The sequence below is a fragment of the Lentzea sp. CC55 genome (assembly GCF_021056325.1).
Taxonomy (GTDB): domain Bacteria; phylum Actinomycetota; class Actinomycetes; order Mycobacteriales; family Pseudonocardiaceae; genus Lentzea; species Lentzea jiangxiensis.
In genome coordinates, this window is the sequence record NZ_JAJCXE010000023.1 from 1 (window position 1) to 57,671 (window position 57,671).

At 69.6% G+C, this 57,671-nt stretch carries 50 protein-coding genes and 4 tRNA genes (1 of these 54 running past the window's edge); 19 read left to right on the plus strand and 35 right to left on the minus strand.

Annotation, left to right across the window (positions count from 1 at the left end; translation table 11 throughout):
• Nucleotides 1–244: 244 nt before the first annotated feature.
• Nucleotides 245–367: a hypothetical protein gene (locus tag L6E10_RS40390; RefSeq protein ID WP_275676811.1), complete on the minus strand. Its 123-nt coding sequence runs from the start codon at nt 365–367 to the stop codon at nt 245–247.
• A 166-nt stretch (nt 368–533) separates the two neighbouring features.
• On the opposite strand from L6E10_RS40390, the gene L6E10_RS20550 reads away from it, so the two are divergent.
• From L6E10_RS20550 to L6E10_RS20560, 3 genes are all read left to right on the plus strand, one after another.
• Nucleotides 534–1,493: a lycopene cyclase family protein gene (locus L6E10_RS20550; RefSeq protein ID WP_236221144.1), complete on the plus strand. Its 960-nt coding sequence runs from the start codon at nt 534–536 to the stop codon at nt 1,491–1,493.
• A gap of 126 nt (nt 1,494–1,619) precedes the next feature.
• On the plus strand, nt 1,620–3,296 hold the full coding sequence (locus L6E10_RS20555) for an EAL domain-containing protein (RefSeq protein WP_236221145.1): 1,677 nt from the start codon (nt 1,620–1,622) through the stop codon (nt 3,294–3,296).
• A 154-nt stretch (nt 3,297–3,450) separates the two neighbouring features.
• Nucleotides 3,451–4,515, plus strand: coding sequence for a glutamate--cysteine ligase (locus L6E10_RS20560; RefSeq protein WP_236221146.1), 1,065 nt, complete (start codon nt 3,451–3,453; stop codon nt 4,513–4,515).
• 64 nt (nt 4,516–4,579) lie between these two features.
• On the opposite strand, the gene L6E10_RS20565 is transcribed toward L6E10_RS20560, so the two are convergent.
• The 13 genes from L6E10_RS20565 to L6E10_RS20625 form a co-directional block, all read right to left on the minus strand.
• Nucleotides 4,580–5,023 carry an NUDIX hydrolase gene (locus L6E10_RS20565; protein ID WP_236221147.1) on the minus strand — a complete coding sequence of 148 codons (444 nt, stop codon included), beginning with the start codon at nt 5,021–5,023 and terminating at the stop codon, nt 4,580–4,582.
• Between the two features lie 15 nt (nt 5,024–5,038).
• A tRNA-Ile gene (locus tag L6E10_RS20570) sits at nt 5,039–5,116 on the minus strand.
• A gap of 84 nt (nt 5,117–5,200) precedes the next feature.
• A tRNA-Leu gene (locus tag L6E10_RS20575) sits at nt 5,201–5,276 on the minus strand.
• A 1-nt stretch (nt 5,277) separates the two neighbouring features.
• Nucleotides 5,278–5,354, minus strand: a tRNA-Leu gene (locus tag L6E10_RS20580).
• A 5-nt stretch (nt 5,355–5,359) separates the two neighbouring features.
• Nucleotides 5,360–5,432, minus strand: a tRNA-Gly gene (locus tag L6E10_RS20585).
• A gap of 512 nt (nt 5,433–5,944) precedes the next feature.
• Nucleotides 5,945–6,331 carry a metal-sulfur cluster assembly factor gene (locus L6E10_RS20590; RefSeq protein WP_090104908.1) on the minus strand — a complete coding sequence of 129 codons (387 nt, stop codon included), beginning with the start codon at nt 6,329–6,331 and terminating at the stop codon, nt 5,945–5,947.
• Nucleotides 6,328–6,768 (minus strand): Fe-S cluster assembly sulfur transfer protein SufU, encoded by a 441-nt coding sequence (sufU, locus tag L6E10_RS20595; RefSeq protein ID WP_236221148.1) that lies wholly within the window; start codon nt 6,766–6,768, stop codon nt 6,328–6,330. The genes L6E10_RS20590 and sufU overlap by 4 nt, the downstream gene beginning before the upstream one ends.
• A 1-nt stretch (nt 6,769) precedes the next feature.
• Nucleotides 6,770–8,047, minus strand: a complete 1,278-nt coding sequence (locus L6E10_RS20600; protein WP_236221149.1) for a cysteine desulfurase — start codon at nt 8,045–8,047, stop codon at nt 6,770–6,772.
• Between the two features lie 26 nt (nt 8,048–8,073).
• The gene (gene sufC / locus L6E10_RS20605; protein WP_236221150.1) at nt 8,074–8,847 is read right to left on the minus strand and encodes a Fe-S cluster assembly ATPase SufC; all 774 of its coding nucleotides are present in this window, start codon (nt 8,845–8,847) and stop codon (nt 8,074–8,076) included.
• Between the two features lie 33 nt (nt 8,848–8,880).
• Nucleotides 8,881–9,195 carry a non-heme iron oxygenase ferredoxin subunit gene (locus L6E10_RS20610; RefSeq protein WP_236221151.1) on the minus strand — a complete coding sequence of 105 codons (315 nt, stop codon included), beginning with the start codon at nt 9,193–9,195 and terminating at the stop codon, nt 8,881–8,883.
• Nucleotides 9,192–10,349, minus strand: coding sequence for a Fe-S cluster assembly protein SufD (gene sufD / locus L6E10_RS20615; RefSeq protein WP_236221152.1), 1,158 nt, complete (start codon nt 10,347–10,349; stop codon nt 9,192–9,194). Before sufD ends, L6E10_RS20610 begins: the two co-directional genes overlap by 4 nt.
• Nucleotide 10,350: 1 nt before the next feature.
• Complete coding sequence (sufB, locus tag L6E10_RS20620; protein ID WP_236221153.1) at nt 10,351–11,805, minus strand: Fe-S cluster assembly protein SufB; 1,455 nt, start codon at nt 11,803–11,805, stop codon at nt 10,351–10,353.
• The gene (locus L6E10_RS20625) at nt 11,802–12,473 is read right to left on the minus strand and encodes a metalloregulator ArsR/SmtB family transcription factor (protein WP_236221154.1); all 672 of its coding nucleotides are present in this window, start codon (nt 12,471–12,473) and stop codon (nt 11,802–11,804) included. The genes sufB and L6E10_RS20625 overlap by 4 nt, the downstream gene beginning before the upstream one ends.
• Nucleotides 12,474–12,597: 124 nt before the next feature.
• On the opposite strand from L6E10_RS20625, the gene mptB reads away from it, so the two are divergent.
• Nucleotides 12,598–14,133, plus strand: a complete 1,536-nt coding sequence (gene mptB, locus L6E10_RS20630) for a polyprenol phosphomannose-dependent alpha 1,6 mannosyltransferase MptB (protein WP_236221155.1) — start codon at nt 12,598–12,600, stop codon at nt 14,131–14,133.
• Nucleotides 14,134–14,217: 84 nt separating this feature from the next.
• Entirely contained in the window at nt 14,218–17,865 is a 3,648-nt protein-coding gene (locus L6E10_RS20635) for a patatin-like protein (RefSeq protein WP_236221156.1), read from the plus strand.
• Between the two features lie 63 nt (nt 17,866–17,928).
• Here the strand turns inward: L6E10_RS20635 and L6E10_RS20640 are convergent, their stop codons facing one another.
• Together L6E10_RS20640 and L6E10_RS20645 are read right to left on the minus strand one after the other, a co-directional pair.
• On the minus strand, nt 17,929–19,914 hold the full coding sequence (locus tag L6E10_RS20640) for a glycosyltransferase (RefSeq protein WP_236221157.1): 1,986 nt from the start codon (nt 19,912–19,914) through the stop codon (nt 17,929–17,931).
• Nucleotides 19,911–20,486: a DUF998 domain-containing protein gene (locus L6E10_RS20645; RefSeq protein WP_236221158.1), complete on the minus strand. Its 576-nt coding sequence runs from the start codon at nt 20,484–20,486 to the stop codon at nt 19,911–19,913. Before L6E10_RS20645 ends, L6E10_RS20640 begins: the two co-directional genes overlap by 4 nt.
• Before the next feature lie 201 nt (nt 20,487–20,687).
• Between L6E10_RS20645 and L6E10_RS20650 the strand changes: the two genes are divergently transcribed.
• Genes L6E10_RS20650 through L6E10_RS20660 form a run of 3 tightly spaced genes read left to right on the plus strand, consistent with a single transcriptional unit; the run spans nt 20,688 to nt 23,286 of the window.
• Nucleotides 20,688–21,593 carry an ABC transporter ATP-binding protein gene (locus L6E10_RS20650; protein ID WP_236221312.1) on the plus strand — a complete coding sequence of 302 codons (906 nt, stop codon included), beginning with the start codon at nt 20,688–20,690 and terminating at the stop codon, nt 21,591–21,593.
• Complete coding sequence (locus tag L6E10_RS20655) at nt 21,590–22,348, plus strand: ABC transporter permease (RefSeq protein ID WP_374237131.1); 759 nt, start codon at nt 21,590–21,592, stop codon at nt 22,346–22,348. The genes L6E10_RS20650 and L6E10_RS20655 overlap by 4 nt, the downstream gene beginning before the upstream one ends.
• A 20-nt stretch (nt 22,349–22,368) precedes the next feature.
• Nucleotides 22,369–23,286, plus strand: coding sequence for a heme A synthase (locus L6E10_RS20660; RefSeq protein WP_236221159.1), 918 nt, complete (start codon nt 22,369–22,371; stop codon nt 23,284–23,286).
• Here L6E10_RS20660 and L6E10_RS20665 read toward each other — a convergent pair.
• From L6E10_RS20665 to L6E10_RS20695, 7 genes are all read right to left on the minus strand, one after another.
• Nucleotides 23,265–24,368, minus strand: coding sequence for an ankyrin repeat domain-containing protein (locus tag L6E10_RS20665; protein ID WP_236221160.1), 1,104 nt, complete (start codon nt 24,366–24,368; stop codon nt 23,265–23,267). The two genes, L6E10_RS20660 and L6E10_RS20665, sit on opposite strands and share 22 nt — an antisense overlap.
• A gap of 10 nt (nt 24,369–24,378) precedes the next feature.
• Nucleotides 24,379–24,843: a GbsR/MarR family transcriptional regulator gene (locus L6E10_RS20670; protein ID WP_090104923.1), complete on the minus strand. Its 465-nt coding sequence runs from the start codon at nt 24,841–24,843 to the stop codon at nt 24,379–24,381.
• Nucleotides 24,844–24,930: 87 nt separating this feature from the next.
• Nucleotides 24,931–25,389 (minus strand): hypothetical protein, encoded by a 459-nt coding sequence (locus tag L6E10_RS20675; RefSeq protein WP_236221161.1) that lies wholly within the window; start codon nt 25,387–25,389, stop codon nt 24,931–24,933.
• Nucleotides 25,390–25,519: 130 nt separating this feature from the next.
• Nucleotides 25,520–26,038, minus strand: coding sequence for an ATP-binding protein (locus tag L6E10_RS20680; RefSeq protein ID WP_236221162.1), 519 nt, complete (start codon nt 26,036–26,038; stop codon nt 25,520–25,522).
• Between the two features lie 79 nt (nt 26,039–26,117).
• Nucleotides 26,118–26,666, minus strand: coding sequence for a DUF742 domain-containing protein (locus L6E10_RS20685; RefSeq protein ID WP_236221163.1), 549 nt, complete (start codon nt 26,664–26,666; stop codon nt 26,118–26,120).
• Between the two features lie 3 nt (nt 26,667–26,669).
• On the minus strand, nt 26,670–27,089 hold the full coding sequence (locus tag L6E10_RS20690) for a roadblock/LC7 domain-containing protein (protein WP_236221164.1): 420 nt from the start codon (nt 27,087–27,089) through the stop codon (nt 26,670–26,672).
• On the minus strand, nt 27,086–29,713 hold the full coding sequence (locus L6E10_RS20695) for a nitrate- and nitrite sensing domain-containing protein (RefSeq protein WP_236221165.1): 2,628 nt from the start codon (nt 29,711–29,713) through the stop codon (nt 27,086–27,088). Before L6E10_RS20695 ends, L6E10_RS20690 begins: the two co-directional genes overlap by 4 nt.
• 333 nt (nt 29,714–30,046) lie before the next feature.
• Here L6E10_RS20695 and L6E10_RS20700 point away from each other — a divergent pair, with 333 nt between their 5' ends.
• Nucleotides 30,047–30,457: a DUF485 domain-containing protein gene (locus L6E10_RS20700; RefSeq protein ID WP_236221166.1), complete on the plus strand. Its 411-nt coding sequence runs from the start codon at nt 30,047–30,049 to the stop codon at nt 30,455–30,457.
• The gene (locus L6E10_RS20705) at nt 30,454–32,031 is read left to right on the plus strand and encodes a cation acetate symporter (RefSeq protein WP_236221167.1); all 1,578 of its coding nucleotides are present in this window, start codon (nt 30,454–30,456) and stop codon (nt 32,029–32,031) included. The genes L6E10_RS20700 and L6E10_RS20705 overlap by 4 nt, the downstream gene beginning before the upstream one ends.
• Nucleotides 32,032–32,773: 742 nt before the next feature.
• On the opposite strand, the gene L6E10_RS20710 is transcribed toward L6E10_RS20705, so the two are convergent.
• Nucleotides 32,774–33,622 carry a RimK family alpha-L-glutamate ligase gene (locus L6E10_RS20710; protein ID WP_236221168.1) on the minus strand — a complete coding sequence of 283 codons (849 nt, stop codon included), beginning with the start codon at nt 33,620–33,622 and terminating at the stop codon, nt 32,774–32,776.
• Complete coding sequence (locus L6E10_RS20715) at nt 33,619–33,909, minus strand: hypothetical protein (protein WP_236221169.1); 291 nt, start codon at nt 33,907–33,909, stop codon at nt 33,619–33,621. The genes L6E10_RS20710 and L6E10_RS20715 overlap by 4 nt, the downstream gene beginning before the upstream one ends.
• Nucleotides 33,910–33,945: 36 nt before the next feature.
• On the opposite strand from L6E10_RS20715, the gene L6E10_RS20720 reads away from it, so the two are divergent.
• Entirely contained in the window at nt 33,946–35,532 is a 1,587-nt protein-coding gene (locus L6E10_RS20720; protein ID WP_236221170.1) for a DUF885 domain-containing protein, read from the plus strand.
• On the opposite strand, the gene L6E10_RS20725 is transcribed toward L6E10_RS20720, so the two are convergent.
• Nucleotides 35,529–36,275 carry a glycoside hydrolase family protein gene (locus tag L6E10_RS20725; RefSeq protein WP_236221171.1) on the minus strand — a complete coding sequence of 249 codons (747 nt, stop codon included), beginning with the start codon at nt 36,273–36,275 and terminating at the stop codon, nt 35,529–35,531. The genes L6E10_RS20720 and L6E10_RS20725 overlap by 4 nt on opposite strands.
• A 151-nt stretch (nt 36,276–36,426) precedes the next feature.
• On the opposite strand from L6E10_RS20725, the gene L6E10_RS20730 reads away from it, so the two are divergent.
• The gene (locus tag L6E10_RS20730) at nt 36,427–37,368 is read left to right on the plus strand and encodes a quinone oxidoreductase (protein ID WP_236221172.1); all 942 of its coding nucleotides are present in this window, start codon (nt 36,427–36,429) and stop codon (nt 37,366–37,368) included.
• Between the two features lie 55 nt (nt 37,369–37,423).
• On the opposite strand, the gene L6E10_RS20735 is transcribed toward L6E10_RS20730, so the two are convergent.
• Complete coding sequence (locus L6E10_RS20735) at nt 37,424–37,951, minus strand: FKBP-type peptidyl-prolyl cis-trans isomerase (protein WP_236221173.1); 528 nt, start codon at nt 37,949–37,951, stop codon at nt 37,424–37,426.
• 451 nt (nt 37,952–38,402) lie between these two features.
• Here L6E10_RS20735 and L6E10_RS20740 point away from each other — a divergent pair, with 451 nt between their 5' ends.
• The 3 genes from L6E10_RS20740 to L6E10_RS20750 all read left to right on the plus strand — a co-directional run bounded on the left by L6E10_RS20740 (nt 38,403) and on the right by L6E10_RS20750 (nt 40,704).
• Nucleotides 38,403–39,341 carry a hypothetical protein gene (locus L6E10_RS20740; RefSeq protein WP_240011057.1) on the plus strand — a complete coding sequence of 313 codons (939 nt, stop codon included), beginning with the start codon at nt 38,403–38,405 and terminating at the stop codon, nt 39,339–39,341.
• Between the two features lie 6 nt (nt 39,342–39,347).
• Nucleotides 39,348–39,995, plus strand: coding sequence for a hypothetical protein (locus tag L6E10_RS20745; RefSeq protein ID WP_236221174.1), 648 nt, complete (start codon nt 39,348–39,350; stop codon nt 39,993–39,995).
• Between the two features lie 61 nt (nt 39,996–40,056).
• Nucleotides 40,057–40,704: an HD family phosphohydrolase gene (locus L6E10_RS20750; protein ID WP_374237138.1), complete on the plus strand. Its 648-nt coding sequence runs from the start codon at nt 40,057–40,059 to the stop codon at nt 40,702–40,704.
• 155 nt (nt 40,705–40,859) lie between these two features.
• Here L6E10_RS20750 and L6E10_RS20755 read toward each other — a convergent pair whose 3' ends face one another.
• The 8 genes from L6E10_RS20755 to L6E10_RS20790 all read right to left on the minus strand — a co-directional run bounded on the left by L6E10_RS20755 (nt 40,860) and on the right by L6E10_RS20790 (nt 51,322).
• The gene (locus tag L6E10_RS20755) at nt 40,860–42,149 is read right to left on the minus strand and encodes a hypothetical protein (protein ID WP_236221176.1); all 1,290 of its coding nucleotides are present in this window, start codon (nt 42,147–42,149) and stop codon (nt 40,860–40,862) included.
• A 103-nt stretch (nt 42,150–42,252) separates the two neighbouring features.
• A complete protein-coding gene (locus L6E10_RS40880; protein ID WP_236221177.1) occupies nt 42,253–43,485 on the minus strand; it encodes an OmpA family protein in 1,233 nt (410 codons plus the stop codon).
• A 12-nt stretch (nt 43,486–43,497) separates the two neighbouring features.
• Nucleotides 43,498–44,337: a hypothetical protein gene (locus L6E10_RS20765; protein WP_236221178.1), complete on the minus strand. Its 840-nt coding sequence runs from the start codon at nt 44,335–44,337 to the stop codon at nt 43,498–43,500.
• 10 nt (nt 44,338–44,347) lie between these two features.
• A complete protein-coding gene (locus L6E10_RS20770) occupies nt 44,348–46,612 on the minus strand; it encodes a hypothetical protein (protein WP_236221179.1) in 2,265 nt (754 codons plus the stop codon).
• 36 nt (nt 46,613–46,648) lie between these two features.
• Nucleotides 46,649–47,383, minus strand: coding sequence for a hypothetical protein (locus L6E10_RS20775; protein WP_236221180.1), 735 nt, complete (start codon nt 47,381–47,383; stop codon nt 46,649–46,651).
• A 41-nt stretch (nt 47,384–47,424) separates the two neighbouring features.
• The gene (locus L6E10_RS20780; protein ID WP_236221181.1) at nt 47,425–48,198 is read right to left on the minus strand and encodes a Crp/Fnr family transcriptional regulator; all 774 of its coding nucleotides are present in this window, start codon (nt 48,196–48,198) and stop codon (nt 47,425–47,427) included.
• 258 nt (nt 48,199–48,456) lie between these two features.
• Entirely contained in the window at nt 48,457–50,376 is a 1,920-nt protein-coding gene (locus L6E10_RS20785) for a hypothetical protein (RefSeq protein ID WP_236221182.1), read from the minus strand.
• A gap of 22 nt (nt 50,377–50,398) precedes the next feature.
• On the minus strand, nt 50,399–51,322 hold the full coding sequence (locus tag L6E10_RS20790; RefSeq protein ID WP_090104952.1) for a heme o synthase: 924 nt from the start codon (nt 51,320–51,322) through the stop codon (nt 50,399–50,401).
• 252 nt (nt 51,323–51,574) lie between these two features.
• Here L6E10_RS20790 and tkt point away from each other — a divergent pair, with 252 nt between their 5' ends.
• The 4 genes in view from tkt to zwf are tightly spaced (at most 25 nt apart) and all read left to right on the plus strand, a layout consistent with a single transcriptional unit that may run on beyond the window.
• Nucleotides 51,575–53,665 carry a transketolase gene (gene tkt / locus L6E10_RS20795; RefSeq protein WP_236221183.1) on the plus strand — a complete coding sequence of 697 codons (2,091 nt, stop codon included), beginning with the start codon at nt 51,575–51,577 and terminating at the stop codon, nt 53,663–53,665.
• Nucleotides 53,662–54,774 carry a transaldolase gene (gene tal / locus L6E10_RS20800; protein WP_236221184.1) on the plus strand — a complete coding sequence of 371 codons (1,113 nt, stop codon included), beginning with the start codon at nt 53,662–53,664 and terminating at the stop codon, nt 54,772–54,774. Before tkt ends, tal begins: the two co-directional genes overlap by 4 nt.
• Before the next feature lie 25 nt (nt 54,775–54,799).
• Entirely contained in the window at nt 54,800–56,386 is a 1,587-nt protein-coding gene (locus L6E10_RS20805) for a glucose-6-phosphate isomerase (RefSeq protein WP_236221185.1), read from the plus strand.
• Nucleotides 56,383–57,671, plus strand: the 5' portion of a protein-coding gene (zwf, locus tag L6E10_RS20810; RefSeq protein WP_236221186.1) for a glucose-6-phosphate dehydrogenase. It continues 256 nt past the right edge of the window; only the first 1,289 of its 1,545 coding nucleotides appear in the window; the start codon lies at nt 56,383–56,385; its stop codon lies beyond the right edge, outside the window. Before L6E10_RS20805 ends, zwf begins: the two co-directional genes overlap by 4 nt.

Genomic DNA, 57,671 nt, shown 5'->3' on the forward strand with positions numbered 1-57,671 from the left:
TTACTCTCAAAGGAATATCTCTGACGAGAGATATTCATATTACTGGCTGTGTTATCGGCACGCTGTTGAGTTCTCAAAGAACACGCGCACACCGCAGCTAATCTCCGAAGAGAGTCACTTCCGGGGCTGTGTCAGGCTTAGAAGTCTTTCGTCGAGCTCCGTTCCGGCTTGTTTCCCGGCCCGTTCCGCTCTGACTTGGAGAACATTACACGGGCCAGTTTCGAACTCCAAATCGGGGGGTACCTCAGGCTTCGAAACCGCCGCTGACCTGCGCTTTCGTCGCCGTGAGGGCCGGTGCGCGGTTCGCCGACGCTTCGAACGCCGAGACCGGGTCACCGGCAGTCGCGCCGAAGAAAAGCCTGGTCACGGCTGCTTCCCGCACGGAGCGGTCCGGGACGGGCGCGGAATCGGCCGCAGCAACCTCGTTCAAAACGACTTGACGTGACCTACGTCCCTCCGCGGGACCGCTGCGCGGACCGACCGCCGGCCCGCCGTCGGCTCCTGTCAGGTAGGGCGTCACCGCGAGGTCAATCATGGACGTCGTGATGTACGACGTGGTGGTGATCGGCGGAGGTCCGGCCGGCAGGGCGCTTGCCCGTGCCTGCGCACAGGAAGGCCTCTACACGGCGATAGTCGACCGTCAGCCGGACCGCGTCTACACGGCGACTTACGGCGCGTGGGCTGACGAGCTTCCGACAGGCACGCCGACCAAGGCGGTGAGTACGACCGTGCGTGCCTATGCGCGCACGGAACACCTCATCCCCCGCACCTACGTAGTGCTCGACAACGCGAAGCTCCACGAACTGCCCGAAGAGGTCGAGGTTCTTCAGCAGCCGGCACCAGCGCGCTACACGTTCAACGCCACAGGCGCGCGCAAGGGCCGTGCTGAGCAGACGGCCGTGGGTACCGTCATCGAGTCGGACAGCACTGAGACGACGTTGATGGACTGGCGCGACGGTGACACGTTCCTCTACACGGTCCCTCTCGGCGGCAACCGCGTCCTCGTGGAGGAGACCTGTCTGGCACGACGCCCCGGCATGTCGTTGAAGGTTCTGCGCGAACGCCTGCACGCCCGGCTTCCACCGGGCGGCGAAGAAGAACGCGTCCGCTTCCCCCTCGACGCGCCCAGGGCCGAGGGGCTGGCGTTCGGTGCGGCAGCGGGGTTCATCCACCCCGCCACGGGCTACAGCGTCGCCACCTCTCTCACGCTCGCCCCTCGGGTCGCGCGGGCCATCAAGACGAAGAAGGACCCGAAGGGCGTCATCTGGTCCCCCAGCGCGCGCCTCGTGCACGCGACGCGCAAGCACGGGCTCGAGGTGCTCCTCGAACTGGACGCCGAGGAGACGCGGGACTTCTTCGAGGTGTTCTTCCGGCTCGACTCGGACCACCAGCGCGCCTACCTGTCCGGGCGGGAGGACGTGAAGGGTGTCGCGAGGGCCATGACGGCGCTGTTCAAGGCCGCGCCAAGCCACCTCAGGTGGAAACTCCTCTAGCGCGGACTCCCAGCGTGAACGGGGTGTCACCGAACGCAGCACCGGTGTGGCAAAAGGTCGCCAACCTCGTGAACAGCTGGTGAACCCCCTTGGAGGCGACTCGTTCGCACCGGCACGATCGGGAGCGTGCCCGCATTGCTGGATGACGTCAGGTTCGCCTTCCAGCCGCTGTTCAACCTGAACACCGGGGGTGTCGTCGCGATCGAGGCCCTGGCCCGGCCGCACGACGGCAGCGTGCAGGACCTCCTCCAGGCCGCCTTCCGCGCGGGGCTGCTCGTCAACGCCGACGTCGGGCTCGCGTGCCGCGCCGTGCGCGCCGCGGCCGACTTCGACCTGATGCTGCCGCTGCACGTGAACCTGCTCGCGATCACCGTGGCGGACAAGCCCGAGGTCATGAGCCCGCTCTACGGTGCTCTGCGGGATGCCGGGCGGTCGCCGGACAGCGTCGTGGTCGAGATCGGCGAGCCGTACTCGCGGGCCAACCGCGTCCGGCTCGCCCGCGGCATGCAGACGTTGCGCAACAACGGTTTCCGCATCGCGCTCGACTGCGTGGGCGAGGGTGACGTGCCGCTCGGCCTGCTGACCAGTTCCTCGCCGGACTTCATCAAGCTGGACCGCGAGATCGTCCGCTCGCTGCCCGACGACGCCGCGCGGGGCGCGCTGGTGAAGTCGCTGGTGCACCTCGGCGAGTACACGGGCGGTCAGGTCGTGGCCGAGGGCGTGGAGACCGAGGCGGAGCTGACCTACCTGCGGAAGCTGGGAGTGGGGTACGCGCAGGGCAGGTTCCTCGCTCCCCCGCAGCGGCGGCCGGCGGTGAACGCCCGCATCGTGCCGGAGGCGGTCTCGGAGACGGGCGAGATCCGCCGCAGCACCACCGGTCCGCGCATCACGGCGTTCCTGCACCCGGCCACGGTGCTGCCCGAGAGCGCCACGAGCGAGGAAGTGCGCGAGGTGTTCGTGTCGCAGCCGTCGGTCACGGGCGTCGTGCTCCTGGACGACGAGGGCCGCCCGAAGTGGTCGGTGGACCGCAACCGGTTCCTGCTGGCGGTCACCGGTCCGTACGGGCATGCGCTGCACGCCAAGAGGGAAGCCGCGCGTCTCGCGGACAAGCCGCACGTCATCGGCACCGAGTCGTCGGCGCTGGACCTGCTCGACGTGGTGGCCGGTGCGAACCGTGAGCGCACGAACGACGACCTCATCGTCGTGGACCACAACGAGCGGTGCATGGGTGTTGTGCGCGTGGCGGACGTTGTGCGCGGTGTGGCGGAGCTCAAGGTGGAGCAGGCGGCCGCGTTGAGCCCGCTCACCCGGCTGCCGGGCAGCGACGCCCTCTCGGAGGAGGTGGACCGCCGGATCGGGCTCGGCGAGATCTTCGCGGTCTCGTGGCTGGACGTGGACAGGTTCAAGCTGGTCAACGACACGGTGGGATTCGCGGCGGGCGACGACCTGATCCGCGAGATCGGCTACGACCTGGCGGACCTCGCGCACGCGTTCCCCGGTGTGCAGGTCGGGCACGTCGGTGGTGACGACTTCCTGCTCCTCGCCGGGCTCGACGAGACAGTGCCGCTCAGTGCTCGTTTGCTGGACAAGGCGTACACGGCAGAGGGACGACACGTGACGCTCTCTCTTGCGACCCTTATCTGTGCCCCGGGATCAGTGGGGTCGTATCGCGAGGTGTCGCGGTTGTTGGCGCCAGTGAAGGAACACGCGAAGTCTCTTGCCGGGTCCAGCTGGGTCATGGGGCGGCCGGGCAGCGAACGACGCGATGTGCTGCGTGGTGTCCCGCAACGTGCGGTGGGTTGACAGATACAACCGAACGCCTCCTGTGCGGCGCACTGATCACTCATAGCATCGGGTGTGCTACTCAGTGCACAGGAGGTTCGGCGTGCAGGTCGGCAGCAGAACTCAATCGGTTCCCGCGCAACGGACGAGCACGGACGGCCTCCTCACCGTTGGGGTGGAAGAGGAATTCGTCCTCGTCGAAGCGTCGACGGGCCATTTGGCCAACCGTGCCGAGGACGTTCTCGCCGGAGCGGACCGCTACGAGGTCGACCTGCAGCCGGAAATCGCGCAGTACCAGGTGGAATCGGCGAGCGGCATCTGCACGGACATGGGTGTGCTCAGCGACCAGCTGGCGCGGGCGCGGCGGGCGTTGATCGAACGGGCGGCGGGCCACGACGCGAGGCTGGCGGCGACCGGGACGCCGGTGCTGGGCCTCACGATGCCGACGCCGCTCACGAACTCCCCGCGCTACCACCGGATGGCGCAGGAGATGGGCGCGCTCACCAACGACCTCGCGATCTGCGGCTGCCACGTGCACGTCGGGCTGCCCGACGACGAGTCGAAGATCTTCGTGAGCAACCACCTGCGGCAGTGGCTGCCGACGTTGCTGGCGCTGGGCGCGAACTCGCCGTACTGGCTCGACGGCGACACGGGGTACGCGAGCTGGCGGTACGTGGTGTGGAACCGTTGGCCCACTTCGGGTGCGCCGCCGCACTTCGACAACGCGGCCGAGTACTACGCGGCACGGGAGGAGATCGTCGCGAGCGGCGCGGCGATCGACGCCGGGATGCTCTACTGGGACGTCCGGCTCTCCGCCCGCCACCCCACGCTCGAGCTGCGCGTCTCGGACGTCGCGCCGACGGTGGAGGAAGCGGTGCTGATGGCCGCGCTGGTGCGGGGAATCGCCTCCACGGCGCTGAGTTCCGGTGCTGTGCCGCCGAAACTGCCGCCGCACCTGGTGAGGGTCGCGATGTGGCGTGCCGCGCGGGACGGTCTCGAAGGCTTCGGCATCGATCCGGTGACGGGGGCGCCGGCACCCGCGTCCTCGATCGTCGCGTCGTTGCTGCGGTGGATCCGGCCGGCGCTGGAGTTCGCCGGCGACTACGAGAGGGTGACGGCGGGGATCGACCGGTTGCTGCTCGACGGCACGGGGGCGGCGAGGCAGCGCAGGGCGTTCGCGCGGCGGGGGCGGCTGGACGACGTGGTGGGGTTCCTGGTCGCGCAGACCGCCCCGGTGTGACCGGCGGTGGACGGGGTCATGGGTCTGGTCGAGGCCGCGGATCGGCGTCGTTCGTGAAACGGGTCTACGCTTGAACGCCGTGTTCGAGGTAGCGGGTCTCGCCTGATTCCCGCGCTCGCAGCGCTTGCCCCACCCGGCGCGCGAGTCTGGGGACCAGGCGGCGCGCTGCTTCGGCGGAGGTCACGAACTCGCAGGCCTTCAGCTCTTCCGCCCGCAGGACGATGTGGTCGTCGGCGGTGATCAGGCCGCCTTCGAACACGAACAGGACGCGGTCCTCGCCGTCGCGCGGAGCCCAGTCGACGACGAGCAGCCGGCCGGGTTCCCTGACCAGGCCGAGCTCTTCCTCGACCTCGCGGCGGCAGGCCTGCGACGGCGTCTCGCCGTGTTCGACCGCGCCGCCGGGGATCTCCCAGTACGGCTTGTAGGTGGGCTCGACGAGCAGGACGCGGCCCGCCTCGTCGAAGAACAACGCGCCGGCCGCGGCGAGCGCTCTGCTGCTGTGGTCCACCCGTTCTTCCTACCTTGGTCGTCCCGCCAGGACTTGAACCTGGGACCTGCCGCGTATCAGGCGGACGCTCTCACCGGGCTGAGCTACGGGACGGGAGTGGAAGACGAGGGTGTCGAACCCTCCAGGGCGATCTTGCAAGGATCACCTGCGCGCCGGCGCGTCCCCCTTCTTGTGCTGTGGTGCCCTGGGCAGGATTCGAACCTGCACTGGACGCGTTCTGAGCGCGTTGCCTCTTCCGTTGGGCTACCGGGGCGTGGTGCGGATCCGGGGAGTCGAACCCCGACTGGCATGGCCCTCAACCATGTGCCTCTCCCTGTTGGGCTAGACCCGCACGAGAGCGATCGGAGGGCGTCGAACCCTCTTCTCCGGTTTGGAAGACCGACGTGTCCGCCGAGTTCACCACGATCGCATTCGTTGATTTGTTCCGTGCCGCACCGACGGAAGGAGTCGAACCCTCGGGAAACTGTTTTGGAGGCAGTTCCGCTTCCGAAGCTCGTCGGCATTGGTGGTGTGCAAAAAGAAAACCGCCCAGGGTTTCCCGTGGGCGGCTCCGAGGTCATGACCTGGGGATCAGGTCATGGCGTGGAGCCCCACGCCACCGCCAGCAGACCGCCGGCGATGAGGGCGAGAATTCGCCATCCCGCGAGCTGAGCCTTGGCAAGCATGTCTTCCTCCGGTTGATCTCTGTCGGTTGCGACGGGATCAAGCTATGCGACGGCGGCGTGGTCGTGCAACGCATTTAAATGAGGTTCACGCGGTGTTCCAGATAGTGGATCGCTGTTTCGCAGGTGTCCATGACGGGTACATGTTCAGGATTCGGGTACGAGGCCTCTGGGCAGTGGGTGACGGCGTTCCTCGACCTGCTCTGAACGACGAACGGCGCGCACCCCGTGGGATGCGCGCCGTTCGAAGAGAATCCGGTCAGACGGTGAAGCCGAGCGCCCGCAGCTGCTCGCGGCCGTCGTCGGTGATCTTCTCCGGGCCCCACGGCGGCATCCACACCCAGTTGATGCGGAAGTCCGACACGAGACCGCCGCCCGCGCCGCCGGTCAGGGCCGCGCGGGTCTGGTCCTCGATGACGTCGGTCAGCGGGCAGGCCGCCGACGTGAGCGTCATGTCGATGGTGGCGACGTTCTTGTCGTCGACGTGGATGTCGTAGACGAGGCCGAGGTCGACGACGTTGATGCCCAGCTCCGGGTCCACGACGTCGCGCATCGCTTCTTCCACGTCGTCCAGCGCGGCGACGTCAGCCTTGGGCTCGAAGACCGGCATGCCTTCGGCTCCCCGGACGACTTCTTCGGTGCTCATGCTGCTCCCTGGCTTCGTACGACTGCGTCCTTGAACGCCATCCAGCCCAGCAGCGCGCACTTCACGCGCGCCGGGTACTTCGCGACACCGGCGAAGGCGATGCCGTCCTCGAGGACGTCCTCGTCGGGCTCCACCTGGCCGCGGCCCTGCATGAGCTCGACGAACGCGTCCATCTTCTCGAACGCCTCGCCCACCGGCTTACCCACGACCAGGTCGGTCAACACGGACGTCGAGGCCTGGCTGATCGAGCAGCCCTGGCCGTCGTACGACACGTCCTGCACGACGCCGTCGACGACGTGGACGCGCAGCGTCACCTCGTCGCCGCAGGTGGGGTTGACCTGGAACGACTCCGCGTCGAACGGGTCGCGCAGGCCTCGGCCGTGCGGGTTCTTGTAGTGGTCCAGGATGATCTCCTGGTACATCTGCTGGAGCTGCATCTCAGGCCACCCCGAAGAACTTCTGCGCCTCGCGGACGCCGTCGACCAGTGCGTCGACCTCGTCCAGCGTGTTGTACAGGTAGAACGTCGCGCGCACCGACGACTGGGCGTTCAGGCAGCGGTGCAGCGGCCACGCGCAGTGGTGGCCGACGCGCACGGCGATGCCCAGGCTGTCGAGCACCTGGCCGGCGTCGTGCGGGTGGACACCCTCGATCTCGAACGGCACGGCGCCGCCGCGGTTCACGGCGTCGGCCGGCCCGATCAGGCGGACGCCCTTGACGGCCGACAGGCCTTCCAGGGCCGCCACGGTCAGCAGGTGCTCGTGCGCGTGGACGCGCTCCATGCCCACGATGCTCAGGTAGTCGACCGCGGCACCCAGGCCGACGGCCTGGGACGTCATCGGCGAACCGGCCTCGAAGCGCTGCGGCGGCGGGGCGAACGTCGAGCCCTCCATCTTCACCAGTTCGATCATCGAACCGCCGGTGATGAAGGGGGGCAGCGCCTCCAGCAGCTCACGGCGTCCGTAGAGGACACCGATGCCGGACGGGCCGAGCATCTTGTGGCCGGAGAACGACGCGAAGTCCACGCCGAGCCGGTGGAAGTCGACCGGGCTGTGCGGGACGGACTGGCACGCGTCCAGCACGGTGAGCGCGCCGACCTCCTGCGCGGCCGCGACGAGCACGTCGACCGGGTTGATCACGCCGGTCACGTTGGACTGGTGCGTGAACGCCACGACCTTCGCCCGGGGCGTGATCACGCTGTCCACATCGGACAGGTCGAGGCGGCCGTCGGGGGTCAGCCGGAACCACTTCAGCGTCGCGCCGGTCCGGGCGGCGAGCTGCTGCCACGGAACGAGGTTCGCGTGGTGCTCCATCTCGGTCACGACGATCTCGTCGCCGGGACCGATCCGGAAGCGCGCGGCCTCGGGGCCCGAGGTCGCGGCGTTGCCCATCGCGTACGCCACGAGGTTGAAGCCCTCGGTGGCGTTCTTGGTGAACACCAGCTCGCCGAAGTCGGCGCCGACGAAGTCCGCGATGCGCTGACGCGCACCCTCGTACGCGTCGGTCGCCTCCTCCGCCAGCTGGTGGGCACCCCGGTGGACCGCCGCGTTGGCGGTCTGCAGGAATGCCTTCTCCGCGTCCAGAACCTGCGTCGGGCGTTGCGAGGTGGCGCCGGAGTCCAGGTAGACCAGGCGCTTCCCGTCACGAACGGTGCGGGACAGGATCGGGAAGTCCGCTCGGAGAGCGGCTACGTCCAATGGTGCTGCGGTGGTGGTCACAGCGCCTCCTCTCAACACCTGCAACGTCAGGAAAGGGCCGCGGCTTCCGACTTCCCGGTGTACTTCACGTAACCCTCGGACTCGAGCTGGTCGGCGAGCTCACGGCCGCCGGACTCGACGATGCGGCCGTTCGCGAAGACGTGCACGAAGTCGGGCTGGATGTACTTGAGGATCCGGGTGTAGTGCGTGATCAGCATGACGCCGACCTCGCCCGAGGCCTTGTAGCGGTTGACGCCCTCGGACACGACGCGCAGCGCGTCGACGTCCAGGCCGGAGTCGGTCTCGTCGAGGATCGCGACCTTCGGCTGGAGCAGGCCCAGCTGCAGGATCTCGTGGCGCTTCTTCTCACCGCCGGAGAAGCCCTCGTTCACCGAACGCTCGGCGAACGCCGGGTCGATGTCGAGGTCGGCCATCGCGCCCTTGACCTCCTTGACCCAGTGGCGCAGGGCCGGGGCCTCGCCGCGGACGGCGGTGGCGGCGGTGCGCAGGAAGTTCGACATCGAGACGCCGGGGACCTCGACCGGGTACTGCATGGCGAGGAAGAGGCCCGCGCGGGCGCGCTCGTCGACGGACATCTCGAGGACGTCCTCGCCGTCGAGCGTGACGGAGCCCGAGGTGATCGTGTACTTCGGGTGTCCGGCGATCGCGTAGGACAGCGTGGACTTGCCGGAGCCGTTGGGGCCCATGATGGCGTGCGTCTCGCCGGCCTTGATCGTCAGGTCGACGCCCTTGAGGATCTCCTTGGGAGCGTCCTCGCTGACGACCGAGACGTGCAGGTCCTTGATCTCAAGGGTGGCCATGACTTGCCGTTCTCCTGGTGGTGTAGCTAGAAGTCAGTTCGTGGTGACGGTGACGTCGACGAAGACGTCGCCGTCACGGATGTCGACGGCGTAGACGTCGACCGGTTCGCTGGCGGGCGGCGACGAGGGCTTGCCGGTCTCCAGGTCGAAGCACGACCCGTGCAACCAGCACTCGATCCCCTTGCGGGAGACCTCGCCCTCGCTCAGCGACACCGCGGCGTGCGAGCACAGATCCGCGAGCGCGTGCACCCGCTCGCCGTCGCGCACCAGGACGACGTCCACGTCGTCCACGGTGGCGGCGAACGGCTTGCGGTTGTCCAGTTCGGACAGTGCACACACCTTGATCACGCCCCGACCGCCTCGAGCTCTGCCTCGATGGCGGTCTCGAGGCGCTCGCGCACCTCGGGGACGGTGATCTTCGCGATCAGCTCCTGGAAGAAGCCGCGCACGACGAGCCGCCGCGCCTGGGTCTCCGGGATGCCGCGCGCCTGCAGGTAGAACAGCTGCTCGTCGTCGAACCGGCCGGTGGCGCTGGCGTGGCCCGCGCCCTCGATCTCGCCGGTCTCGATCTCCAGGTTCGGCACCGAGTCGGCACGCGCACCATCGGTGAGGATCAGGTTCCGGTTCAGCTCGAACGTCTCGGTGCCCTCGGCGGCGACGCGGATGAGCACGTCACCGATCCACACCGCGTGCGCGCCCTCGCCCTGCAACGCGCCCTTGTAGACGACGTTGCTGCGGCAGTTGGGCTGCCCGTGGTCGATGAACGGCCGGTGCTCCTGGTGCTGGCCCGCGTCCGCGAAGTACAGGCCGAACAGCTCCGCGTCGCCACCGCGACCCGCGTACTGCACGACCGGCGTCACGCGCACGACGTCGCCGCCGAGCGTGACCACGGTGTGCTTGATGGTCGCGTCGCGGCCGAGCTTCACGTGGTGCTGCGAGACGTGCACGGCGTCGTCGGCCCAGTCGTGGATGGCGATCACCGTGAGGTGCGCGCCGTCCGCGACGAGGAACTCGACGTTGTCCGCGTACGCGCCGGAGCCGCGGAAGTCCAGGATCACGGTGCCCTCGGCGAACTGCGAGGCCTTGATCTGGATGTGGCCGTAGGCAACGGTTCCGGTGCCCGCGCCGGTCACCGTGACGGTGGTCGGCTCGGTCTTCGCGTCGCCGGGCAGGGTCACGATCGTGGCCTGCTCGAACGAGGAGTAGGCCTGCGCGGCGATGCGGTCACCGGGGACACCCGCCTTGCCGAGGCGGTCGTCGTCACGACCGACCGTCTCGACGGTGACACCGGCGGCGGCGTTCACCTCGACGGCAGCGGAACCCGTTGCCGCAGCGCCGGAGTGCAGACCGGCCAGACGCTTGAGAGGCGTGAAGCGCCAGATCTCCTCACGGCCGCCCGGCACCTCGAACGCGTCCACGTCGTAGGACGTGAAGTGCTCTGCGCGCGAGGCGACGGGAACGGCGGCACCGTGGGAGTGAGGTTGAGTCGACAGGGCGGCCATGTCAGCCGACGGCCCCTTCCATCTGCAGTTCGATCAGGCGGTTCAGCTCGAGGGCGTACTCCATGGGGAGCTCGCGCGCGATGGGCTCGACGAACCCGCGCACGATCATCGCCATGGCCTCGTCCTCGTTCAGGCCGCGCGACATCAGGTAGAACAACTGGTCCTCGGAGACCTTCGAGACCGTGGCCTCGTGGCCCATCGCGACGTCGTCCTCGCGGACGTCGACGTACGGGTAGGTGTCCGAGCGGCTGATGGTGTCGACCAGCAGCGCGTCGCACTTCACCGTGGACTTCGAGTGGTGCGCCCGCTTGTTGACCTGGACCAGGCCGCGGTAGGACGTGCGGCCACCGCCGCGCGCCACCGACTTCGACACGATGGTCGAGGAGGTGTGCGGGGCCATGTGGACCATCTTGGCGCCGGCGTCCTGGTGCTGGCCCTCGCCCGCGAACGCGATCGAGAGGACCTCGCCCTTGGCGTGCTCGCCCATCAGGAAGACGGCCGGGTACTTCATGGTCACCTTGGAGCCGATGTTGCCGTCGACCCACTCCATGGTCGCGCCCTCTTCGGCCTTGGCGCGCTTGGTGACCAGGTTGTAGACGTTGTTCGACCAGTTCTGGATCGTCGTGTAGCGGCAGCGGCCGCCCTTCTTCACGATGATCTCGACCACGGCCGAGTGCAGCGAGTCCGAGGAGTAGATCGGCGCCGTGCAGCCCTCGACGTAGTGCACGTAGGCACCCTCGTCGACGATGATCAGCGTGCGCTCGAACTGGCCCATGTTCTCGGTGTTGATCCGGAAGTAGGCCTGCAGCGGGATGTCCACGTGCACGCCCTTCGGCACGTAGATGAACGAGCCACCGGACCACGTCGCGGCGTTGAGCGCCGAGAACTTGTTGTCACCCGCGGGGATGACGGAGCCGAAGTACTCCCGGAAGAGCTCCGGCTGCTCCTTCAGTGCGGTGTCGGTGTCGAGGAAGAGGACACCCTGCTGCTCCAGGTCCTCGCGGATCTGGTGGTAGACGACCTCGGACTCGTACTGGGCCGCGACGCCGGCGACGAGGCGCTGCTTCTCGGCCTCGGGGATGCCCAGGCGGTCGTAGGTGTTCTTGATGTCCTCGGGCAGGTCCTCCCAGCTGGTGGCCTGCTTCTCGGTGGACCGCACGAAGTACTTGATCGAGTCGAAGTCGATCCCAGAGAGGTCAGCGCCCCAGCTCGGCATCGGCTTGAGGTCGAAGAGCTTCAGCGCCTTCAACCGGTACTCGAGCATCCACTCGGGCTCGCTCTTCTTCGCCGAGATGTCGCGGACGACATCCTCGCTGAGGCCTCGGCGAGCGCTCGCGCCGGCAGTGTCCGAGTCGGCCCAGCCGAACTCGTAGTTGCCGAGAGACGCAATGGTCTCTTCCTGCGTGAGCGGAGACTGCACCGTGGTGGGCGTGCGCTGCTCGGCAGCGGTAGTCATGCGGGCTCCCCTCCATCATCTGGGATCCGTGGAACGTTCGGGATGTGCGTCGTGCACACGGCGTGGCCGCGGGCGATCGTCGCGAGGCGCTGCACGTGGGTTCCGAGGAGGTTCGCGAACGTCTCCGTCTCGGTCTCGCACAGCTGGGGGAACTCGGCGGCAACGTGGGCGACCGGGCAGTGGTGCTGGCACAACTGCTCACCCACCCCGACGTTTCGCGCCGACGCAGCGTAGCCCTCCCTGGTCAGCGCGGTCGCAAGGGCCTTCGCCCGTTCGGCGGGCGTGACCTGGGCCACGATCGCTGAACGGTGCCGGTCCACGAGCGCGTCGACACGGCTCTGCGCGAAGGCGCGCACAGCCTCTTCCCCACCCGTCTGGGCGAGGAACCTGACCGCGGCGACCGCGAGGTCGTCGTAGGCGTGGCCGAACCGGGCTCGTCCGGCGTCGGTCAGCAGGAAGAGCTTCGCGGGACGGCCACGGCCACGTTGGGTCTGCCGCGGTGCGTCCCTGGTGATCGCCTCGCCGTCCGCGAGCAGCGCGTCGATGTGCCGGCGCACCGCTGTGGGGCTGATGCCCAGTTCCTCCGCGACGGCCGCCGCGGTGACCGGGCCCTGCTCCAGGAGGAGCCTGGCGACAGCACGCCGAGTCTTGCCGTCGTGCTGCGGCACGGCGTCAAGGTGGGTCTCGGCGTTTTTCACAACACCAGTGTTGCGTATTTCGCCGGAGGTCGCAAAGATCGCGGTCACAGGGTGACCTGACTCACGGCTGAACGTGGCTGGATACGCTGCCCCCATGTCCACCAACGGCGGAGCCGTGACTCCGGAGAGCGACCTCCTGAACGGGCGGGAACGTCGCCAGCTGGACATCGTGCGCCGCTGGGGCACGATCGGCGCCCTCCTGCTGACCGTGGGGTCACTCGGCGGTGGCGCGGCCCCCATCTACTCGCCGCTCTACGGCGTGCCCGTCCTCGGCCTGTTCTCGAGGATGCCCAGCGTCGCGATGGGGGTCGTCTGGACCGGCATCTTCATGATCGTGTCGGCCTGGCTCGCGCTCGGCCGGTTCGTGCGTCCGGGCAGGCCGCGGCTCATCTCACGCGGCCAGATGGACCGCACGCTGCTGATGTGGACCGTTCCGCTGGTCTTCTGCGTGCCGATGTTCTCCCGCGACGTGTACTCCTACCTCGCGCAGAGCGAGATCGCGGCGCGCGGGCAGGACCCGTACGAGCTGGGCCCGGCGACGGCGCTGGGCGTCGACCACGTGCTGACGCGCGGTGTGCCGAACATCTGGCGGGAGACGCCGGCGCCGTACGGGCCGCTGTTCCTCGCGTTCGGGCGGCTGACCGCGATGCTGACCGGGGACCACGTGGTGTCCGGCGTGTTCGTGCACCGGCTGCTGGTGCTGTGCGGCCTGGCGATGATCGTGTGGGCGCTCCCCCGGCTCGCGGCGCGGTTCGGGGTGCCGCCGGTCGGCGCGCTGTGGCTGGGCGCGCTGAACCCGCTGGTGCTGTTCCACATCGTCATCGGCGTGCACAACGACGGTCTCGCGCTCGGCCTCATGCTGGTCGGCCTGGAGCTCGCGATGCGCGGGCTGGAACCGCTGAAGTGGTCGTGGATCGTGCTGGGCTCCGGGGTCATCGTGTGCGGCGCGATGGTGAAGATCCCCGCGATGGCCGCGCTCGGGTTCCTCGGCGTGCTGGTGGCGCGCAAGCTCGGAGGTCAGGTCAAGCACCTCGCGCTGGTGGCCGGGATCATGGCGGTGATCGCCGCGGCCGGGGTGGTGGTGATCTGCCTCGGCACCGGGTTCGGGTTCGGCTGGGTCGAGACGCTGAACGTCGCCTCCACCGTGAAGTCGTGGATGTCGCCGCCGACGGCGCTGGGGTTCCTGGGGGCCGGCACCGGCATCCTGCTCGGCCTCGGCAACCACACCGAGGCGATGATCTCGCTGACCCGGCTGCTCGGGCAGGGCATCTCGATCGTGATCACCGTCATGCTGCTGTGGCGCAGCTTCAAGGGCCGGATCAAGGCGATGAACGGCCTGGGCGCGGCGCTCGGCGCGATCCTGGTGCTGGGGCCGGTGCTGCAGCCCTGGTACGTGCTGTGGGCGGCGCTCCCGCTGGCCACGGCGGTGGTCGGGCCCAAGTTCCGGATGATCGCCATGGTGGCCTCGGCGGTCATCGCGATCATCCTGCCGCCGACCGGCTCCGCGTTCGACGGGCGGGCCTACACGGTGCCGCAGGCGGTCGCGGGCGCGGTCATCACCTTCGCGGTCTGCGTGCTGATCGCGCGCAAGCGGGTCGGGCCGTTCCTGAGGTCCGACACGGCCGTGTGACGGACTGTTCGGACCGGTAACCCCGAACCCCCGGCGGACGACCACCCGGACACGGGAAGATCGTCGCCGAGGGGGTGGTGCGACATGACCGGGCAACCCATGTCGCGGGAAGAGGTGCGGTTCGCCGTCGTGCTCAACGGCGGTGTGAGCCTGGCCGTCTGGATGGGCGGCGTCGTGCTGGAGCTCGACCGCCTGACCAGGCCGGGATCGGTGTACCAGCCGTTGCTCGACCTGGTGGGCTGCACGGCCAGGGCGGACGTCATCGCGGGCACGTCGGCCGGGGGCGTCAACGGGGCCGCGCTCGCGTTGTCGCAGGTCAACAAGAACGCCGACCTGAGCAGGCTGCGCGACCTGTGGGCCGAGCAGGGCCGGATGGAACAGCTGCTCAGGACGCCGTTCCGCGGCCAGCCCGCGTCGCTGCTGCAGGGCGACGAGTTCTTCCTGCCCCGGCTGCAGGAGGCGCTGGCCCGCCTCACGACCGACTTCTCCCCGACCGGCGCCGACGAGCGCCCGATCGACCTGCGCATCACGACGACGCTGCTCGGCGGCGTCCCGGCGGTCACCTACGACGACCTGGGCCAGCCGCTCACGCAGTCGGTGCACCAGGGCTCGTTCTCGTTCCGCCGCGACCCCTACACCTGGGTCAGCGAGGACACCAGGGACGACTTCCGCGCCGACACCCTGCCCGGCCGCGTCCGGCAGCTCGCGCTCGCGGCCCGGTCCAGCGCGAGCTTCCCGTTCGCGTTCGAGCCGAGCTTCATCCCGGTCGGCGGGCAGGGCACGCCGGACCGCCCGGACATGGCGGACGTCGCGAGCTGGGCCGGAGACGGCGACCGCAGCAGGTTCGCGGTCGACGGCGGCGTCCTGGTGAACACGCCGACCAGGGAGGCGCTGGAGGCCATCGACCGGATGCCCGCGGACGGGCCGGTGCGCCGGGTCATGCTGCTGGTGTTCCCGCACGCCGAGCCGCTGGGCTCCGAGCCGGTCGCCGACACCGCCGACGAGGTGATGACGACGGTCAGCTCCGGCGGCAGGCTGCTCAGCGCGATGTCGAGCCAGGCGGGCCGGACCTACGTCGAGAAGATCGAGGAGCACAACCGGCGGGCCGCGAGCTCGCGCGGCGGCCGGATGGCGTTGCTGGAACGGCTGCACGCGGGCGGCGGCGACGTGGTCGACGAGGTGTACTCGCTGGCGGACAAGCTCTTCGGCCACTACGAGGACGTCGAGATCCGGCTCGCGGCGCGGCAGGTCACGGCGCAGCAGTTCGCGCTGCGGGGCGGGAACCCGGCGAACTGGTCGTTCGAACGGGCGCGGCGTGCGGCCGAGACCGCGCAGCGCCGGTGGAAGGAGCGGCACGGCGTGCTGCCGTACGTGCCGGGCGTGAAGCTGCCGGACACCGTGTGCCGCGAGGACGCGGGCTGGGAGTGGGGCGTCACGATGGCCGAGCGCCTCGGGGCGTCGGCGCTCGACCTGCTCAAGCGGCTCGTGTGGGTCGTGCCGGAGGAACAGGCCGACGAGATCAGCACGGCCCGCCGGGGACTGCACCGGGTGCGGGCGGAGCTGCGGCGGCTGCGGGCCGAGCTGTTCGCGTGGGAGCCGTCCTCGTCGCTCGGCGAGGAGTACTGGACCGGCCGGCTCGCGAGCTACCAGGAGCAGGTGGTCGACGGGCGCCTCGGGCGGGAGGTCAGGGCGCAGGTCGCCGAGGTCGGGCGGATCGTCGGGCAGGCCCGGCAGGTGGTGGCGGCGCTCGACGAGCACCGGCTGCGGCTCGGCGGGCTCGTCTGCTGGCACGCCCTGCTCGACGCCCCGCCCACGCCGCGGGAGGCCGGGCTGGACGACGGCGAGCGGTGGCTGAACCGCCTGCTGGCGCTGGAGGTCGCGGGCACGTGCCTGTCCGACGACGCCTCGGCCGGGCCGGACTCGCCGGTCGAGCTGGTGCAGGTGTCGCTGCAGACGCGCAACGCGTTCGCGCAGCAGTCGATCACCGCCGACGACAAGGCGGGCGGGGCGTCGCTGTCGCGGTTCTCCGGGTTCCTCAAGCGCTCGTGGCGGGTCAACGACTGGATCTGGGGACGCCTGGACGGCGCGACGATGCTGTGCCGGGTCCTGTTCGACCCCCGGCGGCTGCGGCGGATGGACCTGCTGGGACGGCCCGCCGGCGACGAGCGCACCCCGGCGCAGCGCGCGCGGGCCGTGGTCGACCAGGTCGTCGCGACGATGTTCGGGCCGGAGCTGCCGGTCCAGGTGGCGGCGTGCGCGGAGCTGGCGTGCGAGGAGCTGACCGGGATCTACGAGGCCGAGGGCGACCTGTCGCCGTCGTCGCTGAAGCTCGCGGAACTGGCCGCGTGGGGCCTGCACTGGCGGATCATCTGCGAGGAGCTCCCCCGGCTGCGCGCCGCGATCATCGCCGACCGGGGCGACGGCGCGGACAAGCGGTCACGGGGAGAGCTGTTTCTCGAAGAGCACGCGGACCTGTTGCGGCGGCTGGAATATCCGCACGAGCACACGGTCACTCTCGGCATGTCGGCGCTCAACGCCTTCGACCGCGCCGGCATCGGCCGCGAGCCGCTCACCCAGGAGGCCGCGTCGGACCAGATGATCCGCACGGCCGCCACCGCCGCGGCCGTCGCGGTCACGGTCGCCGACTCCGAGCAGTCCGGGCTCGCCGCCGTACGGCCTGTGACGCGGGTGCTGCGCGGTGCCGCCCTGCTGCCCTACTGGACGATCACCGGCCTGACGCGGGGCGGGAAGCTCGCGCAGTTCCTGGGGCTGCTGGGTCTCGCGGTCGGCGGCGCGCTGGTCGTGATGGCGCTGTTCGGGATGCTGCCGGCCTGGGCGGCGGGGCCGGGCGCGGCGATCGGCGCCGCGAGCCTGCTCGCCGCTTTCGGTTACGCGGCGCTGAGAAGCGGCACGATGCTGCACGGCCTGGTGCTGCTGTCCCCGGTGATCCCGCTGGTGGCGATCGCGCTCGACCGGATGCCGGACGACCGCTCCGAGGTCACGACGGGCACGGTGACGGTGGCGGGGGTGGCGTTCGTCGTCGCGTCCCTGCTGGTGCTCGGCTCGTTGCCCGCCCCGGTCCGCACACCGCTCGCGGTGCTCGCCGACTTCGAGCCGTTGCGGATCATCCGGCGGCGCTGGAAGCAGGTCGCCGTGGCGCTGGCGGCGGCCGGGGTGGCCTGGTCGGTGTGGCGGTTCGGGCTGTACGCACAGCCGTGGCTGGTGATCCCCGCTTCGGTCCTCTGTGGAGCGTTCGGGGTGCGGATGGCCCTCAGCGGCGGCAAGTCGCTGCAGCGGTGGCGCCGGGTGGAGGGTGTGTGGGGCACGGAACGCGCGGAGCCCCCCGCCGCCGCGACCGCGGGCTGGGCCGTCGTCTACGGCGTCGCCTACCTCGCGGTCGCCGACGTGCTGCTCGTCGCCGGGCCGCGCGGGTGGGGCTGGCAGGCGGTGATCGGCACGGCGCTGGTGTTCGGCCTGACGCTGCTGCTGATCACGTCCTGGTACGTGCCGCGCGCGGAACGGCGCCGCATCCGCCGCCAGCTCGTCGACGAGGCGATCCCGGCGATCTACCCGCGGGGCTGCGACGTGGCCGCGACGCTGCGCGAACGGCTGGAGGGCCACGCCTCGCTGTACCGGTTCCTGGTCGACGGCGAGGGCGAGCACCCGGCCGAGCTGGCGCTGTCGCGCACCGGGCTCGTCGTGGCACGGCGGATCGAGGAGAAGCTCCGCTAGCCGCTCCGCGGAGGACCGGGGCCCGGCCGCCACGCGCGACCGGGCCCGTTCCCCGCGGCACCGTCAGGCCGCCAGCGCGATGACGGGCGCGGTGCGGCCCATGGCTCGCGCGTAGAGGCCCTCGAAGCGTTCCAGCGTCGCGGCGAGCGCGTGGTGGGAGATGATCTCGCTGCTCGCCGCGCCCATGCGAGCCCGCATCGGGGCGTCGTGGACGAGGGTGTGCAGGCGCTGGGCGAGCTGGTTGACGTCGCCGGGCTCGAACAGCCAGCCGTTGCGGCCGGGGTGCACCAGGTGCGGCAGCGCCATGGCGTTCGCGGCGATCACCGGCTTGCCCGCGGCCATCGCCTCCATGGTGGCGAGGCTCTGCAGCTCGGCGACACCGGGCATGACGAACAGGTCGCAGCGGGCGTAGGCGTCGAGCAGCTCGTCCTCGGAGACGAAGCCGTGGAAGCGCACCCGGTCGGTGATCTCCAGGTCGCGGGCCAGCAGCTCCCACTCGGCCCTGCACGTGCCGTCGCCGACGATCTCGCCGAACGCGCCCGGCACGCGGGCGAGGGCGCGCAGGAACTCGTCGACGCGCTTCTCCTCGTCGAGCCGGCCGACGAACAGGGCGGTCGGGCGGTCGTTGCGGGTGACCGTGCGCCGGTAGCGGGCGATGTCGATGCCGCACGACACGGGGATCGCGCGTTCGGGGAAGCCGCTGTCGTGCAGCAGCTGCACGGCACGCGGTGTCGGGGCGGTGACGACGTCGGCGCGGCCGAACACCCTTGCCAGGTCGCGGTAGGCCCACTTGCGCGACAGGCCCTGCAGGAACGCCGGCACGTGCGCGTGGCTGAACAGGTTCTCCGGCATGAAGTGGTTCGTGGCGAGGGTCGGTATGCCCTGGGCGACGGCGGAGTTGAGGACGAACCGGCCCACCACGAAGTGCGCCTGCACGTGGACCACGTCCGGCTTGAGGGCCTTGACCAGCTCATCGGCCTCCTTCGACGCCTGCCACGGCAGGCAGAAGCGGAAGTCCGGGTAGAACGGCAGCCGGTGCGACCGCAGGCGGTGCACCGTGACGCCGGGGATGTCGGTGGCCTTCGGCGAGTCCGGTGCGATGACGTGGACGTCGTGGCCGTTGCCGGCGAGACCGACCGCCAGGCGCTGCGCGAAGCGCGCGGCACCGTTGACGTCCGGCGGGAACGTGTCGGCGGCGATGACGACGCGCAGGGCGCTGGAGGTGTTCACGGGAAGCTCCGTTCGGATGTTTTCACGAGGTTGACGAGCAAGTGCGAACACGCCGCAAACAGCGGCGAGAGCGCAGGCGAACAGCGCGGCACCGGTCACGGCGGACAGGTGCGCGGCCTCGCCGAGCAGGAAGGCGCCGATGCCGACCGCGATCAGCGGGTCCACCACGGTCAGGCAGGCGACGGCGAGATGAGGGGGTCCGCCCGTGTAGGCGAGCTGGACCAGCCAGCCGCCGACGGCGAGCGAGAGGGCGATGCCGAGCACCGACGCGAGGTGCGAAAGCCCGAAACCGCCTTGCTGCACCGACTGCGAGACGGCACGCATCAGGACGGACACGTAGCCGTACGCGACGCCACCGGCTGATGCGAATGCCACAGCGCGGATGCGTGCGTTGGAGGTAAGGGCAGCCACGAGGCCAGGCACCGCGATCGCGCCGAGAGTGACGAGTCCGGCCGTGAGTTCGGCGTCCGGCGCCACCCTCGTGGCGGTCGCACTGCCGGAGGCCAGCAACACGAACGCACCCACGCCCACGGTCGTGAGCAGGATCGCGGGCATCTCGCGGAAACGGCGGTCCAGCAACGCGGTCAGGCCGATCGCGACGACACCGATCGGCTGCACGACGGTCAGCGGGGCCATGCCCAGCGCGGCGGCGTGCACCCCGGCGCCGGCGACCAGCAGCGCGAGGCCACCCAGCCAGCGGGGCTGGCGCAGGACACCGGCGCGCGCACCGGTCGAGGCGACCGCGTCGTGCTGCAGGCGTGCCGCGAAGGCGAAGCAGACGGCGCCGAGCACGGCGAGGGCGATGGCGAGCAGTGTCATGGCGTGCGCCTCACCTGTAGTGCCGCGATGGCGAAAAGGAGTGCGTAAAGGGATGCGAACAAAACGCGTTCGGTCAGACCGCGCGCCTCGAAACCGGCGAACGAAACGTGGCTGACCAGAAATGCCGCGCTGGAGATGCTCGCCGTTGTTGCGATACCGATCAGGGCCGGAAATTGCCGGGCGATGAGCACGCCCGCGGCGGGCAGCGCCACGAACATCACCGCCCCGGCGTAGCGGTGGACGTAGCCCGACATCGACGTCGGCGCCCCGGACGGGTCCGTCGGGAAGATCGTCGCCACCGCCAGCCCCGCCGACCAGATGCCGATCAACCACTGCGCTGACCTGCCTACACCCCGCAGGTTGACGGCGAGCAACGCCGACACGGCCGCGAGACCAAGAGACGTCGCCGCGAGCCACCCGGTGCCGTTGTCGACGAAGACGTAGTCGCTGATCACGTCCGTGACCGGGTTGAGCTGACCCGCCGACACGACATGCAGGTACAAAACCGGAACCAGTGACAACACCAGTCCCCCGACCACCAGGCCCCGCCTTTTCGCCCCCGCCTCGACCACGAGAAAAGTCTCTGGTGAATGCGGTGATCAACCAATGGGGAACTCCCCCGACGCGACCCTGAGGTGTCCCTGAGGTACCGGGGTAGGGCCAGCCCCACCTTTTTCCGCCGCGCTTCGGGAATGAGGGCCGCAACCCGGTCGAGTGGGGATCGCCCGGACCGCCTAGGCTGCGTGTCCGTGAGCCCGAATCCCCAGCCTGCGGTGGAAGTCTCGGGGCTGGTCAAGAGGTACGGCTCGAAGACCGCCGTCGACGGCCTCGACCTCGTCCAGCAGCCCGGCACCGTTCTCGCCCTGCTCGGACCCAACGGCGCGGGCAAGACGACGACCGTCGAGATCTGCGAGGGCTTCCGGCGGGCCGACGACGGCTCGGTGCGCGTGCTCGGTCTCGCCGCGGGCTCCGAGGAGCTGCGGCCGCGGATCGGCGTCATGCCGCAGGGCGGCGGCGGCTATCCCGGCATCCGCGCCGAGGAGATGCTGAACCTCGTGGCCGCGTGCGCGAAGAACCCCCTCGACCCGAAGTGGCTCATCGAGGTCCTCGGACTCGGCGGCGCGGCGCGCACCCCGTACAAGAGGCTCTCCGGCGGGCAGCAGCAACGGCTTTCCCTGGCGTGCGCGCTGATCGGCCGTCCCGAGCTCGTGTTCCTCGACGAACCGACCGCGGGCATGGACCCCCAGGCGCGCCGGCTGGTGTGGGACCTCGTGTGCGCCCTCAAGGACGACGGCGTGTCCGTGCTGCTCACGACGCACCTCATGGACGAGGCCGAGGCGCTCGCCGACGACGTCGTGATCATCGACCAGGGCCGCGTGGTCGCGCAGGGCACGCCCGCCGAGCTGACCGCGAACCGGCCGGACGACCAGCAGCTGCGGTTCCGCGCGCGGCCGGGTCTCGACACGTCGTTGCTGTCCGCCGCACTGCCCGAGGGCCTGAAGGTGCGCGAGGCGACGAGGGGCGCGTACGTCGTGGAGGGTCACATCGACCCGCAGGTCGTCTCGACCGTCACGTCGTGGTGCGCGCAGCAGGGCGTGCTGGCCGAGGAGCTGACGGTCGCCAAGCGCAGCCTCGAAGACGTTTTCCTGGAGCTGACCGGCAGGGAGCTGCGTTCGTGACCACCTTCGCTCCCGGCACCTTCACGCCCGCGCCCGGCCGCGGCTCGCTGCCGAAGATGCTGTTCGTGCACGCCCGCACCGAGGCGATGCTGACGTTGCGCAACGGCGAGCAGGTCCTGTTGACCGTGATCATCCCGCTGGCGCTGCTGGTGGCCCTGTCGGTGATGTCGGTGATCCCGATGCCCGAGCCGCGCGTGGGGTCGGCGACGGCGCGGATCTTCGCGCTGGCCATCATCTCGTCGGCGTTCACCGGGCAGGCCATCGCGCTCGGGTTCGACCGGCGCTACGGCGTGCTGAAGCGGCTCTCGGCCTCCGCGCTGCCCCGGTGGCTGCTGGTGGCCGGACGGGTCTGCGGCGCCCTGGTCGTCGTGGCGCTCCAGATCGTCCTGCTGGCGGTGACGGCACTGGTCCTGGGCTGGCGCTTCCCGCTCGCGGGCCTGCCGTGGGTCGTGCTGCTGATCATCCTGGGCACGCTGACGTTCGGTGCGCTGGGCGTGCTGCTCGGCGGCTCGCTGCGGGCCGAGATCGTGCTCGCGCTGGCGAACATCATCTGGTTCGTGCTGCTGATGGCCGGCGGTGTGGCGCTGTCGGCGCCCGTCGGGTTCATCCACCTGCTGCCGTCGGCCGCGCTCGCCGAGGCACTGGAGACTTCTGTGGTGCACGGCACGGCGCCCGGCGCCGGCCCCGTCGCGGTGCTCGTGGCCTGGGGCGTTGCCGCCGGGGCACTGGCAACCCGGACGACTCGCCTGACCTGAGCACGCCTACCATCAGTGGCGTGTCGAAGCTGACCGCCTTCCTCGTGTCCTGGCAGCGCGCGTTCGCGATTGCCGTCGTCATCGCGCAGGCCGGAATCGCGGTCACCGGGTCGATCGTCCGCGTGACCGGCTCGGGCCTCGGCTGCCCGACCTGGCCGCAGTGCTTCGAGGGCAGCGTCACCCCGGTCGACCACCCCGAGGTCGCGACCCTGCACCAGTGGGTCGAGTTCGGCAACCGGACGCTGACGGGCGTCGTCGGCGTCATCGCGGGCCTGTGCGTGCTGGCCGCGTGGTTCCACCTCCCGCGCCGCCGCCGCGTGCTGGTGCTCTCGCTCGTGCAGCTCGTCGGCGTTGCCGTGCAGGCCGTCGTCGGCGGCATCACGGTGCTCACGGGCCTCGCCTGGTACACCGTGTCGATCCACTTCATGATCTCGATGGCGCTCGTGTGGATGGCCGTGCTGCTGGTGAGCTCGCTGGCCGAGGGCGACGGGCCGGCGCGGCTCAAGGTGCCGGCGCCGTTGATGAAGCTCCAGGTCGTCATGGCGGTCGTGCTGGGCGCGCTGCTGCTCGCGGGCACGTGGGTGACGGCCGCCGGCCCGCACGCCGGTGACGCCGCCACCCCGCGCCTGGGCGTCGACGTCGCGACGCTCGCGCAGATCCACGCGGACCTGCTGTTCCTGTTCCTCGGCCTGCTGATCGCGGTCGGGTTCTTCACCCGCACCCGCGCGTACTGGACGCTGGTCGGCGTCGTGCTCGCCCAGGGCGCGCTGGGCATGGTGCAGTACTGGACCGGGGTGCCCGAGGTGCTCGTGTCGCTGCACGTGCTCGGCGCCGGTGCCGTCGTCATCGCCACGGCCGCGCTGTGGACGTCGTCGCGCGAGCGCACGCACGAGGTCGAGCTGCCCGCCTCCGGCGATCAGGCGCTCAGCAAGGCCTGAGCCTCGCCCTGGTCGTTGTGGCCCGCCCAGTTCGCGGGCGTGGCCTCGAAGTTGACGTCGGTGATGGTCCGGTCGGCGCCCGCGTCCAGCAGGACCCGGATGACCGGCAGGTGGCCGCGCTCGGCCGCGAGGTGCAGCGCCGTCACGCCCTCGCCGTGCATCGGACCGCCGAACGTCGTGCGCTGGTTGGGGTTCGCGCCCAGGTCGAGCAGCACGCGGGTGGCGTTCTCCAGCCCGCACCACGCGGTCCACGCCAGCGCCGTGCCGCGGTAGACGTCGGCGTCGATCCGGGCGCCGCGCTTGAGCAGGTCGCCCAGGACCTCGACGCGGTCGTTGCGGGCGGCCCACGACAGCGCCTCGTCCAGCACCTCCTGCGGGTCGTCCGCCGGCCACCAGCGCGGAAAACCGCTGTGCGGCCGGTAGTAGCCCCGACCGGCCTCCGGCGCGGTGGCGAGGTCGAGGTCGCCCAGCCCGGCGGCGACGCGCAGGTTCGGCGGGTGGATCCCGTGCCGCGCCAGCAGTTCGGCCGTCTTCGCCTTACCCCAGAACAACGCGACGGTCAACGGTGTGCCGCCCCCGCCGCGCGCTTCCAAGTCCGTGCGCGCTCCCTTCGCCAGCAGGAGCGCTGCCAGGTCGTCGAGGCCGGAACAGGCCGCCTGGTGCAACGCCGTCCAGCCGTGGACGTTCTGGTGGTCGACGTCCGCACCGGCGTTGAGCATCACCTCGACCAGCCGCTCGTCGCACTTGGCCGTGGCGAGGCCGAGCAGGTCGTTGCCGTTGGTACCGCGGGCCTTCACGAGCCACGGGTCCCGCGTGATGATCGCCTTCAGCTCTCCGGGGTTCTGCATCTCGATGGCCTGGTAGGCGCGGGCGAACGGCCGGGGATTGCGGATGTTGGCCTTGAGCGCCTTCCAGTCCTGGCAGCCGTGGGCCTGGGCGAGCACGATGTGTGCGCCCTCGTCCGTGAGCGGCACGTCGTCGAAGACCTCGAGCGCGCCGGGCACCCCGTCCCACGCGGAGGCGAGCAGCCCGCGCGCCCGCTCCTCGTAGTACTCGACGTCGTCGCGGAACGGGTGCCACATGGCACCCACGCTACTTCGGCGCGGCGGGCCTGCGCTCCCACAAAGCGGGAAGTTCCTCCGAGAGCCAGCCGTAGAGCCGGTCGACGGTCTTCAGCCGCTGCGCGCGCTCGGGGTCGCCGCTGAGCAGCCGCATGCCGTCGTCGGTGAGCGTCTGGACGCTCGCGATGGCGTTGAGCTTGCGCTGGATGAACTCCGTCCAGGCCTTCTCGTTGATCCGGTACTCGGCCGCCTGCCGGCCGCGGCGGGTCCGCTTGGTCACCAGGCCGACGTTGACCAGGTACTTGAGGTTCGTGCTGATCGACCCGCTGCTCGCTTCCAGCTCCTGCGAGAGCTCGGCGGCGGTGCGCTCGACCGGCTGGCACACGAGCAGGTAGCCGAGGATGCGGCCGCCGATCAGCGGGATGCCCTCCTCCGCGAAGTGGGCGGCGAAGCGCTCGATCCAGGCCGAGAGGCGGGTTTCCCTGCCGACGCTCATCTCAGTGTTCCCCTTCGGTCGACACTGAAATCATCGTAGCGATCTTGTCAACGGCCATGCGCAACTCGGCGGTTGCAGGACGGGATCTCAATGTGCAACCATCGGTTGCACATCAGCCGCCTTCGGCCTGAGGACGTACCCGTGGACACGACCGCACTGCGCAGCGCGTACGAGGAGTTTTTCCCGATGGCGGCGCTGCCGGACCTCGGTGACACCGCCGGCGGCGGCTGGAACGCCGACCAGGTACTGGCCCACGTCCTCAGCGTCGACGCCGCGACCACCGCTGTCGCACTCGGCGTCATGTCCGGCGCGCGGCCCGCGTTCGACAACCGGATCTGCCTCGACGGCGGGAACCTCGACCGGATCATCGGCGCGCATCCCGGCAGGGCCGGCCTGATCGACGGCGTGCGCCGCCAGGCGGCCGTCCTGTGCGACGTCGCCGGCCGGCTCGACGGGGCGTCCGGCGCGGTGCTGGCCCCGACGCTGCTGATGTCCGGGGACGAGGTGCTGGTGGACCAGCCGGTGCCGCTCACCGGCCTCGTCCACGGCCTCGCCGCGAACCACGTTCCCGGGCACACCCGGCAACTCGCCGACCTTCGCCGTCAGGGGCCCGGAAAGCGAGAACCGGGAGGCGGATCGCCTCCCGGTCCCGGATGGCCCGCGAAAACCGGGCTGATCAGCACACGGGCGCGAGCGGGGTCGTCTCGTCGGGCCCCGCCCGGCGGCGCCACCGGTCCAGCTTGGCGTGTTCCGTCAGCGAGATCAGCGTCTCCCGCACGGACAGCCGCACGCGCGGATCGCAGTTCAGCACCGGCACGTCGGGAGAGATCCCCATGCCGCGGATGATGGCCTTCACGTCCGCCCGGACAGACACGTGCACGTTGTTCAGCGCCAGCACGTACGGGATGTTGTGGTCCTCGAAGTACCGCATCGCGTCGACGGAGTCGGCGGGGCGCATCACGTCGAACAGCACCACGGCACCGACGGCGCCGCGCACCACGTCGTTCCAGCCCGCGCGCGGGTCCTGCCACTGCGGGGCCACGAAGAGGTGCAGGGCGAGGCCCGGGTCGAGCCACACGCGTCCGAACTGGATGCGCACGAGCTCCGTGACGCCGCCCGCGCGTTCGGGTGGGAGTGCGCTCATCGTGAGGAGGTCGTTCTCCACGATGGACCTGATGAAGGTGCTCTTGCCCACGCCGAAGCCGCCGGCTACGACGATCTTGGCCGAGGTCAGCTCCCGTCCGGGCGGCCCTGGGGGCCCGAATTCGGGAAATCTAGAGCCGACGTAGTCCACTCAGCACTCTCTCCATCAACCCGAGGTCCGGCGTGTCACCGCCCGCGGAAGCGGTCTGGTGCACGTCCACCAGACCTCGTTCCGCCATGTCGCCGAGCAACACCTTCACGACTCCCAGCGGGAGCCGCATCAGTGCCGCCACCTCCGCGAGGGACCGCGGGGAGTGGCAGAGCTCGACGACGCGTTGGTGCTCAGCCTGCAAGATACCTGCCGACTGCCGGCTCTGATCATTCGCGGAGACAAGTGTCTCGATCTCGAGGTTGACGTTCGACCGCGTGCGCCCGCCGGTCCAGGCGTACGCACGAACGATCGAGGCGTCCGAGGGCTCCGGGAACACCGGTTCGAAGGCGGGAACCTCCTCCTGCCGCACGACGGGAATCTCGGCCCGTCCGGGCGTGGCGGACTCCGGCTCGTGCGTCCGCTTGCGACTCGAGTCCAGGGAGAACCCGTTCATCAGGTCGGCGAACGTCTGTTCGGCGGGCGTCTGGGCCCGCCGCCGTCGTCGGGGCGCGTCAGGGGAAGGACTCATGGATCACCTCACGCTGTGCAGCTGCGCTCGCAGTTCGGGGGTGAGGATCTGGCCCACCTGGTCGACGACCACGGTCATCTCGTAGGCCACCTGGCCGACATCGCTGTCGGGCGCGGCGAGAACCGCCAGACAAGACCCGTCTCGAATGGACATGAGGAGCATGATCCCGTAGTCCATCTCGATCACGGTGCGCAACACTCCGCCCCCGTCGAAACAGCGCGAGGCGCTCGCCGTGAGCGCCGCGACGCCCGAGGCGATGGCGGCGAGCTGGTCGGCGCGCTCCGGAGGGAGAGCCGACGACTTGGTGAGCAGCAGGCCGTCCACCGAGATGACGATCGCGTGGGCGACACCGGCCACGCGATCGGTGAAGTTCGTGATCAACCAGCCGAACTGGTCCACCTGGCGCGACTGAGGCGTGCTCATGCCTTCTCCCCGTTCCACTGGCCGTTCCCCTGGCCGTTTCCACTCCCGCCGCCGCCCAGCGGGGCCTGGCGCAGGCCCGTCTGGTAGCTCGCGAGAAACCCTCGTGCTCGTTCCGGATCGCGCTTCGGGCCCACGGCAGGGCGTGTGCCGTTCTCGGGACGTTCCGCGAGGTCGGGAAGCAGGTTCTTGCGCGGCGCCCGTTTCGGCAAGCCGGCATCGGTCTCGCCGGCGTCCGCGACGGGGTCGCCCGCCTGTTCCCAGACGGTCCCGCCCGGCTTCTTGCCGAACCAGGATGCCACTACGGACGGTGACGAGGTCGGGGAGGGCCCGGATCGGGGCGCCGCCGGCGAACGGTCGCCGTTGACCGGTTCGTCCGAGGCACCGCCACCCGCGAACCAGGACGACGTCTTCTCGCCCGGTGACTCGGCCGGCACCCCGTTGTGCGGGGTCCGCGCGGCGCGGGGTGCGGGCTCGGGGGCGCGCTGGGGTGCCGACTCGTCGATCGCGGCGCCGCGGAACGACGTCCACTCGGCCGATTCGCGCGGGTGCTCGATGACCGGGGCGGGCGGTGCCAGGTTCGGGGTCTTCACGACGACGTGCGGCTGCTTGGCGAGCGCCGGCTTCGGCTGCGGCAGCGCGGCGTGCCGCGGCTGGGACGGCGCCGGGGCCTCCTCGCGCGAGCGGACGAGCTCCGCCGGCACGAGCACGAACGCCCGCAGGCCCTCGCGGCCCTCCCCCGCCCCGCGCAGGCGCACGGTGATGCCGTGGCGGCTCGCGAGGCGTCCGACGACGAACAGACCCATCTGGCGCGAGACGGGCACGTCCTCCTCGTTGCCGGACGACAGCCGTTCGTTGGCTTCGGTCAGCTCGGCCGGGCCCATGCCGATGCCCTCGTCGGCGACCTCGACGAGCACGGCGCCCTGCTGGTCGAGCCGGGAGCCGATCACGACCTGCGTGGTGGGCGCGGAGAACGCGGTGGCGTTGTCCAGCAGCTCCGCGACGAGGCGCACGAGGTCGCTGGCCGCGTAGCCGACGATCTCGACCGACGGCGTCGACTTCACGACGACGCGCTGGTAGTGCTCGATCTCCGACGCGGCGGCGCGCAGCACGTCGGCCAGCGGGACGGGCTGGTGGAACCGGCGGGCGACGTCGCTGCCGGACAGCACCATCAGGTTCTCGTTGTTGCGGCGCATGCGCGTCGCGAGGTGGTCGAGCTTGAACAGGTTCGCGAGCTGCTCGGGGTTCTCCTCGTGGCGCTCGAGCTCCTCCATGAGCTTGAGCTGGCGCTCGACGAGGCCCTGCGAGCGGCGCGACAGGTTGACGAAGATGTTCTTCATGCCGGACCGCATCGTCGACTGCTCGACGGCGGATCGGATGGCCTGCTCGTGCACCGCGTCGAACGCGCGGGCGAGCTGGCCGAACTCCTCGCTCGTGTGCACGGGCACCGGTTCGATCTCGGTGTCCGGTTTGCGGTCGGCGCGGATGGCGGCGACGACCTCGGGCAGGTGGTGGTGCGCCACGTCGAGCGCGGAGTGCCGCAGCTCGGACAGCGAGCGCAGCAGGTAGCGGCCGATGACGAAGCCGAGCGTGCCGGCGACCAGCAGCATCGCGAGCAGGATGACCGCGGCGGCGCCGGCCTTGTCGGACGTGTCGTCCTGCAGTGCCGCGGCGGAGTCCGCGAGCTCGTCCTGCATCTGCCGGACGACCTGCTCCATCAGCCGCGCGGTCGTGCCGGAGGACCTGTTCCAGTCCTCGACGGCGATGCCGAACGACGGCGCGGGCTTGGGCTGGCCGGGACGGGTGGCCGGGGGCGGCGTGCCGTCGGGCTGGGTGAGCGCGCGTTCGACGAGGGCGGAGCGGTTCGCCACGGCGGCACCGGTCACGGTCTGGTCGTAGGCGCGGCGCTGGTCGGTGGTGCCGATGGCCTGGAAGTCGCCCAGGCGGTCCTGCAGCCGGATGTCGGACTGCTCCAGCACGCGGACCTCGGGGCCGAGGAGCTTGCCCCGGCCGATCGCCGCCAGGACGACGGCGTGCTGCAGCGAGACCTGCTCCTGCGCGATGACGAGGTTGTGCAGCGCCGCGGCGGTGCCCGAGATGGCGTTGTCGTTGAACTGGCCGACGAGCGCCTGCTCGAAGTCCAGCAACGACTTCACGATCGCCGTGTAGCCCGTGGTGCCGCCGGACGGGTCGCCGCCGTCACCGCCCTGCGCGACCTTCTCGCGCAGGTTCTTCAGCGTGTCCAGCTGACCGCCGAGCTCGGTGAAGCGGCTGCGCGCGACGTCGCTGACGCCGTCCGTGCGGTCGACGCGGCGGCGCAGCGTGTCGGCGGCGTTGTCCGTCGACCGGATCTGGTTCTGGTAGGCGCCGACGCCGGAGCCGCTCGTGGAGCTCTGCGCGGCGAGCGTGCGTTCCTGCTGGACGCTGGAGATCAACGGCGCAAGGTCCGCCCTCAGGCGGACCAGGCCCTGCATCTGCACGTAGTCGTTGGACCGGTCGACGTAACCGGAGATCTGCAGGGCGCCCGCACCGACGGCGACGGCGACGGGCACCAGCAGCACGACGCCGAGCTTGACCGGCAGCCTCCAGTTGCGCCAGTCGCTGATCTTTCTCCACTCGACATTCACGAAATGGTCCCCAAGGCGCGCTCGAAGTGCCCCACTATCGGCTACCTCCTGGCCTGGTGAATCCTCGAGAGTCGATACCCCCGCAGCTCGATATCCAGATCAGCCGTATCGGGTGTGAGCGGATAGTAGGCCAGTCGGCGTGACGCGACAATGACCTCAGGCGTGCACGATCGATCACCGACGGTGACGGACTACCTTTTGGGGTGGTCCTGGGGGTTCAGGGGATTGACTCCCCGCCACGCGTGGTTACGCTTGCGCCTCCCACCCCCGGATCGGACGCGCCTTCCGCGCGGAGTCTCGCCGGGCACTCCCCGTAACGAATGCGAGCGGTTGATGACGAAGGCGCTGCCCTCCGTGTCACGCCCGGCCTCCCCCGGTTTCGCGACCTTTGAAGAACCCCGTCACGCATTGCTCATAGACGGTGACGGAGAGCCGGATTACAGTGCCATCCAAACGAGTGAGGATTTCCTCGCCCTGAAGCGGCGCATCACCCGTTTCATTCTCCCGGCGACGGTGCTGTTCCTCGCTTGGTACGTCACGTTCGTATTGCTTTCCGCTTACGCCGTCGACTTCATGAGCACGCCGCTGTTCGGAACGGTGAACGTCGGCTTGACGATGGGATTTCTCCAGATCGTCACCACCGTCATCATCACAATGGCGTACGCGCGCTACTCCAAGCGGAAGCTCGACCCGCAGGTCGACGAGGTGCGCGCGCTCGCGGAAACCGACGAGGAGCTCGCGTGACCGGGGCGAACACCGCGATCAACCTGACCGTCTTCGGCGTCTTCGTCCTGCTGACGCTCTACGTCGTCTACCGGGTGTCGACGAGGAACGTCAGCGCGTCCGACTACTACGCGGCGGGCAGCAGTTTCACGGGAACGCAGAACGGCATCGCGCTCTCCGGCGACTTCCTGTCCGCCGCGTCGTTCCTCGGCATCTCCGGCGCGATCGCCGTGAACGGCTACGACGGCTTCATGTACTCGATCGGGTGGGTGGTCGCCTGGCTGATCGGCCTGATGCTCATCTCGGAACGGCTGCGCAACACCGGCCGCTTCACGATGGGCGACGTCATGGCGTTCCGCATGCGCCAGCGCCCCGTGCGCGCGGCGGCGGCGAACTCCACGCTGGTCATCTCGCTGTTCTACATGATCGCGCAGATGGCGGGCGCCGGCGGCCTCATGGCGTTGCTGCTGGACGTGCACAGCAAGGTCGGCCAGGCCGTCATCATCGCGGTCGTGGGCATCGTCATGGTGCTGTACGTGCTGGTCGGCGGCATGAAGGGCACCACGTGGGTGCAGATCATCAAGGCCGTCCTGCTGCTGCTGTCGGTATCGCTGCTGACGATCTTCCTCATCGGCAAGTTCGGCTTCGACATCTCCTCGATGCTCGACCGCGCCACGCAACGCTCCCCGTTGGGCGAAGCCGTCCTCTCACCGGGCGTGAAGTACGGCGCCACGGGCCTGTCGAAAATCGACTTCATCTCTCTCGCACTGGCCCTCGTGCTCGGCACCGCGGCGTTGCCGCACGTGCTGATGCGCTTCTACACAGTCCCGAACGCCCGCGAAGCACGTAAGTCCGTCGTGTGGGCCACGTGGATGATGGCGATCTTCTACTCGTGCACCCTCGTCATCGGCTTCGGCGCGATGGCCCTCGTCGGCACCGACAAGATCGCCAGCGCACCGGGCGGCGAGAACTCGGCCGCACCTCTGCTGGCGTTCCAGATCGGCGGCACCGTGCTGCTCGGCATCGTCTGCGCCGTGGCGTTCGCCACGATCCTCGCCGTCGTGGCCGGCCTGACCCTGACCGCCTCGGCGTCGTTCGCGCACGACGTCTACGCGAACGTCATCAAGCACGGCGAGGCCGACCCGCGCGACGAGGTCCGCGTGGCCCGCATCACCGCGGTCTGCGTGGGCGTGCTCGCGATCGCCGGCGGCATCGCGGCGAACGGCCAGAACATCGCCTTCCTGGTCGCCCTCGCGTTCGCCCTGGCCGCCTCCGCGAACCTGCCGACGCTGCTGTACTCCATGTTCTGGAAGCGGTTCAACACCCGCGGCACCCTGTGGAGCATCTACGGCGGCCTCACGTCGTGCGTGCTGCTCATCGTGTTCTCGCCCGCGATCTCCGGCTCGAAGTCCTCGGTGTTCCCGGACGTGGACTTCGCGATCTTCCCGCTGGCGAACCCCGGCATCGTGTCGATCCCGCTGTCGTTCCTGGCCGGGTTCCTCGGGACGGTGCTCGGCGGGGAGCGGGCGGACGCGGAGAAGCAGGCGGAGATGGAGGTGCGCGGGCTGACCGGCATCGGGTCGGGTCTGCGCTAGGTCCTGGTCCTGGTCCTGGTTTTGGGCTTGCTTCTGGTTCTGGTTCTGGTTCCGGCTTTGGCGGACGGCGCGGCGGTGCTCCAAATCCGGTGTGCCGTTGCGCCAGGTCCGGTGTGCCGGTGCTTCAGGTTCGAGCAGGCGGCGGCTTCGTCGGCCGCCGGGGCGGACCTGGAGCAGGGCGGCAAGATCTCGAGTTGTCCACAGGCTGCCGAGTCGTTGACCTGCGCCTTCGCTGGTCGCGGTAGGTTGTGGACAAGCAGGGAACCGAAATCGCGATCTGTTCGTTCCGCAAGGCAAGGAAGCGCGGGGGGCGGTCGGGATCACGGACGAGCCACCGGGTCGGCAGCTGCTCACCGTGTCTCATCGCATCGGTGCAGGACCGGCGCGTATCGGTACAGGACCGGCGAGTCCGGCAGGCGTCGCGAGCCTGCGACTGTGCCGAGCCGCGCCCGAATCGCAGCCAGGCCCAACGCCCAGCCGCGCCCGGTGCCCGACGTGCCCAGCCCCGCCCGGCGCCCAGCCGAGCCCGCCTGGCTCACCGGCATCCCGTACGGCCACACCGTCCCGGGCCAACTGCAACGGCATCAGCGGCGACAGCATCAGCTCCGACGCCCAGCCGAGCCTGAGGCTCAGCCGAGCCCGACACCCAGCTGAGCCCGAGGTCCAGCCGCACTCCCCAACCAGCCCACAACCGGCCAGCCCACAACCGGGGCGTCCCCCAACCGGGGCGTCCCACACCGGACTAGCCCCGCGACGCCGCCGCCTGAATCACCTTGCTGAACCGCGACGCGGCTTCCTCGCCCGTGTGCTTGAACCCGAGCGACGGCTCGGTCAGCTCCAGTTCGAGCAGCATCGGCTCGCCGCCAGGCCCCTCGACGACGTCCACGCGCGCGTACAGGAAGTCGCTGCGCCGCAACGAGAGCAGGTCCGCAGCCACGTCGAGAACCTGGTCACCGAGCTCCACCTGACGGCGCGACGGCTCGATGCTCCCGAGGCGTTCCTCGACGTAGAGCCCGGACTCCGCCTCGGCCAGGCCTTGGGCCAGCATCGGTCCCTTGTGGAACGAGTGCGAGTACTCACCGGCGAAGAACACCAGCGCGGTCTCGCCGTTCTCGTCCACACTGGACTGGTAGGGCTGCACCAAAGCCTTGACGCCCAGAGCCTCGAGGTGTGCGGAAGCCTCGGCGTGGTCGGTGAACCTGCCGGCGCCGCGCGATCCCGCGCCCACGGCGGGCTTCACCACGAACTCCCCGGCTGGGAAGACGACGTCTTCGCCGGGCAGCACGACGGTGGTGGGCACCACGGCGACGCCGCGGTCGGCGAGGTCGACCATGTACGACTTGTCGGTGTTCCACCGCACCACCGGCAGCGGGTTCGCCAGTCCGCGCACCCCGGCGCACCACGTCAGGAACTCGTCGAGGCGGTCCGGGTAGTCCCAGGTCGTGCGCAGCACCACGAGGTCGGCCGAGACCGGCCCGCCCCACGGCTGCCACACGACCTCCACGCCGTCGCGCTCCAGCGCGGCGACCAGTGCTTCCTCGTCGCCGTCGCCGGAGGGCAGTCGGTCGCACGAGGCGAGCACGACCTTCATGACTGCATCTTGGCCATCTTGCGGCGGTGGGCGGGGCCGATCTTCGTGGCGGCGGTGGTCTCGCGGTCCCACTCGGCCGCCTCGACGTCGGCGGCGGCTTCGACGGCGGCCGTGGCGGACTCGACGTTCTCCGTCACGATGTCGCCCATGGCGCCGTCCGCGCCGACCAGCACGATGCGCGCGCCGGCGCGGCCGATCGGTTCGACGACGGCCTTGACGGCGGTGCCGGGCTTGCCGTGGGCCTTCACGAAGTCGGCGATGCGCTTCTGCGTGGTTTGATCAGACACCCCCACACTGTAAAACCAGCGAGTAGCTTCGGCCGGGTGACCACCGACACGCTGGCGTCCTTCCTCTCGTGGTACTTCGACCACCACCCCGCCCACGCGGCCTCGGCCGGTTCGCTCGAGCACTACTCGACGTTCGGGGACTTCTCCGCCGCCGCGTTCGAGCAGCGCGCCCGGGAGAAGGAGGCGTGGCTGGCGCGGATCGAGTCGTTGCCGGCGTCGGTGGACCGGGATCTCGCGCTGTCGGTGCTGCGCGGGTCGTCGGCGGCGGAGGCGTGGCCCGGGTGGCGGCGTGATCCGCACGAGTACTCCGGGATCGTGTTCTTCGGGCTGCTGGGTCCGTTCCTGCACGGGTTGCTGCCCGAGGCCGAGCTGGTCGGGTCGGCGGTGGCGAAGCTGCGGGAGGTGCCGTCGGTCCTCGCCGCCGCGGAGGCGAACCTCGACCCGTCGCTCGCGTCGGAGCTGGTCGTGCGCAGGACGCTCGGGCAGGTGCGGACGGGGCGGTCGTTCTTGCTGGAGTCGTTGCCGCTGCAGGTGTCGTCCCCCGAGCTGCGCGCGGTGCTGGTCGAGGCGGCCGGGCCCGCGGCCGAGGCGTTCGACCGGCACGCGGCGTTCTTGGAGGACCTGGCCCTGCGCGCGGGCGGTGACTGGCGGATGGGCGAGAAGCTCTACTCGGCCCTGTTGCAGGACAAGGAGTTGCTCGGGTACGGGGCGCCGGAGCTGCACCAGCGCGGGCAGGACGCGTACGCGTCGCTGGAGGCGGAGCTGGAGGAGCTGGCGGGTGCGGAGGACTGGCGGGCGGTGATGAGTTCGTTGCAGGACGACCACCCGCCGACGCTGGAGGCGATGCGCGCCGAGTACGAGGCGGAGACGTCACGGGCGCGGGCGGCGTTGGTGGAGCACTCGCTGGTCACGATGCCCGAGGGCGAGGACTGCCGGGTGGTGCCGTCGCCGCCGTTCCAGCGGGCGGTCATGTCGGTGGCGAGCTACCTCGGGCCGCCGCCGCTGACGTCACGGCGGGTCGGGTACTTCTTCGTGCCGTTCACGCCCGACGGCGCCACGGACGAGCAGGTGGCGCACCGGCTGCGCACCAACGCCCGGTCGCAGCTGCCGACGATCTCGGTGCACGAGGCCTACCCCGGTCACCACTGGCACTCGGCGTGGCTGGCGGCGCAGGGGCCCGCGCACCCGTTGCGCAAGGTGTTCCGGACGTCGTACTTCTCCGAGGGGTGGGCGCTGTACTCGGAGAAGCTGCTGCGGTCGGTCGGGTACTACACGACGCGCGGTGCTCTCATGGGCCACGTCGAGGCGCGGCTGTTCCGGGCGGCGCGGATGATCGTCGACACGGCGCTGCACTGCGGCGACATGACTCCCGCCGAGGCCGAGTCGTTCATGGTGGCGCGCACGGCGCTGACCCCGGGCACGGCCGCCGGCGAGGTCAGGCGGTACTGCGCGTGGCCGACGCAGGCGCCGTCGTACCTGACGGGGGCGTTGGAGATCGACTCGATCCGCGAGGAGTTCCTGGCCGCGGGGCTGGGGTCGTTGCGCGACTTCCACGACCGGATCGCCGGGTCCGGCGCGCTGCCGCTCGGGCTCGCGCGCCGGGTGGCGCTGGGCGAGGACTAGGCGCGCTGGTAGGCGCGGCCCGCCGCGGTGAGGGCCGTGCCGGTGGACAGGCCGGTCGGGCTGGTCTTGGTGGAGAGCGTGAACCACGCGTACCGCTCCACGAACGGCAGCCCGTCGAGCATCTTGGTCGACGCGGCGATGAAGGCGGTCTGCTGTTGTTCGGTCGGGTAGACCGCCCGGCCGGAACGCCAGTCGATCAGCGCGTACTCGGTGAGCCAGATCGGTTTGCCGTAGCGGACGTGCACGTTGCGCAGGTAGGACTCCAGGTGTCCGGTGGCCGCGCTGGAGAAGTCCTGGCCGTACCAGTGGAGCGGGATGAAGTCGACGCGCAGGTTGCGCGCCTTCGCGCCGGCCATGAAGCGGTCGAGCCAGCCGTCGGCGACGTCACCGCCGAACGCGACCGCGGGTGCGCCGAGCCTCAGGCCGGTGCTCTGCAGGCGGGGCCACAGGTCGAGGGCGCGTTCGACGGTCATGTCGGCCTGGCCCGCCATGTCGGGCTCGTTGAACCCGAGCAGTTGCCGGCCGTTGGCCTTGGCGTTGCCGAGCTCGGCGTCGGTGACGGCGGCAGCGCCCCAGATCATGGGGACGAACTCGGCGCTGCTCTGGACGCCCCGCCGGTCGGAGGCCCAGGTGTAGTACCAACGGGCGTCCAGCGCGGCCATCGCGGTGCCGGCCGGGCCGGGGTCGTCGGCCGCGTTCACGCCCTTCTTGGCGGACGCGGCGTGGGATGGAAGCGCTCCCATGAGAAGCAGGCATGCGATCAGCAGTAGGGTTGTTTTTCGCATGCACCGGTCTTACCAGCCTGCGGGCCTCGTTTTGCCCGTACGGGCCGCGAGCGGGAACATCGGGTCGGTGACCGGGGTTGTCCCAGGTCGAGCCGATCCAGGAGGACAGATGCCCAAGGCAGTGGTGGTGCGGGAGACCGGTGGTCCCGAGGTGCTGGAGCACGCGGAGGTGCAGGCCCGCACTCCCGGCGACGGCGAGCTGCTGGTCCGCACGGCCGCGGCCGGCGTGAACTACATCGACACCTACCAGCGCAGCGGCGTCTACCAGATCCCGCTGCCCACCACGCTCGGCCTGGAGGGCGCGGGCGAGGTCGTCGTGTCGAACTCCCCCGACTTCGCCGCCGGCGACAAGGTCGCGTGGATGAGCGTGCTGGGCAGCTACGCGTCCGAGGTCGTGGTGCCGGCGTCCGCGGCGGTCCGGGTGCCCGCGGAACTCGACGTGGAACTGGCCGCGGCCTCGTTGCTGCAGGGCGTCACCGCGCACTACCTCGTGCACTCGACGTACACCGTGAAGGAGGGCGACCGGGTGCTGGTGCACGCGGCCGCCGGTGGCGTCGGCCTGCTGCTGACGCAGTGGGCGAAGTCGAAGGGCGCGGTCGTCGTGGCGACGGTGTCGACCGACGAGAAGGAGGCGCTCGCCAGGGAGGCGGGCGCGGACCAGGTGCTGCGGTACGGCGACTTCGCCTCGCAGATCGAGAAGGTCGACGTCGTGTACGACGGCGTCGGGCGCGACACGTTCGACCAGTCGCTGGCGTCGCTGAAGCCGCGCGGCCTGCTGGCGCTGTTCGGGGCGTCGTCCGGGGCGGTGCCGCCGGTGGACCCGCAGCGGCTGAACGCGGCCGGGTCCGTGTTCCTCACGCGTCCTTCGACCGGCGCGTACCTGCTCGACCGGGCCGAGTTCGAGTGGCGGGCCGCCGACCTGTTCGGCGCGATCGCGTCCGGTGAGCTGAACGTCCGGATCGGTGGGCGCTACGCACTGGAGGAGGCGGCTCAGGCGCACACCGACCTGCAGTCGCGCAAGACGACCGGGAAGCTGCTGCTCCTGCCGTGACGGTGACGGCGAGCGGCCCCCGGACCCGTTGGGCTCCGGGGGCCGTCGTCGCTCGTCAGGCGGAGGGGGTGACCTTCACGCCGTCGATCACGAAGACCAGCGTCTCGTTGGGCTTGATGCCCTGGCCGCCCTTGCCGTAGCCCTTGGCCGGCGGGACGATCAGCAGGCGGCGGCCCTTCTCCTTGAGGCCGACGATGCCCTCGTTCCAGCCGTCGATGACCGGCGCCTGGCCGACGTTCTCCACGTCGAACGGTGCGCCGCGCTCGAAGGAGCTGTCCAGCACCTTCTTGTCGCTGAACGTCGTGAGCTGGTAGTTGACGGTGGCCGTCGTGCCCGTCTTCACCTCTTCGCCGGTGCCCTGCACCAGGTCCTTGACGATGAGCTCGTCGGTGGGCTTGCACGCCGGGATCTCGACCTTGGGCGCCGACCCGAAGTCACCGGAGACCTTGAAGTCGTCGGCTTTGCAGGGGTTCGTCGGGGTCGCGGTGGAGCCACCCGCGGAGGGCTGGGCGGAGCTGCCGCACCCGGCCAGACCGGTGGCCGCCACGAGCGCCAGGGACGCGATGAGCAGGACGTTGCGCATGGTGCGTGAGCGTATTCGCAGCGGTGTTAGCCGGGCGTAGCAGGCCGGGCGAGCGTGCCGGGGTGGTGGCCCGCGGACTCGGCCCGGTGGACCAACGGCGGGCAACGCCGAGCGGGCGAAAACGCACGGCTTGGGTACTTTCGGGTGGGTGGGTCACCCTCATCCGACACGATGAGGGCAACCGGCGACTTTGCGTTACCGAAGTGCACGTGTGCGGGCCGCCCAGCGGCTTCAAACACGTTTATTTCAGCGGTGGATGTCGCACGAACAGCAGCTTCCTTATCTTTTGACCGGCGCGTACAGTAACTCCTCGCACTTGATCGGACACCGCCCGCATTCGTCCGTTCGGGTAGCGGCCGATCTGGTGACTCAGGAGGTGGAACTCGTGTCCGCGGAGGCCGGAGGCATCCGCAGCAACCTGCTCCAGGAGTTGTTCTGGACTCGGACCGGGTTGCTCCTCCTCGTACTCGTCGTGACGTCCGGTGCGTCGCTGGCCATTTCCAGTCAAATGGATTCCGGGACAGCGAGAAACCTGCTGACAGCACTGGGCACCGGCACTCTCATTTCGGCTGTCGTGAGCTTCACGCAAACGTTGATCACGTCGAAAGCGGCGCAGAAAGCGCTTCTCGCTCCCGTGGTCGAGGAGAGCCGCAAGGCGCTCAAGGAGCTGACCGAGGAGTACCGGGCCCTGGACCGGGAGTTCTTCCCCAGCCACGTGTTCGAGCCGACGGCCACGCCGGACCCGGTGTTCAACCAGCTGATGATGCAGGACCTGGAGCGGACCCGGCTGTACTGCTTCCGCGGGTTCGCCGGGCGGTACGCGGCGGGAAGAGTGCTGCTCAGCCAGTCGGAGTGCGAGCTCAGGGCCGTGCTGGCCGACCCGCGCGACGACAACGCCCTGAGCGGGCGGGCGCGGTACCTGTTGCGCAACGAGGGCGCGGACGGTGATTACGAGGAGATCCAGGAGCGGCTCAAGGAACAGATCCGAATAGGACTCGTCGGGTTGTTCGCGGCACGCAGCCGGTGCAGCCGGATCGACGTCACCATCGTGTCGGATCCGCCTCTGGACCGCCTCGAACTGTTCGACGACTCGGCGTGGCTCACGCTCTACAGCAACACCGCGGGAGTGCTGAGGCCGTATCCGCGCACGTTGCGGTTCACCGAGAGTTCGTTCCTTTACGCGATGGAACGCGCGGAGTTCCTGCGCATCAGCAATTCCAGGGCCGGCTACCACTTCGCCATCACCCCGGGAACGTCGCGCACCGACTTCCTGGCGTTGTTCGAGAAGATCACCGGCGAGACTCTCACCCAAGAAGGTTTCGCGGAACTGGAGGACAAGTTCCACGCATTCCGCCGCGAATTCTCCACATCCGCTCAGTTGAGGAGCTGATCGATCTTGCCAGCCGAGTTCACCGGGTTGTCCGCGCTCGAGGAGCTCGCCGCTCGGGTGAAGAACACCGAATCACCGGTCGTCGACCACTGGTCCGACGTCGGCACGTGGTTCCGCGACTGGGCGGCCCGGCCGGAGCTGCGCAAGGAGCTCCGCGCGCACATCGACGGGCTCACGCCCCAGCAGGCGACCTGGGTGATCGCGCACTCCCGTGAGACGACGACGCACTTCGCCTGGTGCCTGCGCGACGAGGTGGAGGAGCCGTTCACGTTCTGGCTGCACGAGTACAAGCCGCTCGCGGACTGGCGGACCGGGTACGCCGACTCCGTCCACAACCACCGCTACCACTTCTGCACCACCATCCTGAGCGGCGCCTACCTGCACGAACGCTTTGACGCGCGACTCGGTGCCGGCGGCCGCTCGATCGTCGGCACCGAGCTCACGAACCGCACCCAGTGCACCGAGGGCACCACGGGCACGTTGCTCGCGCACGAGTTCCACCGCATCCCACGGGCGGCGGACGGGACGATGACGTTCCTCGTGAAGTCGCGTGCCGTCACGCCGTGGAGCCTCAGCTACGACCCGGACACCGGCATCAGCCACCGCCACGTGCCCGTCGAGGACCGGCTGGAGGATCTGACGAACCGACTCTGAAGCCCCACCGGGGCCGCCGCGGCGCGCTTACCATCAGCCCACCTGGTCGGGAGGGCTGATGATGCGTACGCGCACAAGGATTCCGAGGTCTGTCATAGCGGACGTGGAGCAGCGCGTGAGGCGGCTGTGCGAGGACCTGGCCGCCAAACTGCAGTTCCACGGGTGGCACCACGTGAGCTTCGTCCGCGACAAGTCCGTGCACTTCGCGGAGCGCAACGGCGCCGCGGTGGACGTCGTCGAGGTCGCGGCACTGGTGCACGACCTGAACTACATGGTCCGGCGCAACTCGCTGCCCACGGACGGCGCGGCGCTGCGCAGGAAGGTCCTGTTCGTCGCCGGCGTCCCGCTCGGTGACATCGAGTGGATCGAGCGGATCGTCGTCGAGGCCGAGATGCGCACCCGCTCCCGCGGCATCTCACTGGAGGCGCAGGCGCTGTCGGACGCGGACACGCTGTTCAAGGCGCTGCCCGTCACACCGGTCGTCCTCGCGCACAAGTACTTGCAGGAGAACGGCATCACGCTGCGCGAGCTCGCGCACAAGATCGTGGGCGAGCAGGTGGGCAAGGCCGACGAGGGCTACTACTTCTACGACGCGGAGGCCGCCGCGACCTACACGAAGTGGGCCGAGGCGAACCTGTCGCTGTGGCGGTGCATCGTCGAGTCGCTCGACGACCCGTGCGTGGAGGACCTGCTGACCAGCGTCACCTGAGGCGCAGGTCGGCACCGGGAACGGCACGGAGCCCGGTCTTCGCCGGCGGCTACGGTCCGCGTGGGGCACCGGCTCGGCCGGCGTGCGCGGCCTCGGTGGACTCGGAACCCACCTCGGCCGCCACCCGGTCTCTGGTTCGGCGGGCACACCGCCGGTCATCCCTGAGCGGTCGTCGACCCGTTCAGGGCCTCATCCGGCTCTGCGCTCGGTGGCACCGGCTCGTGCGCCTCAGGCGCGGACCGCTCGTCATCAGGCGGTTCCAGCTGCTTGATCAGTTCCTTGACCAGCTGCTCCTGCTCCTTTTTCAACTCCTCACCGTCGTAGGCGGTCAGCATCTCCCGCGGTTTCGCCAACCCGATCGTCGGCACGGCCGGTTCGGGCATGTCGCGGAACAACGACACCGTCCCGGTGCCGCCGGCTTCGTTGAAGCTCGGCGCCAGGTGACCTGCGAGGCCGTGCTCCGCGCGCCGCTCCAGGATGCAGACCCACGCCTGGTTGATCGTTCGGCGAGCCGCGTTCTCCGCGTTCTCGATCGTTGTACGAAGGCGCTGCCACGCGGGGTCGTGCGCCCGTTTCGCCGCCTCCGCCTCGACGACGAGCTCATCGAAGGAGGCCTTGCCCCGCTTGAACTCCTTCTCGGCCCGCGCGATCGAGTCCGCCCAGGGGTTGTACTCGATGATCTTCACGAAGATCGCCCCGAGGGTGAACAGCAGGAACAGCATCACCACCGCGTACGGCGGGTACTTGACAGCGGCCGAGCCGACTCTCGACTCCGCGACGCGCTGGATGGCCCACACGCCGAAGGTGACGAGGATGAAGGTGAAGAAGGCGAGTGGCAGCCCCCAGATCGGCCACGGCAGGTCGTCCGCACCCCGCGTGCGGGACTCCGGCCTCCAGTCCCACAACCGCTTGAGGGCGTCCTTGAGCACGAACGGCGGGCGCTCGGTCATCCGATCCCTGTGCGACCACGCTCGGACGACCTGCTTGGCCAGCATCGTCCCGGAGACGAGCAGCGCGACCGCGATCAGGAGACCTGGCAGGTAGGAGAGCTTGGCCAGCAAAGGGTCTTTTTCGTTGGTGAGCTTGCGCAGCATGAAGGCGAAGAACCAGGTGTCGTAGACCGATGCGACCGCCAGTGAGAGGTAGAGCACCCAGCTCCACATCTTCGGACGATGCCTGCGGTCTTCCGGCCCTTCCTGTGCGTGGCGCCGGGCCGCCCTGTGCCGGGCGACTCCCGAGTTGAGCACCGTCCGGTCCGCCAGCAGCGCCCCGAGGCGGTCGAGAGCGGTACGCCACCTCGCCGTCGCATCGGTCAGACCGCGGCTGGCCGCGTCGACCTCCGGCATCGTCGCGGCGAGACCCTCCTCGGCTTCGATGGCGGCCCGCGCGAGGGTCGCGGCCTCGGAGTTGTCGAGTTCCGTTGCCTCGTACCGCACTCGTGGCATCAGCGGAACGCTGTGCAGACCCACGCAGGGAGCTGTCGGTGGGCACGGACGCGGCCGGGAGTAGCCGCCCGTGCCGTTGAGGGTCACTTGGCTCATCGGAGTCTCACCACCCCTTGTCAGTGACGATCTCGACTCTGCGGTTGCACTTCATCGCTTGTTCGTCCGAGGAGTGCGGGCACAGCGGCTTCTCCTCGCCGAACCACTGCGTCTCGACCTTCGTCGTCACGCCCTTGTTGAGCAGCGCTGCCCGGACCGCCGCCGCTCTGCGCTGCGAGAGCCCCAGGTTGTACTCGTTGGTCCCCCGCGCATCGGTGTGCCCGGTGACCGTCGTGGCGGCGTTCGGGTACTGCCTGATCTTGGCCGCGACCTGGTCGAGCTGGGCGAGGCCTTCCGCCCTGAGCTGGTCGGAGTCGAAGTCGAAGAGCACCATGTCGCTGTCCCCGAGTGACCACGTGATCACCTTCTCCCCATCGACGCCGTCACCCGGCTTCGGGAACGCGATCTCCGGATCGGCGACGTTCCCGGAAGGCGCCCGTTCCGGTGCCTTGCCCATCACCGAGATCGTGTCGACGGCGCAGTTCTCCTTCTTCACGCCGGTCGTCTCGCACAGCCGCGTCCACAGCTGGCCCAGCCAGAGCAGCTGCCCGGTCGACGGTGTGGGTGCGCCGACGGCTGGATGTCCGACACCCACCAGGGAGAGCTTCGTCCCATCCGGTGCCTTGCCCGTCTCGCTGCCGCGGGAAGTGCACAGCGACACGATGTTCTCGAGAACGGTTGTCTGGCCGATGGCGGCCTTCTCGAGGCTTGCGCACCCGACCGTGGAAAGACCGTCTGTGGCCAGGATGACCGCACGCTCGCCCTTGGCCTCGCGCACCTTCTCGAAGCCGGCCGTGGCGGCGCCGAGCACGTCGGTGCCGGGTTCGACCGGACCGTCCGCGCTCGCCTTGGTGACGAGGTCCTGAAGGCATTGCGCTGCGTTCGCGACCGCGTCGTTGTAGTTCTCCGGACCTGCGTCGACATCGGTCGTGAGGTCCTGCTCGATCCAGCGAACCCTCGTCGCGTTGCCGGAGAACGACCCGATCGACAAGGTCTGCCTGGCCTTGACCACGTCGGTCAGCCGGGCCTCGAGCGCCTGCGCGTAGTCCGGTGACTTCGCCGCCTCCGCCGATCGCGTCGAGTTCGACGCGTCCAGCAGCACGACCGCGGCGCCGCCTGGCTCGTTCGCTCCCTCCTTCTTCATCCACCCGCAGGTGTCGGCTTCGGGCTCGGCGCAGGACGTGAGCAACGCCCCCGTGCACACGAGGACCCCCATCCCCGCGGTGATCTTCTTTAACACGTGGTCCTCCCCCTAGTCCTGGTTCGAGTTCTGCGCGTTCGCCTCGAACGCGTCCGCCAACGTGCCGGTGGACAGTCCCTGCTGTTGCATGAAGGAGCGCACCGCGAGGTCGTAGGCGTTCGCGAACTCGTAGAGCCCCACCTGCAGGTGGTCGCGGGTTGCCGTGTGCAGCACGTTGACGAGGCTCGCGGCCGACTTCTTGCGTTCCTCGGCGAGATTGGCGAACACCACAGCCACCTCGGGATCGACCAGCCGTGCGGCGTGCACCACCGCGATGGCGGACCCGAACTCCTCCACCACCTGCTGCCAGCCCTTGAGCTCGCAGCGGACGTTCGCCATGTGGCGCAGCTTGAGCATGTGGTCGCAGTCCATCGCCACCAACTGCTCGTAGTAGCCCTGCTGTTTCTCGCCGATCCGGGCGTCGGAGTTCACGCGGACCTTGACCTCGCAGCGAACCTTCCTCCGGTCGGCGGTCTCGTAGCACCAGCCGCCACCGAGCCGCTCGTTCATCCGCCGCTCCGCCGACGACGGGTCGTGCGGGTAGAAGTCGCGGCCGGCTGACCAGATCCGCTCGAGGATGTCGTGCCGCAGGTTCTTCTCGTGCCACTCGATGCGCTCGAGAAGGTCGTCGTGCGTACCGTCGTTCAGCGACCAGACGACGTGGTAGCGCACCGAGAAGTCGAACCCTTCGGCACAGCTCGGGATGAGCAGTGGCCCCTCGGCCTCGCGGTGCTCGATCACCTCGTGGAACTGGACGGGTCCTGGAGGGAGGGGCGGCAGCTCGTCCCTCCCGGTCATCTTGTCCCAGAGCTTCCGCCAGAACCCACGGCGCTTCTTCGTTTCCTCGGTCACGGCTTCCTCCTCAGAGTTTCTCGTCGATTCGTTTGAGCAGCGCGGCGTCCGGGTGCTCGGAACGCCATACGTGAACGTTGAACCGTGCTCGCCTGACCAGATCGGGCTGCCGCAGCAGGGCGAGCAGGAAGCTCTCCACCTCGCTGCCCAGATCGACCTCGTGGTCACCTCGCAGCACCAGCTGCAGCAACGTTTCCCACGCCCGCTTGCCGACGAGCGGCTCGGTGACCGCGGCCCGCCACAACGCCGTCACCTGCTCACGCGCCTGCTCGTCCTCGGCGATCAACCGGAGCAGCACCGGCCACACGCCGTCCGGCTCGTTGACCAAGGACAGGAACACGATCGAACGCGACGCGTGCACCTTCGTCTGGGCCCCCGCGTCCGCCCAGGTCGTGAGCTCCTTCAGCACCAGGTGCGCCTGGTCGGGTGCGTAGAGCTGAGCGATGGCGTTAGATACCGTCGGACTGGTCATCAAACGCGGGTGGACGGCGACGGCGCGCAAGCCCGCCAGCGAGTTCTCGACCGAGAGCCTGCCGATGCGGGTGGCGTAGGCAAGAGCCGCCGTGTCGTTCATCAGGTGGTTGGGGCTCCACGCCCAGTCGGCCACCTGTCTCGTCACCCTCGAGGTCAGCCTCCGGTTGAGAGAGGCGGCCTCCAGCGCCCACGCGGCGGCTTGCCGGCGCCGGAAGGCCGGTGCGGTCGCCCACGGTTTGATCAGCCGCTGGTACAGGACGCTGAAGTCGTGGGTTGCGAGGTACCCCGCTGTCAGCGCGGCTCGCAGCACGATCCACTTGCGACCGTCGGTCACCAGTTCGTCCAGCCAGCCGATCAGAGGAGCCCTGGTCACCGCGTCGAAGTCGTTCCACGCGACGTCCAGCAGGTGTTGTGCCAGAGAGGGGTCGACGAGCCTCGCCCTGCGTTCCTCGCCGTCGACCGGACGGTCGAGGATGCTCATCCTCTTGTCCAGGAAGGCCTCGACGCCCTTGCCGAAGACGGGCGCCGTCGTCTGGAGCCTGGTTGTGCGATGACAGGTCTGCAGTGCACCGAACAGCAGGATGGCCGTGTCCGCGACGTCGGTCATGGTGTAGTCCTGGAACACCGCATAAGCCAGCCGTGCGGCCACTTCCCGGTGCCGGGCCCTGGTCTCGCCGATCGACCGGGACGACTCGATCACCTGGAGCAGGTCCTGCGCGACGAACCTGAAGTACGCGCTGGTCCGGGACAGCGCTTCCCCGGGCTCGCGGCCGGTGTCGATGCCGTCGAGGAGCCGTGCGGCGAGATCCGCCACCTGGCGCGGTGGCTGCGATCGCTCGAGGTACTCCATGATCTTCTCGTCGGTCAGGCACTGATCGACGAAGCCCGCAGGACCGTTCCGGAAGGACAGGCCGTGTTGCAGGTGGCTCACCAGCACGGCGACCGGCTCCGGCGGCTGGTGGGGAACCGCGTACGGCTGCAGTCTGTCGTCGGCCTGCTCCGCGGCCGGACCGATGACCACGATCGCGGCGTTGTGGTCCATCGCCCAGCCGGCGAGCGAGTCCAGCGTGCTCCTGCGCACCGGCTTGCCCGCACCGATCTCGAGCACGTGCGCGTGATCGGTGCGGAGAACCGATTTCGTCTCCTCGTCGATCAGGGTCGCCACGTCGAAGTCGTCATCGACGTCGATCATGACCACCCGACTGGGGCCGCAGGCTCCCGTGCTCAGCTCGATCGCCGTCGACAACCTGCCGCTGTCCGCGGGTCCGCACAGGTAGACGACGCCTCGGTCCCGAAGCGTCTGCGCTGCCTGGGGAAAGCACGGGAACGGCACATAGGTCTGGGAGTTGGTGATCGTGACGCTGCGGTGGAACCGGCCGGATCGAGCGGTGGGTCCCTTCTTCCTGCCGTAGAAGTTGTTCTGGGTGCTGTTGAACTGGCTGGAACCACTGCCCACGACGGTGTTGCCGTCGGCGATCAGGTTCTCGACCACGGTGCGCCGGTCGTCGTACGAGTACGGACGCCCGCCTTCGTGGCGCAGGTACTCGTGGTCCCGGTCGTCCACCCACAGACCCGAGGTCTGCCCGCGCCCGCTGGTGGAGTTGCGCGGTGACGGCGGATCGTTCTCAGGCGGCACGGTCGCCTGCGCCGATGACATCGGCTCTCCCGTCGCCTCTCCCTCCGCTGCCGGCGTGCGCTCCTGCGGCGTTTGCACCGAGGCGTCCCCCGGCGGAGCGTCCTGTTCCGGCAGCGACGGCAACACCAGTTCGGCGCGCTCAGCTCCCTGCTCTTCGTCGCTCATCTGCCCTCCCGCTGTTCGACCCCGGCGAGGACGGGATCACTGGTTGTCCGGGTAGTGGTTGTGCATCGAGCCGTTGGTGCCGATAACGATGTTTCCTTTCGCCTTCACGTCGCGGACCTTGGTGCTGTTGTCGGACGGAGGCACTGGCACAGGACGTGGCCCCAATCGAGGCGCGCCGCCGTTCCCACCCTTGTTCTGACGGCTCGGCAACCAGATCCAGCCGCTGACCTCGCGGCCCTTGACCCGGTCGTGGACGAAGGTGAACTCGCGCGGGTCCACTCCCCGGTCACCTTCGACGACGGCGTCGTCGTAGAACGCCTCGGTGACGATCACGGCCAGGTCGACGTCGCTGTTGCGCCGCAGCGCGTCTCGCAGCGCCTCGGAGTCGCAGAGGCGCGCGGCGCGCACGACAGCGGTGCCGTTGATGTGATCGCTGTGGCGGATGACGTCGCCGTGGTCGATGGCGAGGCGCACTCGCAAACGGCCGGTCTCGTTCATCATCGAGTTGACGTTGTGCAGTGCGGTGCCGAGCTCGCGCACGAAATCAGCGGCGATGCGCGCCTTCGGCACGGAAGCCGGTGCCGCGAGGGTGGCGCTGTCGCCCGTGACGCGGTGGAACCACTTGTCGTCCGCGAAGGAGCACTGGTGCAAGGCTCCGGCGATCACCCTGTCCAGAGCCTTGTCCAGATGCACCTGCCGCGCTCGCGTACCCGCACTGGACGCCACGGTGTCCATTGCGAGCACGGTGTAGGGGTACGGCTGTTCGTTCATGTTGTTCGCCTCCGACTTCGGTGGGTGGAGGCGAACAACATCTATCCGTGCGAGCGGGTGCCACTACATCCGGTGATGCCATTGACCGGTTCGTTACCGGACTGGTCCGTCATCGCGGCGGTGAGACAGGTCACGCACGGCACGACGAGCGCCCCGTACCGGGTCGACACGAGCCTCCGCTCGCGCAACGTCCGGATCGCACGCTGCACGGAAATCCTGGACACGTTCAGGATCTGCGCGAGCTCGTCCTGCGTCAGTTCGATGCGGACGGTCTGGTCCTGGCCTGCTCCTCGGAACACCGATGCGAGGTTGACCAGTTCGGATGCCAGCCGCCACGGTCCCTGGTATGCGGCGAAGTCGAGTCGTCGTCGTTCGGCGGCGCGCAGGCGCGCCGAGACCAGCCTGGCGATCTCGAGCGACGTGCCGGGCCTTTCGCGCACCAGTTCCAGGAACCTGGCGCCGGACACCTCCGCGTAGCTCCCCGCACCCAGCGCGATCACCGAAGCCGAGCGGGGTCGTCTGTCCAGTATGGCCATCTCGCCCAGGAGGTCACCCCGCCCCAGCAGACCGAGCAGGTGCGTGCGTCCCTGGGAGTCACGCGTCTCGACCTTGAGCTGACCGCTCAGCACCAGTGCGACCGAACTACCGGCATCCCCCTCGTACATCACGACGTCCTTGGGTTCGAAGTCGACCTGCCGGAAGCCGTCGAGCAGTTCCCCCAGGTCCTTCACCGGCACCCGTGCGGCGAAGCTGTTCGGCGGCCAGTTCTCCGGACCCGCCGGCGGCGGCACCATTTTTCTGCGCGGCTTGCTCATGTGCTGCGCCTTCCACTATGTCCACGTCTACGCGCTCGATGCATCGAAAATGTGGTCGAGAATGTAACTCAAAGTCGCCAAAGCTGGGCCACCAGAGTGAATCTCAGTCGCAATTCGGTAGCACCTGTAACAAGCGTATCCGCTGGCAGCAGCGCAGACTGCGCCAAGTGACTCAGAATTCCAGGCTTCACCGGAATAAAGTTGGCCAGCTTCTGGCCAGCTTACGAAGAGAATTCCACACCACTCACCGGAGCGAGCTCATCCACGCGGACGCATCAGCAGATCCGCGCTGCCGTGCAATGTGTAGGCGAGGCCGAGGACGTTGCCCCGGCCGAGCATCTCCCAGCGCGTCTGCCGCACCGCCTCGCCCGCGGGCACGCCCCCGGCGAGCCTCGCCAGCAGCATGCCGCTCACCCAGCCGGCCATGCCCTGGTCGACGGCCACCTCCGGGCAGACCACACCGGCGGCACCGGCCTGGTTGACGAACGCGTCGACCAGGTGTGCCGCCGGTGACGTCGTCACGACCAGCGGCCGGTGGGGCCAGCCGTCGATCTCGACCGGCTCCAGGGCGTTCTCGCCGTAGACGAGGTGCAGGACGTCCGCACGCTCGTCGGCCAGTGCGCGCGGCAGGTCCGCGGGGCTGACGTAGGCGGACGAGATGGCCTCCGGCGGCAGGAACGACATCAGCTCGGCCACGTGCCGCTGGGTGAGCGCCCGGTCGAGGCCGGGGTCGGCGGCCAGCGCCACCTGCACCTGGCGACCGGTCGGCGAGACCTGCCACGCCAGCGGGCCCGCGGGCTGTTCGAGGACGCTCGACAGGCCCCAGAAACCGAAGGGGCACAACACGTTTCCGCTGTGGTCCGGTTCCGGGCAGCCGGGTGGAACCTCTCCCCCTGCGCCGAACGGGCCGAACCGCGACACCGAAGCGCACAGCCGGTAGGGGCCTTCGGCGAACGGCAGGTCGTAGACGTGCGCCCACGGCACGCGCGTCGCGCCCGCGACCGTGATCACCCCTCCGCGCCGGACCGCCGCGCCACCGGGGAACAGCCGGGCGTGCAGCGCGGCACCCCGCACCGCGAACGCGGCCAGGTCCTCGCAGAACGCCGGGAAACCCTTGCCGTACCAGGGATCCAGCCCGGCCACGACCGGCAGGCCGGCGACCGGGCCCACGCTGACGCGGTGCGGCACGCCGCCGGTCGTCACCAGTGCCCGTTCGCCGAGCACCAGGACCGACGCCGTCCGGGACGACAGGGGCGCGAGGTCCGCGAACGTCCGGGAGAGCCGGAGCCGCAACCGGGCCTGCGCCTCTCCTCCGCCGACCGGCAGCACCACCTCCTGGACGTGAACGGGTACGGCGCCGCGGTAGATGACCAGTTCACCGCTCCACGGCACGGAGGCGTACGGGGTCGTCACCGGGAAGCTGACCCACGGGCTCGGGCCGTCCGCCGGCAGCACGAACGTCTCCGTCTGCACCTCGCGGCCGCTCATGCCGAGCACGGCCCGCAGTTCGAGGTCGCCGGGCAGGGTGGCGCCGGCTCCGACGCGGGTCCACACCTCGTAGTCGGCGCCGGGCCGCAGCGCTCCGGCGATGCCTTCCGTGGCTCCGGGGAGCGCTACCACGACCGGCACGGGCCGATCGGCGACCACGGGCGGTGCGGGCAGGGTGGTGTAGGTCATCATCCCGCGCCGTTCCCGCTCGCGGAACTGCCAGAGGACGTCCTCGACGCGGCACTCGCCGGAGCCGTGCGGCACGGCGAGGACGACGTGTGGCGCGCTCCAGCCCATCAGCACCGAGGTGACGTCCACACCGGGCACCCACGTGTGCACGGCGGTGAACAGCACGACCGGGCGGCCGAGTCCGCGCAGGGCGGCCACGACGGGGGCCGAGTCCCACGAGCGCGTGTCGTGCAGCGCCACCAGGTCGCCGGGCACGTCCGGAATCGGCGGCAGCGACGAGGCCGAGGCGAAGTGGCGGAGGTCCAGGACGGCGAACCGCAGCGGGCGCACCCGCGTGGTGACCGTCGTGGAGGTGGCGGCGCCGACCGGAAGGCCCGCGCTGACCTGGGCCCAGCCGGCCGGATCGGTGATCACGACCAGCGAGGCCGACGGGGTCAGGGCCGCGACGAAGTCCAGTGGTGAACCCTCACCACCGGTGACGGTGAACTCAACGGGCGCCACAGCCGTACGCCTGGAAGTGCAGCTAGAACGGCCAGCCCAGCACCGGCAACCCGACCACGGCGTCCACGGCGAGACCGCAGAACACGAGCATCAGGTAGAGGTTCGACATGTGGAAGAACTTCATGGTGTTCGTGGAGCCGCCGCGGCGCACGACGTTGTGCAGCTTGTGCGCGAAGACGGCGAACCACACGCCGGACAGCGCCGCGACCGCCACGTAGATCCACGAGGTGACGGGGGCGAGGGCCAGGGTGCACAGGACGGTGATCCAGCTGTAGATCACGATCTGCCGCGTCACCTGCTGAGCTGTGGCCACCACGGGCAGCATCGGCACGCCTGCTCGGGCGTAGTCCTCCTTGAACTTCATCGCGAGGGCCCAGGTGTGCGGCGGCGTCCAGAAGAAGATGACGCCGAACATGACCAGCGCGGGCCACTCGACGGTGCCCGTCACCGCGCTCCAGCCGATGATCACCGGCATGCAGCCCGCCATGCCGCCCCAGATGATGTTCTGCGAGGTGCGGCGCTTGAGGACCAGCGTGTAGACGAAGATGTAGAAGAGGATCGTCGCGACCGCGAAGGCCGCGGACATCAGGTTGACGAAGATCCACAGGAACGCGAACGAGAAGACGCCGAGCACGATGCCGAAGATCAGGGCGTTGCGCGGCGGGATGGCGTTGTGCGCGAGCGGGCGGGCCGCCGTCCGCTTCATGACCGAGTCGATGTCGGCGTCGACGAAGCAGTTGAGGGCGTTGGCGGACCCCGCGGCGAGCGTGCCGCCGGTGAGGGTGCAGGCGATCAGCCACAGCGGCGGCAGGCCGTGCTGGGCCAGGAGCATCGCGGGGATCGTGGTGATCAGCAGGAGTTCGATGACCCGCGGCTTGGTGAGTGCCACGTAGGCGCCAACTACCTGACGAGGCGACCGCTGCGGGGCCTCGAGGACGGCACTCATCGCGTGATCGCTCCTCGTGATGCATGTGGTGGGAAATCCAGCGACTGATGGTAACTGCGTTCAATATTCACAGCCCGTTCGGGTACTCGTGTGCCTGGGCACACACCGGCCTGCGACCTTTCAGCGCAACATCCGAATCACTCAGGACTAGGCTGGCCGGAGGACGTGGGAGACACGCGGGTCAGGCTCTTCGGGATCGATTCCGAAGCGGCCGGGCACCCGCCCTAGCGACAAGTTTGGAGCTGTAAGTCCGTGACCGTCACCGACGACATCGCCCGGCTCACCAAGGCCGATCTGCCTGACGACTGGACCGAGCTCGACAAGCGCGCCGTCGACACCGCGCGCGTGCTCGCGGCGGACGCCGTGCAGAACGTCGGCAACGGCCATCCCGGCACGGCGATGAGCCTCGCACCCCTGGCGTACACGCTGTTCCAGCGGGTGCTGCGGCACGACCCCGCCGACCCGGACTGGATCGGCCGCGACCGGTTCGTGCTGTCCGCGGGCCACTCCAGCCTGACCCTGTACGTCCAGCTGTTCCTGTCGGGCTACGGCCTGGAGCTGGACGACCTCAAGCACCTGCGCAAGTGGGGTTCGAAGACGCCGGGCCACCCCGAGCACGGCCACACCCGCGGTGTGGAGATCACCACCGGCCCGCTGGGCTCCGGTCTCGCCGCCGCCGTCGGCATGGCGATGGCCGCCCGCCGCGAGCGCGGCCTGTTCGACCCGTCGGCCGCGCCGGGTGAGAGCCCGTTCGACCACCACGTCTACGTGATCGCCTCCGACGGCGACATCGAGGAGGGCGTCACCTCCGAGGCGTCGTCGCTCGCCGGCACGCAGCAGCTGGGCAACCTGGTCGTCTTCTACGACGACAACAAGATCTCCATCGAGGACGACACGACGATCGCGCTGTCCGAGGACACCGCGAAGCGCTACGAGGCCTACGGCTGGCACGTCCAGGTCGTCGAGTCCGGCGAGAACGTCAAGGGCATCCTCGAGGCGGTCGAGAAGGCGAAGGCCGTCACCGACAAGCCGTCGTTCATCCTGCTGCGCACGATCATCGGCTACCCGGCGCCGAACAAGCAGAACACCGGTGCCGCGCACGGCGCCGCGCTCGGCGTCGACGAGGTCAAGGCCACCAAGGAGATCCTCGGCTTCGACCCCGAGCAGACCTTCGAGGTCGCCGACGAGGTCCTCGCGCACACCCGCGAGGTCGTCAAGCGCGGTGAGCACGCCAAGGCCGAGTGGCAGAAGACCTTCGACGCGTGGGCCTCGGCCAACACCGAGAACAAGGCGCTGCTGGACCGCCTCGTCGCCCGTGAGCTGCCGCAGGGCTGGGACGCGGACCTGCCGGTCTACCCGGTGGACGCGAAGGGCCTGCCGACCCGCAAGGCCTCCGGCGAGGTCATCAACGCCCTCGCCAAGCACCTGCCGGAGCTGTGGGGCGGTTCGGCCGACCTGGCCGAGTCGAACCTGACCACGATCAAGGGCGCGAAGTCCTTCGGTCCCGCGGAGATCTCCACCGGCATGTGGAGCGCCGACCCGTACGGCCGCGTGCTGCACTTCGGTGTCCGCGAGAACGCCATGGGCATGATCCTCAACGGCATCGCGCTGCACGGCCCGACCCGTCCGTTCGGCGGCACGTTCCTCGTGTTCTCCGACTACATGCGTCCGGCCGTGCGCCTGGCCGCGATCATGAAGGCCGCCGTCACGTACGTGTGGACGCACGACTCCATCGGCCTGGGCGAGGACGGCCCGACGCACCAGCCGATCGAGCACCTCGCCGCCCTGCGCGCGATCCCGGACTTCGCCGTGGTCCGCCCCGGTGACGCCAACGAGACCGCGTTCGCGTGGAAGGCCGTCATCGAGCAGCTCGGCCCGGTGGGTCTCGCGCTGTCCCGCCAGAACGTCCCGACGCTCGAGGGCACCTCGGCCGAGGGCGTGAAGCGCGGCGGTTACGTGCTCTTCGGTGACGAGAACCCGGAGATCGTGATCATCGGCACCGGCTCTGAGCTGCAGGTCGCCGCCGAGGCCGGGAAGGTTCTGCAGGGCGAGGGCGTTGCAGTGCGTGTGGTCTCCATGCCGTCCATCGACTGGTTCGAGGGTCAGGACGCCGACTACCGCGAGTCGGTCCTCCCGTCGTCGGTGAAGGCCCGCGTCGCCGTGGAGGCCGGTATCGCGCAGCCGTGGTACCGCTACGTCGGCGACGCCGGCGAGATCGTGTCGATCGAGCACTTCGGTGCCTCGGCCGACTACCAGGTCCTGTTCAAGGAGTTCGGCTTCACGACGGAAGACGTCGTCGCCGCCGCCCGCCGTTCCCTTGACAACGTGAGGGGTAAGAAGTGAGCAAGCCGAATCTGGAAGCACTGTCCGGCGCCGGTGTCTCGATCTGGCTCGACGACCTGTCCCGCGAACGGCTCACCAGTGGCAACCTGGACGAGCTGATCCGCGACTGGAACGTCGTCGGGGTCACGACGAACCCGACGATCTTCGCCGGGGCGCTGTCGAAGGGCGAGTCCTACGACGAGCAGGTCCGCGAGCTCGCGAACCGGGGTGCCGACACCGAGGCCACCATCCGCGAGGTCACCACGACCGACGTGCGCAACGCGTGCGACAAGTTCCGCGACATCTACAACTCGACGAACGGCGTGGACGGCCGCGTGTCGATCGAGGTCGACCCGCGCCTGGCGTTCGAGACGGACAAGACCGTCGCCGAGGCGCAGGACCTGTGGAAGACCGTCGACCGGCCGAACCTGCTGGTGAAGATCCCGGCCACCGAGGCGGGCATCCCGGCGATCACGAAGGTGATCGGCGAGGGCGTCTCCGTCAACGTGACGCTGATCTTCTCCGTCGAGCGGTACGAGAAGGTCATGGAGGCCTACATCGCGGGCCTCGAGCAGGCCAAGGCCAACGGCCACGACCTGCGCTCGATCCACTCGGTCGCCTCGTTCTTCGTGTCCCGCGTGGACACCGAGGTCGACAAGCGCCTCGACAAGATCGGCACGGACGAGGCGACCGCGCTCAAGGGCAAGGCCGCTCTCGCCAACGCGTGGATCGCCTACGGATCGTTCGAGAAGACGTTCCGGGGTGAGCGCTGGGAGGCGCTGAAGGCGGACGGCGCGAACGCGCAGCGTCCCCTGTGGGCGTCGACCGGCGTGAAGGACCCGAGCTACTCCCCCACCCTCTACGTCGACCAGCTCGTCGTGAACGACGTCGTGAACACGATGCCGGAGAAGACGCTGCAGGCCGTCGCCGACGCGGGCAAGATCACCGGTGACACGGTCACCGGACGCGCCGCGGAGGGCCAGGAGGTGTTCGACCAGCTCGCCGCCGTGGGAATCGACCTCCAGGACGTGTTCGTCGCCCTGGAGACCGAGGGCGTCGAGAAGTTCGAGAAGTCCTGGGAAGAGCTGCTCGAGACGGTGACGAACCAACTGGCAAAGCTGAAGGGCTGATACCCAAGTGACCTCCGTCGAAATCGTGAGGTCACCGAACGCCGACCAGGTCAGCACCATCGCTGCTGACCTGGTCGTGGATTCGGTGCCGAGCAAGCTGACCGCGCAGGACCCGACGCTGTGGGGGCCGGAAGCCGAGTCCGAGGCGAGCATCCGCCTCTCGTGGACGACGTTGCACGAGACGTCCCGTCCACTGCTCCCGGAGCTCAAGGCGCTGCGCGAGGAACTGCACGCCGAGGGCGTCGACCGCGTCGTGCTCGCCGGGATGGGCGGCTCGTCGCTGGCTCCCGAGGTGATCACGCGGACGCAGGGCGTCCCGCTGGTCGTGCTGGACACCACCGATCCCGCCCAGGTCGCCGACGCTCTCGCCGGTGACCTCGAGCGCACGGTGATCGTGGTGTCGTCCAAGTCCGGTGGCACGGTCGAGACCGACAGCCACCGGCGGATCTTCGAGAAGGCTTTCGCCGACGCGGGCATCGACGCCGCGTCGCGCATCGTGGTGGTCACCGACCCCGGTTCGCCGCTGCAGTCCGCGTCCGAGGAGGCGGGCTACCGCAAGGTGTTCCTGGCCGACCCGAACGTCGGTGGCCGGTACTCGGCGCTGACGGCGTTCGGCCTGGTGCCGTCCTACCTCGCCGGCGCCGACGTGGAGTCGCTGCTCGACGAGGCGGCCGAGGTCGCCAAGGTCGTGTCGCAGGACGACGTGGACAACCCGGCCGTCCGGCTGGCCGCGATCTTCGGTGCCGCCCACGCGAACGGTGCCGAGAAGATCGTCTTCGCGGACACCGGTTCGGGCATCAAGGGCTTCGGCGACTGGGCGGAGCAGCTCATCGCCGAGTCCACGGGCAAGAACGGCACCGGCCTGCTGCCGGTCGTCGTCGAGGGCCCCGGCGCCGAGGGCTTCGTGAACGCGCGTTCGGACGCCACGACCGTCGCGATCGGACCGGCCACCGGTTCCGCGAACGTCGCGGTCGAGGGCAAGCTCGGCGCGCAGTTCCTGCTGTGGGAGTACGCGACCGCGCTCGTCGGCCGGGTGCTCGGCATCAACCCGTTCGACCAGCCCGACGTCGAGGCCGCGAAGAAGGCGGCGCGCGCGCTGCTGGACGCGCCGGTCGCGTCGGCGACCACGCCGTCCTTCGTGGACGGACCGGTCCAGGGCCACGGCACCGACTGGGCGCAGCGCAAGGTGCACACGGTCGCGGAGGCACTGACGGCGCTCGTCGAAGTGGCGCCCGACCACGGCTACATCTCCGTTCAGGCGTACTTGGACAGGATCGACGACGCGTCGTTCGAGCTGCTCCGCGCGGAGATCGCGAAGAGGACGCACCTGCAGACCACGTTCGGCTGGGGTCCGCGCTTCCTGCACTCGACCGGCCAGTACCACAAGGGCGGTCACCAGAACGGTGTGTTCATCCAGATCACCGGCGAGTCCGGCGACGACCTGGAGGTGCCCGGCCGTCCGTACACGCTGGCGCAGCTGCAGCTCGCGCAGGCGCTCGGCGACGGTCAGGTGCTCGCCGAACACGGCCGTCCCGTGCTGCGGCTCCACCTCGAGGACCGCATCGCAGGTCTCGCCCAGCTCGTCGAGGCAGTCCAGGAGGACGGCTCGTGACCACATCCGCCGCCAAGTGGCGCAACCCGCTGCGGGACGCGCGCGACAAGCGCCTGCCCCGCATCGCGGGCCCGAGCGCGCTGGTCATCTTCGGTGTCACCGGTGACCTGTCGCGCAAGAAGCTGATGCCCGCGATCTACGACCTCGCGAACCGGGGTCTGCTGCCGCCGGGCTTCGGCCTCGTCGGCTTCGCCCGCCGCGACTGGGCCGACCAGGACTTCATGAAGGTCGTCCACGACGCGGTGAAGGAGCACGCGCGCACGCCGTTCAACGAGGCGGTCTGGGCGCAGCTCGCCGAGGGCATCCGGTTCGTGCAGGGCACGTTCGACGACGACGAGGCGTTCGACAACCTCGCGTCGTGCCTGGCGGCCCTGGACAGCGAGCGCGGCACGGGCGGCAACCACGCGTTCTACCTGTCGATCCCGCCGGGCGCGTTCCCGACGGTGATCAACCAGCTCAAGCGCGCGGGCCTCGCCCAGGCCAAGGACGACCAGTGGCGCCGCGTCGTCATCGAGAAGCCCTTCGGCCACGACCTGAAGTCGGCCAAGGAGCTCAACCGCACGGTCAACGAGGTCTTCCCCGAGGAGTCGGTGTTCCGCATCGACCACTACCTCGGCAAGGAGACCGTGCAGAACATCCTGGCGCTGCGGTTCGCGAACCAGCTGTACGAACCCATCTGGAACTCGAACTACGTCGACCACGTGCAGATCACCATGGCCGAGGACATCGGTCTCGGTGGCCGCGCCGGCTACTACGACGGCATCGGCGCGACGCGCGACGTCATCCAGAACCACCTGCTGCAGCTGCTCGCGCTGATCGCGATGGAGGAGCCCGTCTCCTTCAAGCCGGCCGACCTGCGGGCGGAGAAGGTGAAGATCCTCTCGGCGACGCGTCCCGCGGAGCCGTTCGAGGAGACCACCGCGCGCGGCCAGTACACCGGTGGCTGGCAGGGCGGCCAGAAGGTCCCCGGTCTGCTCGAGGAGGGCGGGTTCTCGCCCGAGTCGAAGACCGAGACGTTCGGCGCGATCACCTGCGAGGTCAACACCCGCCGCTGGGCCGGGGTGCCGTTCTACCTGCGCACCGGCAAGCGCCTGGGCCGCCGCGTCACCGAGGTGGCCGTCGTGTTCAAGCGGGCGCCGCACCTGCCGTTCGACGACACCGCGACCGAGGAGCTCGGGCAGAACGCCCTGGTGGTCCGCGTGCAGCCGGACGAGGGCGTGACGATCCGGTTCGGGTCGAAGGTGCCGGGCAACACGATGGAGGTCCGCGACGTCACGATGGACTT

Coding starts and splice junctions, on each gene's coding strand:
- L6E10_RS20550 (WP_236221144.1), top strand. CDS start 534: ATGGACGTCGTGATGTACGACGTGGTGGTGATCGGCGGAGGTCCGGCC.
- L6E10_RS20590 (WP_090104908.1), bottom strand. CDS start 6,331: ATGAGCACCGAAGAAGTCGTCCGGGGAGCCGAAGGCATGCCGGTCTTC.
- sufU (WP_236221148.1), bottom strand. CDS start 6,768: ATGCAGCTCCAGCAGATGTACCAGGAGATCATCCTGGACCACTACAAG.
- sufC (WP_236221150.1), bottom strand. CDS start 8,847: ATGGCCACCCTTGAGATCAAGGACCTGCACGTCTCGGTCGTCAGCGAG.
- sufD (WP_236221152.1), bottom strand. CDS start 10,349: ATGGCCGCCCTGTCGACTCAACCTCACTCCCACGGTGCCGCCGTTCCC.
- sufB (WP_236221153.1), bottom strand. CDS start 11,805: ATGACTACCGCTGCCGAGCAGCGCACGCCCACCACGGTGCAGTCTCCG.
- mptB (WP_236221155.1), top strand. CDS start 12,598: ATGTCCACCAACGGCGGAGCCGTGACTCCGGAGAGCGACCTCCTGAAC.
- L6E10_RS20635 (WP_236221156.1), top strand. CDS start 14,218: ATGACCGGGCAACCCATGTCGCGGGAAGAGGTGCGGTTCGCCGTCGTG.
- L6E10_RS20640 (WP_236221157.1), bottom strand. CDS start 19,914: ATGACACTGCTCGCCATCGCCCTCGCCGTGCTCGGCGCCGTCTGCTTC.
- L6E10_RS20665 (WP_236221160.1), bottom strand. CDS start 24,368: ATGTGGCACCCGTTCCGCGACGACGTCGAGTACTACGAGGAGCGGGCG.
- L6E10_RS20670 (WP_090104923.1), bottom strand. CDS start 24,843: ATGAGCGTCGGCAGGGAAACCCGCCTCTCGGCCTGGATCGAGCGCTTC.
- L6E10_RS20685 (WP_236221163.1), bottom strand. CDS start 26,666: ATGAGTCCTTCCCCTGACGCGCCCCGACGACGGCGGCGGGCCCAGACG.
- L6E10_RS20690 (WP_236221164.1), bottom strand. CDS start 27,089: ATGAGCACGCCTCAGTCGCGCCAGGTGGACCAGTTCGGCTGGTTGATC.
- L6E10_RS20700 (WP_236221166.1), top strand. CDS start 30,047: ATGACGAAGGCGCTGCCCTCCGTGTCACGCCCGGCCTCCCCCGGTTTC.
- L6E10_RS20710 (WP_236221168.1), bottom strand. CDS start 33,622: ATGAAGGTCGTGCTCGCCTCGTGCGACCGACTGCCCTCCGGCGACGGC.
- L6E10_RS20725 (WP_236221171.1), bottom strand. CDS start 36,275: ATGGGAGCGCTTCCATCCCACGCCGCGTCCGCCAAGAAGGGCGTGAAC.
- L6E10_RS20730 (WP_236221172.1), top strand. CDS start 36,427: ATGCCCAAGGCAGTGGTGGTGCGGGAGACCGGTGGTCCCGAGGTGCTG.
- L6E10_RS20735 (WP_236221173.1), bottom strand. CDS start 37,951: ATGCGCAACGTCCTGCTCATCGCGTCCCTGGCGCTCGTGGCGGCCACC.
- L6E10_RS20750 (WP_374237138.1), top strand. CDS start 40,057: ATGCGTACGCGCACAAGGATTCCGAGGTCTGTCATAGCGGACGTGGAG.
- L6E10_RS20755 (WP_236221176.1), bottom strand. CDS start 42,149: ATGCCACGAGTGCGGTACGAGGCAACGGAACTCGACAACTCCGAGGCC.
- L6E10_RS20770 (WP_236221179.1), bottom strand. CDS start 46,612: ATGAGCGACGAAGAGCAGGGAGCTGAGCGCGCCGAACTGGTGTTGCCG.
- L6E10_RS20775 (WP_236221180.1), bottom strand. CDS start 47,383: ATGAACGAACAGCCGTACCCCTACACCGTGCTCGCAATGGACACCGTG.
- L6E10_RS20780 (WP_236221181.1), bottom strand. CDS start 48,198: ATGAGCAAGCCGCGCAGAAAAATGGTGCCGCCGCCGGCGGGTCCGGAG.
- L6E10_RS20790 (WP_090104952.1), bottom strand. CDS start 51,322: ATGAGTGCCGTCCTCGAGGCCCCGCAGCGGTCGCCTCGTCAGGTAGTT.